The 56,798-nt window shown below is 48.6% G+C and carries 55 protein-coding genes and 1 riboswitch (2 of these 56 cut by a window edge); of the genes, 22 read left to right on the plus strand and 33 right to left on the minus strand.

The genetic code is table 11. The features are described from left to right. On the plus strand, positions 1-1,004 hold the 3' portion of the coding sequence (locus LG211_RS14935) for an NAD(P)H-dependent amine dehydrogenase family protein (protein WP_253020765.1). The gene continues 79 nt to the left of window position 1, outside the view; 1,004 of the gene's 1,083 nt are visible here — the last part of the coding sequence; the start codon falls outside the window, past its left edge; its stop codon occupies positions 1,002-1,004. 100 nt (positions 1,005-1,104) lie between these two features. Here LG211_RS14935 and LG211_RS14940 read toward each other — a convergent pair whose 3' ends face one another. The 11 genes from LG211_RS14940 to LG211_RS14990 form a co-directional block, all read right to left on the minus strand. Beyond that, on the minus strand, positions 1,105-2,460 hold the full coding sequence (locus LG211_RS14940) for a hypothetical protein (RefSeq protein ID WP_253020764.1): 1,356 nt from the start codon (positions 2,458-2,460) through the stop codon (positions 1,105-1,107). Positions 2,461-2,474: 14 nt separating this feature from the next. Continuing rightward, entirely contained in the window at positions 2,475-5,204 is a 2,730-nt protein-coding gene (locus LG211_RS14945) for a S8 family serine peptidase (RefSeq protein ID WP_269477897.1), read from the minus strand. Between the two features lie 118 nt (positions 5,205-5,322). Next, positions 5,323-5,958: a bifunctional phosphoribosyl-AMP cyclohydrolase/phosphoribosyl-ATP diphosphatase HisIE gene (hisIE, locus tag LG211_RS14950; protein WP_269477898.1), complete on the minus strand. Its 636-nt coding sequence runs from the start codon at positions 5,956-5,958 to the stop codon at positions 5,323-5,325. Positions 5,959-5,970: 12 nt separating this feature from the next. Further along, the gene (hisF, locus tag LG211_RS14955; RefSeq protein WP_148397079.1) at positions 5,971-6,726 is read right to left on the minus strand and encodes an imidazole glycerol phosphate synthase subunit HisF; all 756 of its coding nucleotides are present in this window, start codon (positions 6,724-6,726) and stop codon (positions 5,971-5,973) included. A gap of 10 nt (positions 6,727-6,736) precedes the next feature. Then, positions 6,737-7,447, minus strand: a complete 711-nt coding sequence (gene hisA / locus LG211_RS14960) for a 1-(5-phosphoribosyl)-5-[(5-phosphoribosylamino)methylideneamino]imidazole-4-carboxamide isomerase (protein ID WP_148397080.1) — start codon at positions 7,445-7,447, stop codon at positions 6,737-6,739. Next, a complete protein-coding gene (locus LG211_RS14965; RefSeq protein WP_269477899.1) occupies positions 7,448-8,098 on the minus strand; it encodes a DUF4825 domain-containing protein in 651 nt (216 codons plus the stop codon). 21 nt (positions 8,099-8,119) lie between these two features. Continuing rightward, on the minus strand, positions 8,120-8,740 hold the full coding sequence (hisH, locus tag LG211_RS14970) for an imidazole glycerol phosphate synthase subunit HisH (RefSeq protein ID WP_253020761.1): 621 nt from the start codon (positions 8,738-8,740) through the stop codon (positions 8,120-8,122). Positions 8,741-8,751: 11 nt separating this feature from the next. Beyond that, complete coding sequence (gene hisB, locus LG211_RS14975; protein ID WP_269477900.1) at positions 8,752-9,339, minus strand: imidazoleglycerol-phosphate dehydratase HisB; 588 nt, start codon at positions 9,337-9,339, stop codon at positions 8,752-8,754. A gap of 1 nt (position 9,340) precedes the next feature. Continuing rightward, the gene (hisC, locus tag LG211_RS14980; RefSeq protein ID WP_253020760.1) at positions 9,341-10,408 is read right to left on the minus strand and encodes a histidinol-phosphate transaminase; all 1,068 of its coding nucleotides are present in this window, start codon (positions 10,406-10,408) and stop codon (positions 9,341-9,343) included. Further along, positions 10,405-11,025: an ATP phosphoribosyltransferase gene (gene hisG / locus LG211_RS14985; RefSeq protein WP_148397085.1), complete on the minus strand. Its 621-nt coding sequence runs from the start codon at positions 11,023-11,025 to the stop codon at positions 10,405-10,407. Before hisG ends, hisC begins: the two co-directional genes overlap by 4 nt. Then, positions 11,019-12,146 carry an ATP phosphoribosyltransferase regulatory subunit gene (locus LG211_RS14990; RefSeq protein WP_148397086.1) on the minus strand — a complete coding sequence of 376 codons (1,128 nt, stop codon included), beginning with the start codon at positions 12,144-12,146 and terminating at the stop codon, positions 11,019-11,021. The genes hisG and LG211_RS14990 overlap by 7 nt, the downstream gene beginning before the upstream one ends. 756 nt (positions 12,147-12,902) lie before the next feature. Between LG211_RS14990 and LG211_RS14995 the strand changes: the two genes are divergently transcribed. The 3 genes from LG211_RS14995 to LG211_RS15005 are packed head-to-tail and all read left to right on the plus strand — an operon-like array spanning position 12,903 to position 17,068. Then, positions 12,903-13,427, plus strand: coding sequence for a MarR family winged helix-turn-helix transcriptional regulator (locus tag LG211_RS14995; RefSeq protein WP_253020759.1), 525 nt, complete (start codon positions 12,903-12,905; stop codon positions 13,425-13,427). Positions 13,428-13,460: 33 nt separating this feature from the next. Continuing rightward, positions 13,461-15,206 (plus strand): ABC transporter ATP-binding protein, encoded by a 1,746-nt coding sequence (locus LG211_RS15000; protein WP_269477901.1) that lies wholly within the window; start codon positions 13,461-13,463, stop codon positions 15,204-15,206. Continuing rightward, the gene (locus tag LG211_RS15005; RefSeq protein WP_417448609.1) at positions 15,203-17,068 is read left to right on the plus strand and encodes an ABC transporter ATP-binding protein; all 1,866 of its coding nucleotides are present in this window, start codon (positions 15,203-15,205) and stop codon (positions 17,066-17,068) included. Before LG211_RS15000 ends, LG211_RS15005 begins: the two co-directional genes overlap by 4 nt. A gap of 296 nt (positions 17,069-17,364) precedes the next feature. On the opposite strand, the gene LG211_RS15010 is transcribed toward LG211_RS15005, so the two are convergent. From LG211_RS15010 to LG211_RS15020, 3 genes are read right to left on the minus strand one after another with little or no spacing between them, the layout of a single operon-like run. After that, positions 17,365-17,502, minus strand: coding sequence for a hypothetical protein (locus LG211_RS15010; protein WP_253020757.1), 138 nt, complete (start codon positions 17,500-17,502; stop codon positions 17,365-17,367). A gap of 52 nt (positions 17,503-17,554) precedes the next feature. Then, positions 17,555-19,333, minus strand: a complete 1,779-nt coding sequence (locus LG211_RS15015; RefSeq protein WP_269477902.1) for a beta-propeller domain-containing protein — start codon at positions 19,331-19,333, stop codon at positions 17,555-17,557. Further along, on the minus strand, positions 19,330-19,848 hold the full coding sequence (locus LG211_RS15020) for an RNA polymerase sigma factor (RefSeq protein ID WP_148397091.1): 519 nt from the start codon (positions 19,846-19,848) through the stop codon (positions 19,330-19,332). The genes LG211_RS15015 and LG211_RS15020 overlap by 4 nt, the downstream gene beginning before the upstream one ends. 147 nt (positions 19,849-19,995) lie before the next feature. On the opposite strand from LG211_RS15020, the gene LG211_RS15025 reads away from it, so the two are divergent. Further along, positions 19,996-20,412: a GNAT family N-acetyltransferase gene (locus LG211_RS15025; protein ID WP_148397092.1), complete on the plus strand. Its 417-nt coding sequence runs from the start codon at positions 19,996-19,998 to the stop codon at positions 20,410-20,412. A 17-nt stretch (positions 20,413-20,429) separates the two neighbouring features. Here the strand turns inward: LG211_RS15025 and LG211_RS15030 are convergent, their stop codons facing one another. Further along, positions 20,430-21,062 (minus strand): DUF1847 domain-containing protein, encoded by a 633-nt coding sequence (locus LG211_RS15030; protein WP_148397093.1) that lies wholly within the window; start codon positions 21,060-21,062, stop codon positions 20,430-20,432. A gap of 173 nt (positions 21,063-21,235) precedes the next feature. Here LG211_RS15030 and LG211_RS15035 point away from each other — a divergent pair, with 173 nt between their 5' ends. After that, entirely contained in the window at positions 21,236-22,639 is a 1,404-nt protein-coding gene (locus tag LG211_RS15035) for a hypothetical protein (RefSeq protein ID WP_148397094.1), read from the plus strand. A 108-nt stretch (positions 22,640-22,747) separates the two neighbouring features. Here the strand turns inward: LG211_RS15035 and dapD are convergent, their stop codons facing one another. From dapD to lysA, 6 genes are read right to left on the minus strand one after another with little or no spacing between them, the layout of a single operon-like run. Next, entirely contained in the window at positions 22,748-23,440 is a 693-nt protein-coding gene (dapD, locus tag LG211_RS15040) for a 2,3,4,5-tetrahydropyridine-2,6-dicarboxylate N-acetyltransferase (protein WP_269477903.1), read from the minus strand. A gap of 19 nt (positions 23,441-23,459) precedes the next feature. Beyond that, the gene (gene dapB / locus LG211_RS15045) at positions 23,460-24,176 is read right to left on the minus strand and encodes a 4-hydroxy-tetrahydrodipicolinate reductase (RefSeq protein ID WP_148397096.1); all 717 of its coding nucleotides are present in this window, start codon (positions 24,174-24,176) and stop codon (positions 23,460-23,462) included. Between the two features lie 37 nt (positions 24,177-24,213). After that, positions 24,214-25,089 carry a 4-hydroxy-tetrahydrodipicolinate synthase gene (gene dapA, locus LG211_RS15050; RefSeq protein ID WP_148397097.1) on the minus strand — a complete coding sequence of 292 codons (876 nt, stop codon included), beginning with the start codon at positions 25,087-25,089 and terminating at the stop codon, positions 24,214-24,216. A 1-nt stretch (position 25,090) separates the two neighbouring features. Continuing rightward, positions 25,091-25,912, minus strand: a complete 822-nt coding sequence (gene dapF, locus LG211_RS15055) for a diaminopimelate epimerase (protein WP_148397098.1) — start codon at positions 25,910-25,912, stop codon at positions 25,091-25,093. Positions 25,913-25,923: 11 nt separating this feature from the next. After that, positions 25,924-27,132 (minus strand): aspartate kinase, encoded by a 1,209-nt coding sequence (locus LG211_RS15060; RefSeq protein ID WP_148397099.1) that lies wholly within the window; start codon positions 27,130-27,132, stop codon positions 25,924-25,926. Between the two features lie 58 nt (positions 27,133-27,190). Then, positions 27,191-28,474 carry a diaminopimelate decarboxylase gene (gene lysA / locus LG211_RS15065; protein WP_148397100.1) on the minus strand — a complete coding sequence of 428 codons (1,284 nt, stop codon included), beginning with the start codon at positions 28,472-28,474 and terminating at the stop codon, positions 27,191-27,193. Between the two features lie 163 nt (positions 28,475-28,637). Next, a riboswitch (Lysine riboswitch) is annotated at positions 28,638-28,816 on the minus strand. Positions 28,817-29,005: 189 nt separating this feature from the next. On the opposite strand from lysA, the gene LG211_RS15070 reads away from it, so the two are divergent. Then, a complete protein-coding gene (locus LG211_RS15070) occupies positions 29,006-30,160 on the plus strand; it encodes a M20 metallopeptidase family protein (RefSeq protein ID WP_269477904.1) in 1,155 nt (384 codons plus the stop codon). A 470-nt stretch (positions 30,161-30,630) separates the two neighbouring features. Here the strand turns inward: LG211_RS15070 and LG211_RS15075 are convergent, their stop codons facing one another. The 4 genes from LG211_RS15075 to LG211_RS15090 all read right to left on the minus strand — a co-directional run bounded on the left by LG211_RS15075 (position 30,631) and on the right by LG211_RS15090 (position 34,993). Next, a complete protein-coding gene (locus LG211_RS15075) occupies positions 30,631-33,258 on the minus strand; it encodes an FILTED domain-containing surface protein (RefSeq protein WP_269477905.1) in 2,628 nt (875 codons plus the stop codon). Between the two features lie 95 nt (positions 33,259-33,353). Beyond that, positions 33,354-33,836, minus strand: coding sequence for a Cys-tRNA(Pro) deacylase (gene ybaK, locus LG211_RS15080; RefSeq protein ID WP_253020749.1), 483 nt, complete (start codon positions 33,834-33,836; stop codon positions 33,354-33,356). A gap of 1 nt (position 33,837) precedes the next feature. After that, positions 33,838-34,470, minus strand: a complete 633-nt coding sequence (locus tag LG211_RS15085; RefSeq protein WP_148397104.1) for a GNAT family N-acetyltransferase — start codon at positions 34,468-34,470, stop codon at positions 33,838-33,840. Next, the gene (locus LG211_RS15090) at positions 34,460-34,993 is read right to left on the minus strand and encodes a GNAT family N-acetyltransferase (protein WP_148397105.1); all 534 of its coding nucleotides are present in this window, start codon (positions 34,991-34,993) and stop codon (positions 34,460-34,462) included. Before LG211_RS15090 ends, LG211_RS15085 begins: the two co-directional genes overlap by 11 nt. Before the next feature lie 85 nt (positions 34,994-35,078). Here LG211_RS15090 and LG211_RS15095 point away from each other — a divergent pair, with 85 nt between their 5' ends. Further along, on the plus strand, positions 35,079-35,897 hold the full coding sequence (locus LG211_RS15095; protein WP_148397106.1) for a GH25 family lysozyme: 819 nt from the start codon (positions 35,079-35,081) through the stop codon (positions 35,895-35,897). A 67-nt stretch (positions 35,898-35,964) separates the two neighbouring features. Further along, positions 35,965-36,204, plus strand: coding sequence for a hypothetical protein (locus LG211_RS15100; RefSeq protein ID WP_269477906.1), 240 nt, complete (start codon positions 35,965-35,967; stop codon positions 36,202-36,204). 222 nt (positions 36,205-36,426) lie between these two features. Here the strand turns inward: LG211_RS15100 and LG211_RS15105 are convergent, their stop codons facing one another. From LG211_RS15105 to LG211_RS15130, 6 genes are read right to left on the minus strand one after another with little or no spacing between them, the layout of a single operon-like run. Beyond that, positions 36,427-38,406 carry an LTA synthase family protein gene (locus LG211_RS15105; RefSeq protein WP_269477907.1) on the minus strand — a complete coding sequence of 660 codons (1,980 nt, stop codon included), beginning with the start codon at positions 38,404-38,406 and terminating at the stop codon, positions 36,427-36,429. A 6-nt stretch (positions 38,407-38,412) separates the two neighbouring features. Continuing rightward, positions 38,413-39,285: a 16S rRNA (adenine(1518)-N(6)/adenine(1519)-N(6))-dimethyltransferase RsmA gene (gene rsmA, locus LG211_RS15110; RefSeq protein WP_269477908.1), complete on the minus strand. Its 873-nt coding sequence runs from the start codon at positions 39,283-39,285 to the stop codon at positions 38,413-38,415. Continuing rightward, a complete protein-coding gene (gene rnmV / locus LG211_RS15115; protein WP_148397110.1) occupies positions 39,286-39,819 on the minus strand; it encodes a ribonuclease M5 in 534 nt (177 codons plus the stop codon). Further along, positions 39,809-40,273 carry an FtsB family cell division protein gene (locus tag LG211_RS15120; protein WP_148397111.1) on the minus strand — a complete coding sequence of 155 codons (465 nt, stop codon included), beginning with the start codon at positions 40,271-40,273 and terminating at the stop codon, positions 39,809-39,811. Before LG211_RS15120 ends, rnmV begins: the two co-directional genes overlap by 11 nt. Continuing rightward, entirely contained in the window at positions 40,242-40,613 is a 372-nt protein-coding gene (gene yabQ / locus LG211_RS15125; RefSeq protein ID WP_148397112.1) for a spore cortex biosynthesis protein YabQ, read from the minus strand. Before yabQ ends, LG211_RS15120 begins: the two co-directional genes overlap by 32 nt. Next, positions 40,610-40,870, minus strand: coding sequence for a YabP/YqfC family sporulation protein (locus tag LG211_RS15130; protein WP_148397113.1), 261 nt, complete (start codon positions 40,868-40,870; stop codon positions 40,610-40,612). The genes yabQ and LG211_RS15130 overlap by 4 nt, the downstream gene beginning before the upstream one ends. 386 nt (positions 40,871-41,256) lie before the next feature. Between LG211_RS15130 and LG211_RS15135 the strand changes: the two genes are divergently transcribed. The 5 genes from LG211_RS15135 (at position 41,257) to LG211_RS15155 (ending at position 45,193) form a co-directional block, all read left to right on the plus strand. Then, complete coding sequence (locus LG211_RS15135) at positions 41,257-41,601, plus strand: helix-turn-helix domain-containing protein (protein ID WP_148397114.1); 345 nt, start codon at positions 41,257-41,259, stop codon at positions 41,599-41,601. After that, positions 41,598-41,942, plus strand: coding sequence for a sporulation initiation factor Spo0A C-terminal domain-containing protein (locus LG211_RS15140; protein ID WP_148397115.1), 345 nt, complete (start codon positions 41,598-41,600; stop codon positions 41,940-41,942). The genes LG211_RS15135 and LG211_RS15140 overlap by 4 nt, the downstream gene beginning before the upstream one ends. A gap of 464 nt (positions 41,943-42,406) precedes the next feature. Next, entirely contained in the window at positions 42,407-43,084 is a 678-nt protein-coding gene (locus tag LG211_RS15145) for a response regulator transcription factor (protein ID WP_148397116.1), read from the plus strand. Further along, positions 43,081-44,499, plus strand: coding sequence for a sensor histidine kinase (locus LG211_RS15150; RefSeq protein WP_148397117.1), 1,419 nt, complete (start codon positions 43,081-43,083; stop codon positions 44,497-44,499). The genes LG211_RS15145 and LG211_RS15150 overlap by 4 nt, the downstream gene beginning before the upstream one ends. Further along, entirely contained in the window at positions 44,474-45,193 is a 720-nt protein-coding gene (locus LG211_RS15155) for a PepSY domain-containing protein (protein WP_269477909.1), read from the plus strand. Before LG211_RS15150 ends, LG211_RS15155 begins: the two co-directional genes overlap by 26 nt. Before the next feature lie 397 nt (positions 45,194-45,590). Here LG211_RS15155 and LG211_RS15160 read toward each other — a convergent pair whose 3' ends face one another. Continuing rightward, a complete protein-coding gene (locus LG211_RS15160; RefSeq protein ID WP_269477910.1) occupies positions 45,591-46,856 on the minus strand; it encodes an MFS transporter in 1,266 nt (421 codons plus the stop codon). Positions 46,857-46,879: 23 nt separating this feature from the next. Beyond that, complete coding sequence (locus LG211_RS15165) at positions 46,880-48,178, minus strand: saccharopine dehydrogenase family protein (protein ID WP_269477911.1); 1,299 nt, start codon at positions 48,176-48,178, stop codon at positions 46,880-46,882. A gap of 170 nt (positions 48,179-48,348) precedes the next feature. On the opposite strand from LG211_RS15165, the gene LG211_RS15170 reads away from it, so the two are divergent. The 8 genes from LG211_RS15170 to LG211_RS15205 form a co-directional block, all read left to right on the plus strand. Next, positions 48,349-50,427 (plus strand): AraC family transcriptional regulator, encoded by a 2,079-nt coding sequence (locus LG211_RS15170; protein WP_269477912.1) that lies wholly within the window; start codon positions 48,349-48,351, stop codon positions 50,425-50,427. 151 nt (positions 50,428-50,578) lie between these two features. After that, positions 50,579-53,116, plus strand: coding sequence for an FAD-dependent oxidoreductase (locus tag LG211_RS15175; RefSeq protein WP_148397122.1), 2,538 nt, complete (start codon positions 50,579-50,581; stop codon positions 53,114-53,116). A gap of 150 nt (positions 53,117-53,266) precedes the next feature. Further along, positions 53,267-54,187, plus strand: a complete 921-nt coding sequence (locus LG211_RS15180) for a transglutaminase domain-containing protein (protein WP_148397123.1) — start codon at positions 53,267-53,269, stop codon at positions 54,185-54,187. Between the two features lie 16 nt (positions 54,188-54,203). Then, the gene (locus LG211_RS15185) at positions 54,204-55,250 is read left to right on the plus strand and encodes a type II secretion system F family protein (protein ID WP_148397124.1); all 1,047 of its coding nucleotides are present in this window, start codon (positions 54,204-54,206) and stop codon (positions 55,248-55,250) included. Between the two features lie 10 nt (positions 55,251-55,260). Continuing rightward, positions 55,261-55,563 (plus strand): hypothetical protein, encoded by a 303-nt coding sequence (locus tag LG211_RS15190; protein WP_253020741.1) that lies wholly within the window; start codon positions 55,261-55,263, stop codon positions 55,561-55,563. A gap of 8 nt (positions 55,564-55,571) precedes the next feature. Then, positions 55,572-56,063, plus strand: coding sequence for a DUF4860 domain-containing protein (locus LG211_RS15195; RefSeq protein ID WP_148397126.1), 492 nt, complete (start codon positions 55,572-55,574; stop codon positions 56,061-56,063). Next, positions 56,050-56,466, plus strand: a complete 417-nt coding sequence (locus LG211_RS15200) for a hypothetical protein (protein ID WP_148397127.1) — start codon at positions 56,050-56,052, stop codon at positions 56,464-56,466. Before LG211_RS15195 ends, LG211_RS15200 begins: the two co-directional genes overlap by 14 nt. After that, a protein-coding gene (locus LG211_RS15205) for a hypothetical protein (RefSeq protein WP_148397128.1) crosses the window boundary here: on the plus strand, positions 56,463-56,798 show its 5' portion. Its footprint extends 78 nt past the window's final position; only the first 336 of its 414 coding nucleotides appear in the window; it begins with the start codon at positions 56,463-56,465; its stop codon lies beyond the right edge, outside the window. The genes LG211_RS15200 and LG211_RS15205 overlap by 4 nt, the downstream gene beginning before the upstream one ends.

The raw sequence follows: 56,798 nt of genomic DNA on the forward strand, positions 1-56,798 counted from the left end.
GTGCGGAGCTGGTCGCTGCTTTTGATATGAATTCAGCGATTATTGGAAAAGATGTGGGAGAGATTCTGGGCTGCGGCCCGATGGGTGTCATCGTTTCTCCCGCCGATCAGGCAGACCGTGTTTTCAAGTCGACGAATCCCGATATTTGCATGATCGCTACCAGAAGTACCATGGAAGAGCTGAAAGAAGCTTTCTCCGTTTGCGCAAAAAACAAGGTCAACGCCATTTCCACTTGCGAAGAATCCCTTTATCCATGGAACTCCTCGCCGGTCATTACCAAAGACCTGGACGCACTGGCTAAAGAGTATGGATGTACCCTGTGCGGCAGCGGCTACCCGGATCTCTTTTGGGGGACGATGATTACCAACCTGGCTGCGTCTTCTGCCCGGATCACAAAGATCAAAGGCAGCAGCAGCTACAATGTGGAGGATTACGGGATTGCACTGGCACAAGGACACGGCGCCGGGCTGACCATTGCTGAATTTGAAAGGCAGATTGGTAATTACAACGATCTTTCATCGGAAGAAATAGGCGCTCTGGTTGAAGAAGGGGTGTACATTCCATCCTATATGTGGAATCAGAACGGATGGCTTTGCAGCAGGATGGGCCTAACCGTGGTTTCCCAGACACAAAAATGCATTCCCCATACTTACGACAAGGACCTGCATTCAGAAACATTGGGAATGACCATTAAAGCGGGGGACGCAACGGGAATGTCGGCCATTGTGACCACCGAAACAGCAGAAGGGATCACCCTGGAAACGGAATGTATCGGCAAGGTCTATGCCCCAGAGGAATTCGATAAAAATCAATGGACCCTGTACGGCGAACCGGAGACAACGATCATTGTCAACCGGCCGGCCACCGTAGAACTGACCTGCGCCACTATTGTCAACCGGCTTCCTCAGCTCATCGACGCAGAGCCGGGATATATCAGTACCGACAAGCTGCCCTACAGCCAATACATGGTCAAACCGATTCACGAATATGTCAAAAGCCTTTAGCATATTTCATTACCATTGTCATCTTCTGACTTAAAATATTATGCTTATACAGCAGAAAAAAGGGCCCCAGCTTAGCCAGCCGGGGCCCTTTTCTGTTTTCTTATCTCATCACGGGAACACCCTTTTTCACTTTGGAATATTTGCTGTAATACTTCTTCTTGTCAATCTGTTTGTAGGCCCGCACTTTATAATAATATTTCTTACCCTTCTTCAGTTTGGAATTGGTCAGCTTGGTTCCCTTTTTAACGGTTTTTACCTTTTTGTATTTTCCCTTGGGAGAAGTCGCCCGGTAGACCACATATCCATTAGCGCCGGAAACCTTCTTCCAGGTGATCTTCAGCGTCCTGCTGTTGACCGCTTTTACCGATTTGATCTTGGGTACTTTTTTCTTAAAAGCGGCGATCTCTTTCTTTTTGGTAGGAACCGCTTTCATCTTTGCGATGGCTGTATTGTAAATCTTCTGGGCCTGCTCTCTGGATTCGGCATACATCAGCTCTTCCGATGCTTCCCAGTAAATATCTTCGATCTTCTCCAAACCGTCTTCTGTATACAAGTTCTCATCCAGGGTGTAGATAAAGCGTTCCAGTTTTTTATCCAGTTCCGTCAAAATGGGGTAATCCTCCATCGGAAACTCAATCCCTGTGATGTCCGTGTAGTCTTTCCCGGCCTGGGTATAGATTTGAACGATTTCTTCCATCATCTCAGCAGCGTTGATTTCCCGCACTGCCTGATCGCGGATCCCCTCCAGCCGTTTCCAGTCATAGGACGTATATCGGGCCGGATCCAGTCCCAGGTTGACATACTGTTTGATCTGGGCGCATGCCTGGGCGCGCAGCTCCTGGATATCCTCTTTGGCATAGGAGTTCTCCATGGCGTTCATTGCAGTCAGGTAGCCTTTGATAGCGGTCCGGAAGTTCTGTGCACCGTTGATCCACTTCAAACCCATGTATCGTCCATCCTGAATCCGATCCCAGTAATAATCGTTGTAATCAGAGGATCGATAACCCTTGTATTCCTGTTCGATTTCTTTTTTGTAGCTGGTTTTCAATCCCGGCAGATCCTTGGCCGTGCTTTTAACCCAGGTCATCTCACCCAGCAGTTCCAAAAGCTGAAAATCGCTGCCCAGCTCATTTTCCTCATCCACCAGCATGATGTACAGGTCGTCTTCATTCATGGAGTCGATTTGCGCCATCAGCTCACGATAGGCCGCCTGGATCTCCGCCCAGACCTCGCTGCAATACGCTCCCTTTGGCTCGATGCTCTCCACATAGAACATATCCAGCAGTTCCAAAGCGAGCTGCCTCAGCTGCTCCGCGTATTCCTCATCCACGCCCGATGCAACAGGGATGCTGCTTTTCAGTTCTTTTTTGGCGGAGGCTGCGAAGGCTGCGGACGGAAGCAATGTCAGCAGCATCATACACGCTGTTAAAGCAGCGATTATGGTTTTTTTTCTCATAGCTTATTCCCTCCTTACCGGCACGTGCGGACCGCGGTCTTGGAATAAGGTCCGTAGACCTTCTTGCCTTTTATGGTCCGATAGGCTCTGACTTTATACTTGTACTTCTTGCCCCATTTTACCTTTTTGTCCGTATAGGCGCGCTTTTTCATCTTGCTTGTTTTCAGAGTCTTTTTCTTGACGTATTTTCCTTTGGAGGCCGAATGTTTGTACACCACATAACCGGAAGCTCCCTGCACCTTGGACCAGGTAATGGTGATCCCGCTCTTTGTGTTTTTTGTCTTTACGGAAGCTTTCTTCAGCTTGGGTGTCGCGCTCTTTGCGGAGGAGTATCCGCAGTATTCGATGCTGGCCCCTGCCTTGTAATAGGCTCGAATCTTATACCGATATTTGGTTCCAGTCTTGAGGCCGGTGTTTTTCCAGGAGTTCTTTGTTCCTGACACCGTCTTTACTTTGGCATACTTGCCCTTGCCTGCGGCCCGGTAAATTTCATAGCCGTCGGCATAGGGGATGGACTTCCAGGTCAGTTTGTTGGCCGAATAGCTGGAGGAGGATGCCTTCAGTCCGTAGGCTTTCCCCGAATATCCGGTTTTAAAAATGGTGATCCGCAGGGAGGTGAATTTACCGTTTGGCGCTTTAGCCTTGATGGTGGTCTGGCCCAAACCGGCGGTTGTCAGCGCTCCCGTGTTTTTATCGATATCCGCTACCGACCGGTTGCTGCTGGACCAGGCAACCGGCAGGCTCTGGTCGGCATTGTCCGGCGTAAAGGCTGCTTTAAAGGTATAGGAACTTCCCAGTTTAATCTTTTGCTGAGGGCTGATCAGTTTCACACCGGTGACATCGGAGTAAGTAACCGTAACTTCAACGATCTGCGCCAGTTTGTTGCCGGCGGTCAAACTCCTGGCCGGGTCTTTGTCCGGGCTGCCTGACGTGTAGCCGATAATTTTGGCAGTTCCGATGCCTCTGGCTTCCACCATGCCTTCTTCATCCACCGTAACCACATTTTTATCGCTGCTATTCCAGCTGATCTCGGTGTTATCGGCATTCTTGGGCAAGACCTGCGCATCCAGATAAAAGGAGCTGCCCATGGCCATATTTTTCGCCTTGTCTGCGTTGACAATATTAAGGGATGTGGGCGCTACCACCGGCGCTACCAGGACCGTACATGATTTGCTTGTACTTCCGATGGTGCAGGTAATGACTGCAGTTCCTGCAGCTACTCCGCTTACTTTTCCGGTCTTTTCATCTACTTTAGCAATGGAAGGCTTGTCGCTTTCCCATTTAACAGTATCCGTCACGTTGGCCGGTTCTGCCCGAACCTCCAGCATCTGGCTCTGCCCCTGGTCAATGCGGATTGTATCTTCCTTAAAGGTAATGGAAGTGGCACTGGCCGCCGGACTTTCCATGGCCGCTTCCACAGCCTTTTGAGCATTTACCAGGCCGTAGCCGGTATAATAATCAAATTTGTTATCGCCTGTGTTTTCCGCACCCTGATCGTTTCCCAAATACTGGGCGGTACCGCAGAGGATGTTCTTTACCTGGAAAGGCTTGATATCCGGGGTCACCGCATAGAGCATGGCTGCCACGGCGCTGACCATGGGCGCTGACATGGAGGTTCCGCTCATCTGCCCGTAATCTCCCGGAATGGTACTCAATATGCTGGTTCCCGGCGCGGAAATGTCCTTGGCCAGGCCGTAATTGGAGCCGTACATGGCTGAATTATACCGCTTGTTCTGTCTGGTGAGGTTACAGACACTGATTACTTCCCCATAGTCGGATGGAAAGCATATCTCGTCTGTGTTCTCATTTCCGGCAGCAGCAACGATGGTAACGCCATTTTTATAGGCTGATTCGACGCTCTCTTCCAGAATGTAGTTGCGGCCAAAGCCGCCCAGACTCATGTTGATCACCTTAGCGTCGTTTTTCATGGCATAGTTGATGGCTTCAACCAGGTTGTAGGTATTAAAATACAGCTCACCATTATAGTTGGTAGAAGCATCGATGGCCATCAGCTTGACCTTATTATCGGTTCCGCCCGATGCGATGCCGGCGATGCCTTTGCCATTATTGGAGACTGCTCCCACGATTCCCGCCGTATGGGTTCCGTGGGAATCGGAGTCGCCCCTCAGGGATGTGATATTTCCCGAAGAGTCCAGCTTCATAGATTTGCTGCTCACATTGGCGCTGAGATCTTCATGGGATTTATCGATTCCCGTATCGATCACCGCTACAGTCACTTGCGACAGACTGTTCTTTTTTGCCTCCATGGTGTTCCAGGCTTCCCGGGCCTTCATGTTAGTCAGATACCACTGGTTGACGCCTTCATCATTGGCAAGGGGATCGTTGACGCCTGCCTGTTTATAGCGGTAGTTAGGCTGGGCGTATTCTACCTTTGGGTTCTGCTCCAGCTTGGTAATCGCTTCTTCTACAGAATCGTTTTTGTTGATATCGGCCACCGCCACCTTGGAGTCTTCCACAGGCTGGCTGATTTCCAGGCACCTCGCGTCTTCTGCCTTGATTTCCTTTTTAATCTTGGCATTCGACACCCGGTCTTTAAAGACGACGATTACTTGATCGTCCACATAGTCGGCGCCGTCCACCATTTCCCTGGCTTCTGCCGATACGGCCGCAGGCGTCTTTTGACTTTCCCCCTGACCTGCGGTCTCGGCCATTACAGAACTTGCTGTAGCAAGAAACAGAGCTGCGGCCGACAGCAGCGCAATGAATTTTCTTGTTCTTTTCATAATCTTCCTTTCTTTTATTGATTTTCCACAATAGCGATCATAAGAATATTATACTATAATCAAAAAAGAAAAACTGCCCCTTTTTTACAAAAAGGCAGAATTTTATAACAAATCAATTCTATTTCAGACGCTCCTGTTTTACTTTATGATCCACAACGTGACGCTTTGCCAGCTCCGCCGTGATATCCGGGAGCCCGATCCCCTGTTCAACCATCATCACCATCACATGATAGGCCAGATCGGCGATCTCAAAGACCGTCTCTTCCTTATCGTCCTTGGCGCCGGCAATGATGACCTCGGTGCATTCTTCTCCCACCTTTTTGAGGATCTTATCCATACCCTTATCAAAGAGGTAAGTGGTATAGCTTCCTTCTTTGGGCTGGGTTTTACGCCCCTTAATCATGTCATACAGAGCCTGATAGGAAAATGGAGTCTCATCCCCGGCCTGATAAATTTGGTTGAAAAAACAGCTCTCCGCTCCTGTATGACAGGCGGGACCGTCCTTGATCACCTCAACCACCAGAGCATCCTGGTCGCAGTCGGCGGTAATAGTGACCACCTTCTGCCGGTTGCCGCTGGTTTCACCTTTTCTCCAGAGCTCTGCCCGGCTGCGGCTGTAAAAGCAGGTATATCCTTCCTTCATGGTGATATCCAGAGATTCCTGGTTCATATAAGCCACTGTCAGCACCTGCTTGGTATAGTAATCCTGCACAATGGCAGGAATCAGGCCTTTATCGTCAAATTTCAATTCCATATTTCCACCTTGCTAGAGGCGAACCTCTACGCCTTCCTTTCTCAGATATTGCTTCAGGTCACGGATGTCGATCTCCTTAAAGTGGAAGATGCTGGCCGCCAGCCCCGCGTCGATCCCCGGATGCTGAAACAGCTGGGAAAAGTCCTCCATTTTACCCGCTCCCCCTGAGGCGATGATAGGCACGGAGACTCTGGCCGCGATTTCATCCAAAAGCTCCAGATCGAATCCGTTTTTTACGCCGTCGGTATCGATGCTGTTGACCACTAATTCACCGGCGCCGCGCTCCACGCCGTCGACGGCCCACTGAAGAGCGTCGATCCCGGTGTTTTCTCTGCCGCCTTTGGAGAACAGTTTAAAAACGCCATCCACCCGTTTGATGTCCATGCTCAGGACCACACACTGATCTCCATATTTTTTTGCTCCCTGCTCGATCAGATCGGGATTACGGATTGCGCCGCTGTTGACGCTCACCTTATCGGCGCCGCATTTGAGCACCCGGTCAAAATCATCCAGGGTATTGATGCCTCCGCCCACCGTGAGGGGGATGAAAATCTGGGAGGCCACGTTCACTAGAATATCGGAAAAGAGGGCCCGCTCTTCCACGCTGGCCGTTATATCGTAAAAGACCAGCTCATCGGCGCCGCTTTCATTATAGAAGCGGGCCATTTCCACCGGGTCCGCCACATCTTGTATTCCTTCAAAATTAATTCCCTTTACCACCCTTCCGTTGCGCACGTCCAGGCAGGGAATGATCCGTTTGGTGATCATGTTTCCTCCTCTATTTTGCCAGCTCGACAGCCGTTTCCAGATCCAGCAGCCCGTCATAAAGGGCTTTGCCCAGAATGGCTCCGTAGACGGTTTCTTTCAAAGCAGTTATTTCCTCGGCAAAGCTGATTCCGCCAGAAGCCACTACCTGGAGTCCTTTGATTTGGGAAAGCTGTTTATAAACTTCCAGGTTGGTTCCCTTCAAGCCGCCGTCCCTGGAAATATCCGTGTAGATCACGGTGGTGACACCGATGTCCCGCAGATACCTGCAGAATTCCATGCCCTCCCGGTCCGTCACTTCTTTCCAGCCGCTTACAGCTACGAAACCGTCTTTCACATCCACGCCCACCGCAATTTTTTCCTTATATTTGCGGACCATTTCTTCGAGAAACTCCGGTTCTTTTACGGCGATCGTTCCCAGGATAACCCGGCCCACGCCCAGATCCAGATATTGACGGATCCGATCTTCATCGCGGATTCCGCCGCCCACTTCCACAAAGAGGTCCATGTCTGTAACAATTTCCCGTATCGATTCAAAATTGACTAGCACGCCGTCCTTGGCTCCGTCCAGATCGACCAGATGGAGGTTTTTCGCACCTTTGGCCTTGAACTGCCTTGCCACGTCCACCGGACTTTTGCTGTACACGGTCATCTGATCGTAATCACCCTGAAACAGACGCACAGCCTGCCCGTCTCTCAAATCAATCGCCGGAAATAATTCCATTTATCTAACATCCTTTCTGTTCTGCTGGTCAAGCAGGTTCTGCACCGCTTTTGCCGATGCCCCATATTTTGTCACATCATTTTTCAGCAGCTCTTTGGCACGCTGCGCATCGAGATAAACGTTGCGCTCCTCTTTTTTCCCATCTTCCCCTTTTACAGTGTACACCCATTGAACCTGATCTGCCCCCTTTGTCAAGGCCAGAATCTGTTCTGCGTATTTCTGCATTTTTTCGTCAAAGGCCTGCTGTTCGGCCGCAGAAATGGTTTTGTCAAATGTGATTACCATGCTCTTGGGACTTTCCTTCACCATGAGCGTAACCTGATAATTAGCCATATTCTTCCTCAAATCCACGGTCTCCAAGAGCTTTGCCACCGATGCAGAGTCATTGATATCCTCCACTCTAGCGTCATAAAGAAGCTGTGCCTGCTGCGATACTCCCTGTTCCTGAGTCGGTACCGTCGTCTCGTTCACATCTGTCGGCGCTTCTGACTCTTTTGTCTCAGAGGTTTTGGTAGGGTCGGTGGGAATTTGATTCCGTTCCTCGTTCCCTGCAATCAGCATCAATAAAACGGCTAAGGCAACCACCGTAGTCGCTGCGATAATAAGAAGCATTCGAATGTTCTTATTGATGGCTTTGTGCACCTTTTTCATGGTCTTGTCTCCTATATTCTGTTATAGCTGGATAAAGGCCCTGAGAATATTGAGCCCCACATTGCCGCTCTTCTCCGGATGAAACTGAGTTCCATACACGGATCCGCTGCGAACGGCTCCTGTAATTTCGATATCGTAATTGGACGATGCGATAGTATTCTCAAGACAATTCTTACCATAAAAGCTGTGCACGTAATAGACATAATCGCCCTCTTTGATATATTTAAAGAGAGGGTCGCTGCATTTCAGATTGAGACTGTTCCATCCGATATGGGGAACTTTCAGTCTGCCGCCGGGTCTTTTGGGCAGATCCTCCTCAATGGAAGCGATCTCGCCTTTGATCAGTCCCAGTCCCCGGTGGCGCCCGTATTCGTAACTCATTTCAAAGAGAAGCTGCATGCCCAGGCAGATACCCAGAAGGGGTTTCCCCTTTTCGGTCTCCCGGATGATCGTTTCCACAAGGCCGGTGGCCTTTAATTTGGCGATGGCGTCTTCAAAGGCGCCCACGCCCGGAAGGATGATCCGATCAGCCGCCTCAATATCTTCTTTTTGATTGGTTACCACCGTCTCAGCACCTAAAAACTTCAGCGAAGCGGTGAGAGAAAATAAATTTCCAACTCCATAATCAATTACTGCAATCATGTCTTACCTTTCTAGAGAACGCCCTTTGTGGAAGGGATCTCGTCTGCATATTCAGGATCGATAGCTGCTGCCTGGGCCAGTGCCCTGGCCAGCGCCTTGAAAACGGCCTCGATGATGTGGTGGCTGTTTTCTCCGGCCAGCATTTTAAAATGAAGGGTCAGCCCCATTTCCCTGGAAAACGCAGTCATAAATTCCTTGACCAGCTCCGTGTCAAAACTCCCGACTTTCTGCGCGGGAATCGAAACGTCAAAATTCAGGTACGCTCTCCCACTGATGTCCAGCGCACACAGGATGAGCGTTTCATCCATGGGCAGCGTCATATTCCCATATCTTCTTATCCCTTTCTTGTCTGCCAGAGCCTCTTTAAAAGCCTGTCCAAGGGAAATTCCGATATCCTCTGCCGTGTGATGGTCATCTACGTGGCTATCGCCTTTGCACTTTATGGAAAGATCGAAACGGCCATGGCGGGCGAATAATTCCATCATATGATTGAGAAATCCGCAGCCGGTGTCGATGTCAAAGGTTCCTTTGCCGTCGATATCCAGGGAGATCCTTACATCCGTCTCTCCGGTAGTTCTGATGATCTGGCTGGTTCTCATATCAGTTTCCTTTCCCGAGCAGCTCTTTTGTCGCAAAGATCAGCTGCTCCATGTCCTCTTCTCTGCCTATGGTGATCCTTACATAATCTGAAATAGGCTCTTTCCCAAAGTACCGTACCAATATATTCCTTTCTCTCAGTCCGTGGAAATACTCCTCGCCTGAAAGCCGGCTGCTCTTTGCGAACACAAAGTTGGCTGAGGACGGGAGTACGGTAAATCCCAGTTCCTTTAACTGTTTGGTAAAGGTTTCCCTGGTTTTTATGATCGTCTGTCTGGTCTGCTGAAAATATGCTTCGTCGCGGATGGCCGCCGCCGCGGCTGAAATGGACAGCCGGTTCAGGTTGTATGGGTTGAAGCTGAACTTGATCCGGTTCAGGTCCGAAATCAGTTCCTTGCTGCCCATGGCGAACCCCACTCTTGCCCCTGCCAGACTTCTGGATTTTGAGAAAGTTTGTATCACTAATAGATTATCATATTTTTGCAAAAAAGGCACGCAACTTTTTGCTCCGAAATCAATGTAGGCTTCGTCAATTATAACTAAGTTGCTGCTGTTGCTGGCGATGATATCCTCGATATCGTTTAAATTTAAGGCGATCCCGGTGGGTGCGTTGGGGTTGGCGATGAGAATTGTTCCATTTAAATTTTTATATTTTTTTGGATCGATCCGCAAATCTTCCGTCAGGGGAATGGGACCCGCCTTTGAGCGGTATATGTCGGCGTAAACCTTATAAAATCCGTAGCTTGGGTCTGGAAACCAAATATTGGAGCCTTCGCTGGCGTAGGCCATGAAGGAGAAGGCCAGAATTTCATCCGATCCGTTTCCAACTGCTACCTGCTCTTTTTCCAAGTTGTAATATTGAGCAATAGCCGTCGTCAACTCCGATGCCTCTGGGTCGGGATAAAGCATTAGTTTGCTCACTTCGCCGCTGCTGATAACCGCCGCTGCCCGCGGACTGGGCCCGAAGGGGTTTTCGTTGGTGTTCAGCTTGATCAGTTTTTGGTTTTTGGGCTGCTCACCGGGGGTGTATGGCTCCAGGTTTTGATATTGTTTTTTTAGAAATCTGCTCATTTTACTGCTTCTCCCAGTTTTTCCATCATGTCGCTGATCATGTCGTTTTGAAATTTAAAGCTGGACTTATTGGCGATGAATCTGGCGCTGATGTTTTTAAACTCTTCGATAACCTCCAGGTTGTTGGCCTTCAACGTGCCGCCTGTTTCCACGATGTCCACGATTACGTCCGACAGTCCCAGAATGGGCGCCAGCTCAATGCTGCCGTTGAGTTTTATAATCTCAATATCCCGGTTTTTTTCCGAATAGAATTTTTTTGCAATATTCACATATTTGGTGGCGATGCGCAGGGTCCGGTCCGTGTCTTCCACATAGCCTTTGGGGGCTGCCACCGCCATTCTGCATTTTCCGATGTTCAGATCCAGGAGTTCATAGACATCCGGGCAGGATTCCAGGAGAATGTCCTTGCCAACGATGCCCACGTCGGCCGCATGGTGTTCCACATAAATGGCCACATCGCTGGGCTTTACCAGCAGATAGCGGACGCCTTTTTCCGGGCTTTCCAGCACAAGCAGCCTGTTTTTTTCTTCGTATGCCGGGCAGTCGTATCCCGCATCCCTGAGCATTCCGTACACTTGATCGCCCAGCCTTCCTTTGGGCAGCGCAATGTTTAGCATGATGGCTCCTCCTTTTTCAAAATTCCATTCTCCAGTCTGTACAGCTCTCTGTAACGCACATTGGGGGGAACTGCTTTTTCCGCCCGCACGCTAAGCCCTTCTTTTTGCAGCTGGCGAACGGCTTCCGCCACCGTCACCACGTCTTCGCCGCAGGGGTAAATGACCACCGCATCCACGTCATAGAGGGGCTTCTGCTCGGCGATGCGATTGATTTCATTGAGATAAAGGGCAAAGCCGATGGCCTCCACTTTTTTTCCCAGGAGAGCCATCGCCTGGTCGTACTGACCGCCGGCCAGCACGCATCTGCCCAGCTCTTTAATATATCCTTTAAAGATGATGCCATTATAATAATCAATGTCATTGACGATGGAAAGGTCCACCTGAATATTTTTTGCCAGGCCCAGAGCTTTGAGGGCTCCGTAAATTTCGGACAGTTCATCCAGGCTGCGGTCCATAGCTTTGTTCAGGGAAATTTTCTTTGCTTCTTTTATCGTCTTGTTAACGTCCCCGTAGAGGAAAGGCAGTCTGCACAAACTTTCGATCTGCAGTTCGGACAGGTCGGCCTTTTCTGCGGTCCTTCGCAGACCGTCGACGTTTTTGCTCCTGATCAGGCGTAGCAGTTTGAATTTAATATGTTCGTTTACTTGTAGGCTCTCCAGCAGCTCGACAACAAAGCTCATGTGGGCAACTTCCAGAATATAGTCCTTGCTGATGGTGCGCAGGCTTTTTGCGGCCAGGGCGATCACCTCGGTAATGCAGTAAGCATCCACTTTACCGATATATTCCAGTCCCATCTGGCTGATCTCTTTAAAGGTGTGGCTTTCCCTGCTCTCCCGATAAACATTTTCTATGTAGTACAGTTTTTCATTGCACTGGATCGTAGCCTGGGTATTTTTGATGATGCTCAGGGTTACATCCGGTTTGAGGGCCAGCAGCCTGCCGTCCAGATCGGTAAAGGTAATCACCTTGTCGCTGGCGAGAAAATCTTTGTTTTCCACGTAGAGGCTGTACTCCTCAAATTTGCTCATTTTATATTTCTTGTAGCCATATTGTTCGTAAAGACCTCTCAGTTCCAGACAAGCCTTTTCATCGGGTTTTAGTTCTGCCTTTTTATATTTCATGGTCGTCCCTTCTTTTCTTTGTTGATTTGCGTTTTGCTTTTGGTTGATGCCGGTCGATTGGAATAAAAAAATTTTTAGTTGCTAGTTGCTATTTGATTTATCTCTTTATCGCTCTAAAGCATTAACTTGCACAAGTGATATTATAGCACATGAGACGCAATTGTCCAGAGATTTTTTTGATTTTTTCTGACGAATATGGGAAGCTTTGAGTGGGGCTCTAGGTTGGTTTGGGTATGGGCGGGAGCTGGGGGGGCTGGCGCACGAAGTGTGGTTTCCTGTGCTTTATGGTTTACCGTAATGAAATTGGAGGATTTTGGCCAAAATTAGTATGAATTTTGTGGGCTTGAAGACTTGAAGTTTTGCGACATATAAATTTTCATGAATTTTGACACAATTCAATGCCTGGAAACGTTGGAATTCTACACTAGATATGAAAAAATGAAAAATTTCATGTAAGCACAGTACAGCTTGGTGGGGCCGCATGAATCAAGCCGATCCTAATAGTGCAGCCCCAAATTACCGCTATCTTCCTTTCTGGTTCTGATTTACGATGATTTGCGGGCCTCGCGGCCTGGAATCAGGTCGATTCCATGACCAAATCGATCATTTGCAGATGGAGCGGAGCCCGCGGGCAATCCAAAATGTGAATGTCTTGTGAAAACTGTAAAAAAGTACAATGGTTGCCTTGACAACTATTATTTGTTGTAGTAATATGGTTGCCAGTTCAACTATATTTGCTGCAGGGGAGGCTGTAACATGGAAGATCACAGTTATTTGACAAGTTTCTCGATTATACACAGATTCAGCATCTTGTATCACATCAAGGAACTGAAAAAATTTAAAATATCCGGCCATCAAATGGGGTACATTATGTGTGTCTGCAAACAGCCCGGGATTTCACAGGAGGCGTTATCCTCGTATCTGCGCCTTAATAAGGGCGCCGTTGCCAAGGGGGTTCGCCCGCTGATCGAAGAAGGCTATATTCGCCGGGTTCAAAGCAGCCGGGATCGGCGGGCTTATGAGCTGTATCCGACAGAAAAAGCCCAAGATCTGCATGTTGAAGCAGAAAGGACCATGCGATCCTTTGATCGCATCTTGACACAAAATATGACAGATGAAGAACAGCAGCTGTTTAAGAGCTTAGTGACGGTTGCCTGCAATAATGTTCTGGAAGCTGCTGGCGAGGACCGGCACGAATTGACCCAGCCGGGTCCGCCTCCGGGATGCGGAAGAGCCAGCCGCGGCCGTCCAGCTTCAGAGGCCGGAAAACGACACCGCTAACCGAACGCAATCAACGAAAGGGGATTTTACGATATGAAAGAAATGCTAAAATACTATAAGCCTTATATCCCAATCATTGTTCTGATCATTGCCGCTCTATTCGGCCAGGCCCTGTGTGAACTGGCACTGCCTGGGTATATGTCCGACATCATCAACAACGGGATTATCAAGGGCAATATGACCTACATCTATAAAATTGGAGCCATCATGCTTCTGGTTTCTCTGGCAGTTGTACTCTGCACCGGCCTCGCTGGTCTCTTTTCTGCCAGAGTAGCTGCAAAATCTTCCCGTGATATCCGCGGAGCCCTCTTTAAGCGAGTCACCGCTTTTTCTGCGGCAGAACTGGAACAATTTTCAACTGCCTCTTTGATTACTCGCTCTACCAATGATGTACAAATGGTGCAGCAGTCCACGGTCATGATCCTGCGGATAGCTTGTTTTGCACCGATCATGGGTATTGGCGCTGTCATTAAGGCCTTGAGAACCAGCGTTCCGCTTTCTTGGACCATCGCTTTAGCTGTGCTGGTGATCCTTTGTATCATGGTGCTGGCATTCCTGCTGGTCATGCCCAAGTTTAAAGTCCTCCAGTCCAAGCTGGACCGGATTAATCTGATCATGCAGGAACGGCTGTCCGGACTTTTGGTCGTACGTGCTTTCACCTCTGAGCCTTACGAAGAAAAACGTTTTGATGAGGCAAATCTGGAATTAAAGAGGATCAACATGTTCGTAAATCGTGCCATGTCCTTTATGATGCCGGCGCTGATGCTTGTGATGAACCTGTCCAGTATTCTCATCGTTTGGGTAGGTGCCAAGCTGATCGATGCACAGAATCTTTTGATCGGCGATATGCTGGCTTTTATGCAGTACGCCATGCAGATCATCATGTCTTTCCTCTTCATCACCATGATGTTCATTATGATTCCGAGAGCTGCGGTTTCCGGTCAAAGAATCGGAGTTGTACTCGCCGTTAAGCCGACCATTGAGGATGCTCCCGATTGTAAAGAAATAACCCATCCAGCCGGTGTCGTCGAGTTCAGAAACGTTTCTTTTTCGTATCCAGATGCCGAAGAAGCAACTCTTTCCAATATCAGTTTTATTGCCAACCCCGGGGAGACAACGGCCATTATCGGGGGAACCGGCAGCGGTAAGTCCAGCTTGATCGGGTTAATCCCTCGTTTTTACGATGTTACCGAAGGCAAAATACTGCTGGACGGCACGGATATTCGCCAAATCTCCCAGAAAAGCCTTCGGGATGCCATCGGCTACGTTCCGCAAAAAGGCGTCCTATTTTCCGGCACCATTGATTCCAACTTGAAATACGGAAAAGAGGATGCTTCTATGGAAGAACTTGAAGATGCGGTCCGCACCGCCCAGGCTATGGATTTTATTGAAGAAAAGACAGATGGGTTCAATGAACCAGTGGCCCAGGGAGGAACCACTGTATCCGGCGGACAAAAGCAGCGCCTTTCCATCGCACGGGCGCTGGTGAAAAAGCCGCAGATTTATATATTTGACGACAGCTTCTCTGCTCTGGATTTTAAGACGGACGCGGCCCTGCGGACAGCTCTGAAAGAAAAAGTGGGCGCAAGCACCATGCTGATCGTAGCACAGCGGATCAATACCATCATGGACGCTGACAAAATCGTCGTTCTCGATGAGGGAAGGGTCGCCGGCATCGGCACCCATCAGGAGCTGCTGAAAAACTGTCAGGTTTACCAGGAAATCGCCTCGTCGCAGTTAAGCGAAGAGGAATTGGGAAAGGGGGGCAAACAGCAATGACTAATTCAAATCCAAGACCGAAACGAAGAAGAGGCCCCGGCGGCGGCGGTCCCGGCGGTATGATGCCGGGCGAAAAAGCAAAAGATTTTAAGGGCACGATGAAAACACTGCTCTCTTATTTAAAGCCCTATCGGATCGCAGTGGCAGTGGTTTTTATCTTTGCCATTGCCAGCACTATTTTTAACATCATCTCCCCGACCATTTTGGGGGATGCTACCGACGAAGTCGTTAAAGGCCTGATGTCCAAAACCGGCATTGATTTCGGCGCCCTGCTGCAGATTTTGATTTTCCTGATCATTCTATACGGCCTCAGCTTTGCCTTCTCCACCATCCAGGGCTATATTATGGCCGGAGTATCGCAGAAAATCATCTACAGCCTTCGCAGGGCCATGTCGGAAAAAATGGACCGGCTGCCGCTCAAGTATTTTGACAGCAAAACCCACGGCGAAATTCAGAGCCGTGTAGTCAATGATATTGAAACGGTTAACCAGACGCTTTCTCAAAGTTTGACCCAAGTGATTACCAGCATTACCACCATCATCGGCATCCTAGTGATGATGATCCGCATCAATCTGCTGATGACCATCACCGCTCTAGTCGTGCTTCCGCTGTCGATGCTGATCATTCGTCTGATTATCAGCAAGACACAGGTCCACTTTAAAAATCAGCAGAGATATCTGGGCGAAGTCAACAGTCATGTTGAAGAAATGTATACTGGCCATACCATTGTAAAAGCCTTTAATCAAGAGGAAAACTCCGAAGAAGTCTTTGACCATTATAATGAAAAACTCTATGAGTCCGCATGGAAATCCCAGTTCTTGTCCGGTCTGATGATGCCTCTGACCAATTTTGTGGGCAATCTGGCCTATGTTGCCGTTTGCATTTTGGGCGGCCATCTGGCGCTGAAGGGAACCATCACCATTGGCAATATCCAGGCGTTTATTCAATATGTACGTTCCTTCAATCAACCGGTAGCTCAGGTTGCCAACGTCGCCAACCTGCTCCAATCAACCGCAGCGGCAGCGGAACGTGTCTTTGAGTTCATCGCCGAAGAGGAGGAGGACATTTCAGCCGATGTGGCTGCTGACGGCTCTTCCGCCCACACGCTTCCCCTCAATCGGGAAATCCTTCACGGAGAAGTCAGCTTTGAGCATGTGGGTTTTGGCTACAACGACAACGAGCTGATTATTAAGGACTTTAACTTCAATGTGAAGCCAGGCCAGCGGGTAGCCATCGTCGGGCCGACCGGAGCCGGTAAGACGACCATCGTCAAACTGCTGCTTCGTTTCTATGAGCTGAACCGTGGACGCATCACCGTTGACGGCCACGATATTAAGGATTATTCCCGCAAGGATCTGCGCAGCATCTTCGGAATGGTCCTTCAGGATACCTGGCTCTTCAGCGGCACGGTCCGCGAAAATATCCGTTACGGAAAGATGACCGCCAGTGACGATGAGGTGGCGGAGGCAGCCAAGGCAGCCCATATTCACCATTTCATCAAGACCCAGCCAAAGGGCTATGACATGGAGATCAATGAGGAAGCGTCCAATATTTCTCAAGGTCAAAAGCAGCTTTTGACCATCGCCCGGGCAATCCTGGCGGATACGCCAATTTTAATTCTGGACGAAGCCACCAGCTCGGTGGATACCAGAACCGAAACGCTGATACAAAAAGCCATGGCTAATTTGATGGAGGGCAGAACCAGCTTTATCATTGCCCACCGACTTTCAACCATTCGTGACGCTGATATGATCCTGGTCATGAACCACGGCGATATTATCGAGCAGGGCACCCATGAAGATCTGTTGGCGAAGGATGGATTTTACGCCAATCTGTATAACAGCCAGTTCAGCGGCGAGTAGGCAGATGCGGGTCCAGGTTGGAGAAGCAGGCAGGATCGGAGAAAAAATCAAATCAGGGAAAAAATCAAAAAAGTTTCTCGAAATTTGCGCTTTTTGCAACGGCTATGCCCTCTTAATTGGGCTCAAAAGCCAATATTGCTTCTTTTCCTATCAACCAGGTCCCTTAAATCCACAACTTTGCGTAAATAATGCGGATTTTTATCAAAGTTTTCCCAGATGACGCAGCAAGGGAAATGAAATTAAAAACAGGGCTGATACACGAAGCAACTTGTGTATCAGCCCTGTTTTCTTATCCGTTAAAACATATATAAATGGAAGCTTTCCAGCTGCCCGTCGTGGGGCAGCAAATCAGAATCTCCCTCTCCCCCCTGGCAGGCCATGATCGATGCCCGGTAGGGTATTCCTTTTTCATCCAGCTTGTATGTATAAACCATATTCCAACCTCCTTTAACTGGATTATGGTCCATCCGGATTCTTTTTATTCCTTTAAATATTCAGCAAATCAATTTTTCTAAAATCCGGCAGCTGATAGCTCCTAATCTGGTTCATCTGAACAAGATAAAACACATCCCCGATATACAGGCCCCGAATGTCATAGCAGTTGTTTCCTACCGGCTCTTTAAACACCTGCTTGAAGCCGTTTTCATACCGATAGATATAGTAGCCGGCCCCTTTTCTCCCGCTTGCAGCAAAGCCGAAAATATTCTTCTCAGGGTCGATCATGACTGCCCGATGATTGGACAGGACTTCTGCGTCAAACGTATCCTTTATGATAACCGTACTTTCTTCCTTCACCTGGGAAGGGTCGCTGATATCGAACATGGACAGCTTCACCCCGGAAGTAACTGCGTTTTCATCGGCAGCCTGCCCGATTCCCAGCAGCCGGTCCTTCCCGTAAAAATGCAGATATTCCGAAAAGCCCGGTATCTTCAGCGCGCCCAGGATTTTCGGATTTGCGGGGTCGGACAGATCGACGGAAAACAGCGGGTCCGTTTGCCTGTAGGTCACAAAATAGCCTCTGTCCTGGAGAAACCTGGCTGAATAGATCCGTTCATCCTTGGCCAGCTTGAGAATGCTGCCCGTTACCTTCATATTTTCGTCCAGCACATAGACGTTGTTATAGGTGCTTCCCGACGCTCCGTTCAGTGTGGTAACCAGCCGCAGATTACCCTTATATTCATCCATTGAAAAAGAATCATTGAAATAACCCTTTACCTTGCCGGTCGTCTGGTATTGGATTTTCCCGTCTTTATAAGAAAACTTGCGGATCTCCGTGTCCTTTCCGTCCTGGCTCCGATCTGAAGCTGCATAGATGTGTTTCTGGCTCACATAAAACGTATCGCCGGATGAAAGAACCGATTTGCGGTCAGATGCCCGGTCCGGCTTTGTAAGATCAATTGCTGTCATCACCAAGTATTGGGGAGTCTGCGGGTTTTCCGGCACAATGATTTCCGGCATTTTGATCGTCTCCCCATTCACCAGCGGCACATATTGGTCGGTCTTATTCCGGCTTTCCGGAAGATCGGGATAATAGTTGCTGAAGATATACAGATAACCGCCCTCCATCCTGCTTGTATGAAGCTCGCCGCTCTGGGCCACAGTGCCCATATGTTCAGGCTTCTGACGGTCCTTCATATCGTAGGTGCGGACGATCGTCTCAACGCCGCCTTTCTCAGCCTGACGAGTGCCGGTAACCGACAGGCGGTCTCCTTCCACATAAAGCTCCTGTGCCGTAAGCTGGCTGTCCAGCGGAATCACAGAGCATGTTTTCATCTTTCCGGCCTTTGCCTTGACGATGGATACGGAGACATAATCCCGGTCCAAAACGTAAAGATACTCTCCGTCCGTTTTAACAATGTCACCTTCATCCACGCCTTCCACCTGTATATTGGTGTCGGAAAAAGATTCCTTCGCCGATTCGTCTTCGGAAAAGGTACGCGCCGCGCTCTCCGGCACTCCGACTTCCGCTTTATCCATGATCCGGTTGTCGATCAGACTATTCTGCTGACTCGTAAGCTCCTGCAGCGTCTGATAAAGTTCCCCATAGCTGTCGCTGTCCTTGCCTTTTGTCTGGCTCAGCAAAAACCCGCTGCCCACCACCAGCATCAACGCCGCAGCCCCGGCAATGACTTTGACCCAGGTGCGCTGCTTTTTTCGGGCTGACTGCTCCAGGCGATTTTGTATCCGATCCGGCTTCAAGCTCTCCGGAATCTCAATGGTTTCCCCATCCTTTTGCAGCTTTTTTCTCAGATCCTCTTCTTTCATATGCTCTCCTCCTCCCCTAGAAACCGCCGCATTTTTTGAAAGGCTCTGCTCATCTTGGAGCGTACTGTTGGCGCGGGAAGTCCCATTTGCTCCCCGATTTCGCCGCTGCGATATCCTCCGAATACGGAGAGGGCCACAATCATCCGCTCCTGGTCGCTGAGCTGTTCAAAGGCTTCCCTCAGACTGAGGGTCGTGCCGGGGTCAGCTGCCAGATAAGGCTCCTCTTCCTGCCCCAGCTGCTGCTGACGCTCCTTTTGCTTCAACTTTTTGCGGCATTGATTGACCAGAATCTGAAACATCCAGCTTTTGAAAGCATCCGCCTTTTTCAGCATCCCGATTTTTTCGAAGGCTGTCATAACAGCCTCGCTGACCGCATCTTCCGCATCCTGAGGCTGTTTCATCGTGTAAAAGGCGAAGCGATACAGATCCATGTATATTTCTTCATAAAGGGCGGCGAAGGCTTGGGTGCTGCCCTTCTTTGCCTGCCGCACCAGTTCCTGACGGTCAATATTCATGGCCAATCTCCTTTCTTTCACTTATTTGATCTTCAAGCGGCCCTGATTGTTGCATAGGAAGAAAACTTTTTTATGGAAATGCCGGATCTTGCCGGCTCATCATTTTCATCGTATACTTAACCATAGCACAAGGAAAGGAAAAACGAAATGATTACTTACAGAAATGAAATCTCTACAGAAGCTTATCATACACTTAGACACGGAGTTGGATGGAAGGCGCTGGACTCGGCGCAGGCCGCCAGAGGCTTGAAAAATTCCGCTTATCTCATATCCGCCTGGGACGGCGGTCTGCCGGCGGGCATGGCTAGGGTGATCAGCGATGGGGGTTATATGTTCCTGATCGTCGATGTTATGGTCCTGCCGGAGTATCAGGGCCGGGGGATTGGCAGAGAGATGATGAACCGGATCAACAGCTGGATCGATGAGCTGGCCAGAGACGGCAGCTGTATCATGGTCAATCTGATGGCCACCCCCGGCAATGAGAGTTTCTATGAAAAGCTGGGCTTTGTAACAAGGCCCAACGACCACATGGGCGCCGGCATGGTCCGCTGGATCAACGGGTGATTGGCAGCGATAATTCTCTATTTGCCCTTCATTAATTTCTTGTAATAGCTCTCAGCCGTATACAAAGCTGCAGCCGGATTGTGGCCCAGCACCCGGTCTTTAGTGACAACGGTTGTGGCCAGTGCCTGTGAGTATTTATAAAACAGGCTGTCATGGCCTACGCACAGACCCATGACCAGGTTGAGATCGGTCCCCGCCTCATTGAGCAGCTTGGCCTGCATGATCGGGTTGCACATGGAAACGCCCAGTTCCTCGCATTTGGCATCAATGCCTACGGAAGTCTTGGGGATAGCCCCTACTTTGCATGCAACGCCGTAAACCTCAAAACCGCGGTTCCTCAAAATTTTAGTCAGGGTTCTCGACTCCTTGAGCAGACCTACGCAGGTGGCGATGCCCAGCTTCTTGGCGCCGATTTTTTCGGCAAAATTCATCACCTCTTCCACCCTGCAATCCATGCAGTATCCTTCTGTTTCCACCTCAGCGGCCGCAATGGCAGCCCGCTTATTCTCTTCCTGACCGTAGCACTGCAAAACTTCCTCAACCTGCTCGTCCGTCAGCGCAGCAGTCGGACAAAAGTCCGGGTACATCCGGTCCAAAAACTCGCAGTTGCGCACAGCGCAGTCCACACAGGACATGGTTTTATCACTCATAAGCATCCTCTTTTCTCATTAAACTTTATTCCTATTATACCTTTCTTTTGCTGCCCGCTGCAATCCATTTCAGCCACTTAATACCAGGAATAAATGGATTGGCAATCAGGGCCGATTGTGATACTCTATAGATAACCGTATATTGCTCCTTTCTAATACGAGGAGGACTCATTATGAAAAGAAGAAAGATCCTATCTATCACAATCTGCGTCTGTCTGCTCATCTGCATGTTCCCGCAGCTGGCTTTCGCCGCAGAAGCTGATCCGCAGGCCAATCAGCAAACAGAGCCTGTAATCAGTACCGATGCCGCAGAGCCGCAGAAAGCGCCTGCCGAAGTCACAGACCCTCCCGAAAGCCCAATGCCGCAGGCAGAGCCGACTACTGCTGACGACAAGGGCGGGGAACCGCAAGGCACGGTCCAAAATCAGAGCACCTCTGAGCAGGAAAGTTCTGCCGCCGCTCCTTCAGATTCTCCGACAGAGTCACCGCAGCCTGAGCCGGCATCTGTTGAAAGCTCTAATGCTTTTAGTCAAAGCCAAGCCAGTACGCCTGCCGCTGAGCAGGAGACTTCTGCAGCTTCCCTGACGACGAAAAAAGCCGCGGCTCCAATGGAGGGCGCCCCCAAAGAACAAGCTGGCGCTGCCAAGTCTAAGACCATTGCTACCGTAAAGAAAACGGCTGCCGGAGTCACCATATCCGGCGGAATCGAAGGCAAGGACTGGGTTTACGATTCCAGTCAGCAGACCCTGGTCATCCAAAAGGACGGGATTACCGTCAGCGGAACAGCCACCGACGATCTGGCAATTCTCTGCACGATGGCAGTGACCGCCATTACCATCGATAATCTGGATCATGGCAGCAATGTAATTGCCTTGATGTCGGCGGACGAAAACGGCAATTCTCTGACAGACCTTACCATTAAGATTCAGGGGGAAAACCGCATTGACGCAATCGTAGGAATGGGTGATATCACCCTGGTTGGTACGAAAAACAGCCGCTTGGATTTGACCCTGGGCGCGATGGCATTCCAGGATTTGAATTTTAAAAACGCAGTGGTCAATGGAGGTTCCTTTATGGCGATTCGTGATCTCAATATCAAGGGGAAATCGGTGGTCACGGCTAAATTTAACAAATACCTGTCTCCTGGCGATACCGCTGCCATGATTTTTGCCGGGAGGGATCTGAATATTGATCTGGCAAAAGGCGGAAAGGTCACGGCTGATGGATATGCGGGGAGCAGCAAGTACCATTATCAGGACCGTACTTTCCCTCTTCTGGCCGGACGCAGCATTAACATCAGCAAAGGCAGTCACGTATCTACTCCCAGCGGCGGAAAGGTGGGGACCTATTACGACGAGGGACTTTCCCTGCAAGCAATCCTCAACGCCGACGGAAGCCCTGCTGTAGATGCCTCGGTCCAGTACGGCACCGATAAATCCCTAACCGCCAGCGCCTCTGTATCCGACATTTCCTCTTCACCCCAGACCGGAGACTATGGTGCAGGACTGGTATTCCTTTACATCGTACTGCTGGCTGCGGGAGCAGCCGCCCTCATCAGCAGGAGAAAAACAGAATAAACATACTGCCATAACGATAAAAGCGGTCAGCTGCGTGAAGGAAAGAAATTTTCTTCATGCGGCTGACCGCTTTCTATTTGCTTAGTTTTCCCGGCCCAGGGTCTTTGTCTACAGCTGCCTCAGGGCATCCACGATCTCGATCTTTTCCGCACTGGTATCTTGGGCGGATTTGATCACTCTGGCCGGAACGCCTGCAACCACAGCGCCAGCCGGAACGTCTTCAATGACAACAGCCCCTGCGGCAACCACCGCGCCTTTTCCAACCCGGCAGCCTTCCAGGACTACTGCATTAGCGCCGATTACTACATTATCTTCAATGGTAACAGGCGTTGCGTTGGGCGGCTCGATCACGCCGGCCAGGACCGTTCCTGCACCAATATGACAGTTTTTTCCAACTGTCGCTCTGCCGCCGAGTACCGCTCCCATGTCAATCATGGTTCCTGAACCTATGACGGAGCCGATATTGATGACCGCTCCCATCATGATTACTGCGTTATCACCAATCTCAACCATATCCCGGATAATGGCGCCCGGTTCAATGCGGGCATTGATGTTGCGCGTATTCAAAAGCGGGATTGCCGAATTGCGGCAGTCGCTTTCTACTACAAAATCTTCAAGTTTATCTTTGTTGGCTTCAAGCACAGGGCCCAGCACCTTCCAATCGCCAAACACGATCTTATCGCCGGTTCCGAATACCTGGCACTCTCCAAAATCCACCGGCGCTTTTTCTTTAACATAGACTTTTACGGGGGTCTTTTTTTCTGCGTTTCCTATAAATTCTATTAATTCTCTTGCTTCCATCTGTAACTCGCTTCCTTTTTTAATCGCCAAACAGCACATTTTCCATATTATACAAGCCTGGTCCTGCTGTCTGGGCAAAAGCCGCCGCCTTCACAGCACCTGCGGCAAAGATTTTCTTGGAACCGGCCGTATGTTTGATTTCTAAAATTTCATCATCTCCGGCAAAGATCACATCGTGTTCTCCGGCGATGGTGCCGCCGCGAATAGCATGGATGCCGATCTCCCGTCCTCTTTTGCGGTTTCCTTCTCTGCCGTGTACTTCCTCATATTTCCCTTGGCCGTTGATGGCATTTACCAGCATCTTGGCCGTACCGCTGGGTGAATCCAGCTTTTTGTTATGGTGCTTTTCAATAACCTCGATATCAAAGCTATCCTCCAGAATCGGCGTGATCTCTTGCAAAACCCGCTTCATCACCGTGATTCCCAGAGAAAAGTTGGCTGCAAATACCACCGGTACCTGCTGGGCCATATCCGTGATCATTTGCTGCTGCTCCAGGCTGAACCCTGTGGTCGCGATCACTGCCGGGCAAGACCTGGCAATGCAGTAGTCCATCAGCATTTCCAGATTGTCCGGGTTGCTGAAGTCGATGACCACGTCCACTTGACCTTCAATATCGTGAATCCGCTCCCCGTTCCTCGGTTCCACGATTCCCGACAGGGACATGCCCTGGTGTTCTTCAATCGTTTGGGCCAGTACATGGCCCATTGCTCCTGCGCCTAAAATGGCTGCGTTCATATTCTCCTCCTCCCATTTTCCTTTCTGCACAAATACCTTATAGTAAATCGATCGCTTTCATGGTCTCGATCAGCTTTGCTTTTGTATCTTCTTCCATGGTGCACAGCGGCATTCGATAGCCGCCTACGTTCATTCCCACCAGATTCATGGCCTCCTTAATTGGAATCGGATTGGTTTCGATAAAGAGCGCATTGATAAAGTCCAGATAATACTTCTGCATATCAGCGGCCTTTTTCACATCGCCCTCCAGATAGGCCATGGCCATCTCATGTGTCTGACGCGGCAAAATGTTGGCCAGCACGGAAATGATTCCCGCTCCACCCATTGACATCAGAGGGATGGAGATATCGTCGTTTCCGCAGTATACGTTAAAATCATCGGTGATCAGCCTGGAGATTTTGGTGATAAAGGACATGTCTCCGCTGGCTTCCTTAATGCCTACAATATTCTTATGCTTGCTGATCTCGGCTAATGCTTCATAAGTCAGAGAAACGCCCGTCCGTCCGGGAACGTTGTAGACATAGATGGGAATATTGACCGCATCGGCTACGGTATAGAAATGGTTGACCATTCCTGCTTTGTTGGTTTTGTTGTAATAAGGGGTGATGACCAGCAGGGCGTCAGCTCCCATTTTTTCGTATTTGATGCTCTGTTCCATGGCGATCATCGTATTGTTGGATCCGCTGCCTACGATGATAGGAACTCTGCCTGCCGCAGTTTCAATGGAGATCCTGGCGATCTCATCTTCTTCGGTTATGGTCAGAGCCGGTGTTTCCGCCGTAGTTCCCAGCACCAGAATGGCGTCGGTCTGCTCGGCTATATGCCATTCGACCAGCTCTCTGAGCTTGTCGTAATTGACGCTTCCGTCTTCGTTGAATGGTGTAATCAATGCCACCATTGAGCCTCTTATCATTTTAAATTTCCTCCTGAATATATGTACCTTCCGCAACCCTTACCGCAGGACCGGCCATCGTTACTTCGCCGTCCGGCAGCTGCTCGATGATCAAGCGGCCGTATGGCAGGCGGACCGTTACTTTGCTGCCGCATCTGCCCTGCCTGATACCCATGACCAGAGACGCGCAGGCTCCTGTGCCGCAGGCAAAGGTAAACCCTACACCCCGTTCAAAGGTCTTGATGGCAAGTGTTTTGGAATCCATTCTCTTTACAAAATTTACGTTGGTTTTCTCGGTGAAAACGGGATGGTTTGAAAGCTGGCTTGCCGCTGATTCGGAAGGAAATTCCTCCACCCAGACCACCGTATGGACCGTGCCCATAAAACAGCTGCTGACCGTAAAGGTTCCTTCTGTGGTCTCCAGTTCCTGCGCAAGAAAGGTCTCCGAACCGTCAAGAACGCCGAAATCGGCCGACCGAAAGCTGGGCTTTCCCATGCTGATCTTGACCAGGAAGGGGGAAGTTTCGATCCTGTTTACGATCATTTCCCCCGCCAGTGTCTTGACCGGATAAACCGCTTCTGTCCGAATCCCGTTATCAAAGCAATATGCCGCAAAGCAGCGGATGCCGTTTCCGCACATGGGAGCGCGGCTTCCATCCATATTGTAAAAAACCATCTCCAGCTCCGGCTCTTCCCTGACGACAATCAGTCCGTCGGCTCCGATTCCGGTAGCGGCGCAGCACACGGCTTGCGCCAGCAGGCTGTAGTCCTTTCCCAGAACATCCTGTTCTTTTACAATGATAAAGTTGTTCCCGCATCCGTGATACTTGGCAAATGGAATCATTGCTTTTCTCCTTACAGATCAAATGCCTGCGCTAAGGCAAGGGCCGCTTTGATCTTCCACTCCATATCCACGGTTACGGAAATGGAGATTTCAGAAGTCGTTATATGATAGTATTTGATGTCATTGGCCGCCAGTACATTGAACACTTCGCTGGCCACGCCGGAATGAGTTGCCATTCCTACACCCACAAGAGAGATCATCGCCAGATCTTCTTCGCATTCAACGGTCACGCCGGCAAAGGCTTTGTCTGCATCGATATGCTTTTTCAGTTCTTTGCCCTGCGCTCTGGTGCAGCTGAAGGATACGGAGCAAGTATCCTTGCCCGTGCTCTGCTGGGAGATCATATCAACATTGATGTTCAGCTCTCCCAGAATCTTGAAGCATTCGGCAACGGTTCTGCCGTCGTTCTTTACATTCTTCAGTGTGAAAATAGCGATATCTTCCTGGATGCTCATGCCTGTAACCGGCATATCTTCTACTAATAAATTATCGTTGTTCATGATGTATGTTCCTTTACTTTTATCCCTTTCCAATGACTTTCCTAAAAATAACTTAACGCCGTATTTTTTGGCCAGCTCCACGCTGCGAGTTTCCAGTTTATCCGCTCCCAGATTGGCCAGTTCCATCATTTCCTCGTAGGTGATGGCGGGCAGACGCTTTGCCTGTGGATAGACCTGTGGATCAACCGTATAGAGGCAGTCTGTTGTGCTGTATACTTCGCACGGCCATTCCAGATGAGCCGCTATGGCTACGGCTGTGATGTCGGAGCCGCCTCTTCCAAGAGTGGTCACGTCTCCGTCCTCACTGACGCCCTGGAAACCGGCTACTACCGCAACCTTTCCCTGGGCAATAATTTCTTCCACCTTTTCCGTATTGATCTCTTTGATCTTGGCGTTGGTGTGGTAATCGTTGGTAATGAATCCTGATTGGAACCCGGTCATGGACACCGCCGGTACTCCCAGATTGTTGAGAGCGATGGCTAAAAGCGCAACGGACTGCTGCTCCCCGGTGGCAAGAAGGGCATCCAGCTCTCGCTTTGGAATCTCCTCGCCAACTTCCTGCGCCATCTTCATCAGACGGTCTGTGGTCCTTCCCATTGCGCTGGCAACGATAACCAGTCCGTCGCCTTCTTGTCTGGTCTCGGCCACATGTTTGGCTATGGCCTTTATTTTGTCAATGGTATCGACGCACCTGCCATTGTATTTTTGTACTACATTCATCTTTATTATCCTTTCTTATGTGATAAAAATCTCCACTGTTTTATGCTCTGGCAGAAGACTAAAGGCTGAGCGGTTCATCCGCCTCCAGCCTGAGCTGGTCTTCATAGGACTCCCGCTTGAGCACTCTGCGGGCTTTGCCGTCTTTTACAAAGATTACTTCCGGCCGTCCTGCCCGGTTGTAATTGCTCGCCATCGAGTAGCCGTAGGCTCCGGTCGCGTACATCACCAGCAAATCTCCCTCACAGGCCGTATCAGGAAGTTTTGCTTCCTTGATGAGAATATCTCCTGACTCGCAGTTTTTCCCGGCGATACAGTAAGTTTTATTCTTAGCCTCTCCGAGACGATTTGCGATGTCACAGCTGTAATCCGCCTGGTAGAGCGCCGGTCTGATGTTGTCGCTCATGCCTCCGTCCACAAAGAGAAAGTGCTTGGTGTCGGTATCTTTACTGAATCCCACTTTATAAAGTGAGTATCCCGCCTCCCCTACGATGGACCTTCCCGGTTCGATCAGGAGCTTTTCCAGCCTGACGCCTTTTTCATCCAAAAGCCTCTCGCAGGTACGGGCCAGAATTTCCGCCATTTCCCCCAAGGGGATCGGTTTATCATCGGCAGTATATCTTATGCCGAATCCACCCCCTATACTAAGATGCTTTGTCGATATGTTGTAGCCGTCCCGCATTTCACGGATAAATCCCAGCATGATGGCCAGTGCCTCTTCAAACGCTGCCGCTTCTGTGATCTGGGAACCGATATGGCTGTGAAAACCTTTGAACTGAACGTAGTCGCTGAGCATGGCGATGTTTACCAGTGCTTTGATCTCATTCTTCTTGGCGATGGATATTCCGAATTTGGAGTCGGACCCGGATGTTCGGATGTATTCGTGGGTATGTGCTTCGATGCCCGGATTGACTCTCAATAGAACCTGTATGGGTTTTTTCAACTCTTCCGCCAGCCGGGTCAGTTTTCGGCATTCCATGTCGTTGTCCAGTACAATGGTGCCGCAGCCCAGCTCCAGGGCCATTCTCAGCTCTTCTTCCGACTTGTTGTTGCCGTGGAAATAGACCTTTTCCATGGGCATGCCCGCCTGGTGAGCGCAGTACAGCTCGCCGCCGCTGACTACATCCAGCCCCGCGCCCGCCTGCCGCACCTTTTCAAAGATGGCTTTGCAGGAAAAGGCTTTGGCCGCGTAGACCACTTCCGTCTCAAACCTCTGGGATTGGAAATTCTCTGTCGCTGCTGCCAGCTGCTCTTCAATTTTTGCTTCATCGTAGATCAGGAGCGGTGTTCCTGAAATTTCTGCCAGTCTTTTGCAGTCAATTCCTCCGATTTCTAATGTTGCCATGTTGTTTCTTCTCTTTTCCTTTAGTTTATTTCTGTTGATATGATCCCGCAGTCCTTTGATCTATACGAAAAAAGGCCAGCGAGCAATCCCCGCTGACCATAATTAACAGTATCTGATGGCGGTAAACGCCGCCTCCAAATGAAACTGAATCAATCAAATGTCACGAACGGATAGCTCAACTGTTTTGAATCGTGGTTCAAAACAGACAGTCACACAGCTGTTCGCTGTATGCCCACCGAAGCGCCATGCCTGGAAACTTCGATTCGGCGAAGGTACCTCCAGATCAGGTCTGTGCCTGCCGGCTCTCTGATCCTTCTTTTGCTTCGCGCCTCTATCAACTTGTGCTTAGTGTACTAGAAATTCACTGATATTGCAACCCTTTTTTGTGAATTTGTACAATTTTTTTTGAATTTCTGTGTCTGATCAATAAATTGTTCTGCTCCACGGCAGATTTTTGAGCTGACAGTTCTTGCTGGTCATCAGCATCTTTCCGCCGGTTTTTCTTTGACAAGAGCCAGCGCGGATAGTATCATGGTTAAAAAAGAGAAAGGGACCAGATTTATGGATTTTCAAAAGCTGCTTACTCTCCATAGAAGAGAGTTACATAAAATTCCCGAGCTGGGCCGCGACTTGCCGAAAACAAAGGCTTATATCAAGTCTGTCCTGGATCAGCTGGATTGTCAGGTTGTTGAGGTGATGGAGTCGGGGCTTTATGCGTATTTTGATCGCGGGAAGGACACGACCACCGCCTTTCGGGCGGATATGGACGCGCTGCCGGTGACGGAAGTAAACCAGGCGGACTACACCTCTCTTCATGAGGGCAGGATGCATGCCTGCGGCCATGACGGCCATATGGCGATGGTGCTGACGATGGTTCAATATGTTGATACACAAAAGGAGCTTCCTGCCAACGTTCTTTGTATTTTTCAGCCGGCTGAGGAAACGACGGGAGGCGCAAAGGAAATCTGCGAGACCGGAGTGTTGGAAACCTATCATGTGGACCGAATCTTTGGCGTTCATATGTGGCCGTTTCTTGAGGCAGGAAGAATCTGCAGCAAAGGGGGCCCAATGATGCCCCGTTCTTCGGAGATTACTATTGAGGTGTTCGGCCGTACCTCCCATGCCACGGCTCCGGAAAATGGAATCGACGCGCTCTTGATCGGCTGCCGCTACATCGAGGAGATTTACGCTCTCCATCAAAAAAGGTGCAAGGCCGACCCCACGCCGGAGGAGCGGACAATCGTTCAAATCTGCAAGATGGAAAGCGGAACTGCGCGCAATGTTATCTCCGGTTACAGCGCATTGCTGGGAACCATGCGGGCCTTCTCCGATGAGGATTTTGCCGGACTGGTGTCCATTTTGGAGGAAACGGCGCATGCGCTGTCGGAGAAGTATGATTGCCGCATCGAAGCGTTCCACAGTGAAGGCTATCCGCCGGTATTCAACAACCGGGAGCTGTACCACCAGATCCTTCCTGCTGTAAAAGAGCATCTGTCCTATGAAGAAATGGAGCTTCCGGCTATGATCTCGGAAGATTACTCTTTTTACGGTCTGCGGGTTCCTTCGGTATTCTTTTTTCTGGGAACGGGAACCGGGATCGCTCTTCACAGCAATAATTTTGATTTCGATGAGCAGGTATTGGTCCAGGGCTTGGAGCTGTATAAGACGCTGCTATTACATCAGTAAGCTGGATTGGGTGTCGAGAGGCAGCGGTAAAGGTTTGAGGCGGGCCGGGAGTTCGTGATGGACCGAGGATTCGTAGTAGGGCCGGCAGGATTATCAGAATCTGCCGCAAAATCCGGTAAACTTCTGCGAAAATCTGCATTTTTTAGCAAACTTGTGGGTTTGCGCAGCCTCATGTTGGGGGCCACACCAAAAAATCGAACTTGGCACCTAAAAGGCCCGATTGAAGCGGCGCAATCGTTGAAAATGACGTAAATTCTAAAAATATTTTTCGTTTTTTTCCGTGCAATGACACTTGCGCTCGGATCCCGGCAGCGCCGGAATCCAGGCGCATAACGAAAGACCGGGCGGCCGCATAAAGCGACCGCCCGACCTTTTTTTATGACGCAGGAAATATCGTTAGTGATATTTCCTGCCTTTCAGCAATGTCTACTTTTTTAGAATCGGCAATGCCGACTTTGCTCTTCATATATCTAAGCGTATGTCTCGTCTTCTTCTACTTCCTTTTCTTTCTTCTTAGCGAAGATCACCGTCAGTACCTGGATAACGGCCAGTACAGCCATTACGACGGTCCATTTGTCCGTCCACTGCATGGGCAGCGACATATCTTCTGTCAGAACAAATACGATAATCGATCCAATGGCTACGACTGCGCTGAACAGACGAAGGATTCCTTTTCTCTTGATCTCTGTTTCCGGCTGGTCGTTTTCTTCATCAGCTTCCTGCTTCCTCCTTGTAACGTAGAGGATCAACAGAAGAATGCTCAGCAGCGCTGTTGCGATGGTTAAAATCAAGTTGAGGAGCGCCCAGTGGGCGCCTGCGCCTGCTGCCAGAGGTGTAGGCTGGTCTTTGATGGTAACCGGTGCTGCATCATCTCCATTATCATTGGCCGGAGCCGTCTGAGGGAGCGCTGCCGGCGGTATTGCGGCTGCAGGGCCTGCTGCCGCTGCTGCTGGGGCTGCCGCTGCTCCATTTCCCCCTGTCTGTCTCGTTGATGTTGTGGTGGTTGTCGTTGTAGTAGTGGTTGTCGTCGTTGCCGGCTGCTCCGGATCGCTATTATCAGGAACGATCAGCTCCGCGTAAACATCATCCCGTACATAGAGCCAGCAGTTATCGCTGAGATGGGCATCGCCTGTGGCATAATGGGCTGTGTGGACCGCGCCTTCAACCGCTTCATCTTCTTTTGCCTGATCCACATCCATGCTGAACCATTGGTCGCCGCCCTGAAGCAGATAAGGCTGATTTTTATCCACAGTCACTGCGAAGGAACGATATCCCTCCGGCAGAGATACTTCTGCAGCTTTCTCGCTATAGAACAGATCCAGTCCGCTGTCGGGAATAGCGTCTTTATAAACGGTTACATCCAAGCCTTCATATTCCGCTTTGTTCATAAAGGTTCCCTGGAGCAGCTTCGCGCCGTTTGTGGCTTTACGACTTCCCTCAGTCCTATTAAAGGTATCTACTGCAAATTTTGTGCCGTCAGCCAGGGCAGTAACAGATGCTTTCTCGCTGACAGCGATATGGGCGGTATGTGTGTTTTCAGCACCGGAGCCAATACCGGAGGCGCCCCATCCGCCGACAGCCTTGATGGCACCGCCGTCAACGTTGATATTGAGCTTGGTATTGGACGCATATTTCCCTGTATTGGGATCTCCGGATCCAATTCCCGCTCCGCCGAGTTTTTCGCTTCTTGTGCTAGCTCCCCCTTCTGCAGTGATCGTTCCGCCGCTGATGTCAACCATAACCTCATCGGCTCCGGATCCGCCGCCGATTCCCGCTCCGCCGCCTGCGGCTCCATTGGCGGAAATTTGGCCGCCGGAAAGGATAACTGCTGTTCGATCCAGCAAAGCAGCATCGCCTCTGCCGGTAATCCCTCTATCTTGATTACTGTTGGGGGTTCCGCCGCTGCCGATTCCGGCTGCACTGCTTGTAGCGGCGCTTCCATCTGCGGCCGCGACAACCTGCCCTCCGGTAATGGTAACGTTTCCGTGTCCTTCATAGCCGCCGCCAATTCCTGCTCCGCCGTGGTTCCTGGTGGCGCCCTGGCCGCCGGCAGCTTCAATATAACCGCCGCTGATGATGATTTTGCCGCTGTCGCCGTACATGCCGCCGCCGATTCCGGCCGCGTTTCCGCCGCCCGTTGCTTTCACCTTAGCGCTGCCGCTTATGGTAATGGTTCCGCCCTGGTAATATCCGGGGCCTTTGTCTCCATCATTGCCCTTATTTTTTGAACTTCCAAGCCCGGATCCAATTCCTGCTCCGCCGCCTGCTCCTATGGCCGTCACGTCCGCATCACCGGTGATGGTGATCACTCCCCCGTCGCAGTGGTTAGCGCCGCCGACTCCGGCTCCGTTTCCGCTGCCCTTGGCTATAAGGATGCCCGACTTCATGAGAATGGTTCCGCAGGCCCGATCCGCTTTTTTATAGGAACCGTTTGATCCGCTGTTGGCAATGCCGCCGATTCCGGCCCCATTGTCACTTCCCTCTGCAGTCAGCTGTCCGTCTCCTTCAATGGTCACTTTATTTCCGGCAGTAACCTGCAGAGCAGTATCCTTGTCGCCTTCGATCTGATTCTTTCCTTCTAAAATCAGAGTCACATCGGAGCCTTCGGTTAATTTCAAAGATTTTTTAATGTTGGCATCTTTCAGTACGATCGTGCCGCTGTATTTTTTTGCTGTGATCGTGCTGCCTGTTCCTGTTACAGTAACGGTATTTTTATGATCAAATGAAGAAGTTCCCTGGGTAATCGTCTTTTCTGCAAGGTAAAGATCGCCGTCAGCCAAGTCCAGCGTGGAAGAAGCCTTTGCCTTTGCTTTTGCATCCTTTGTCACGGCTGTTTTGGTCTTTGCCGCCTTTACGGCCGGCTGCACCGGTTTTTCCTGTGTTTCTTTCTTTTGTTCTTCCTTTATTTCACCAGACTTCTCTTCCTGAGCCTGGTCTGTTTCCTTTGCATCGCTGTTTGCGGCAGCGGCCTCTGTCTGGAGGTCTGCCGGCTGGGTGCTTTCTTCAGCAGCAAAACTGGAGCCTGCGGCTTGCAGGCCAAAGAGCATGAATACTGCTGTTAAGCTTATGATTCTTAAGAATCGACGTTCTTTTCTCATGGGATTCTCCTATTCTTTCCTCATCTTGTGAGAACAGTATACACCCCAAAAGTTACATAAGGGTTACATCACAATGTAACCCTTGTCTTTTTTTCTCAATCTGTTAAATTTTTTAGCTGGGCGCCGGTAATTTCCAGCAGAGGCTTCAACGGCACTTCCATTTGCAGCCCCACCTTCCCTGCGCTGACAATGATGGTATCCTGGGCAGCCGCGCTCTCATCGACAGCAGTTTTAAACTGCTTTTTCATCCCCACGGGGGAGCAGCCGCCTTTTATATAGCCGGTTACTTTTGTAATGTCCCTGGCGGGAATCATTTCGATCTTTTTTTCGCCAAAATGTTTTGCCGCCTTCTTCAAATTCAGTTCTTCGGCTACCGGGATGACGCACACATAGTATTCTTTGCTGTGCCCCTGCAGCACCAGCGTCTTAAATACGTGTTCAACGGGCATACCGGTCGCTCTGGCCACCGACACTCCATCCAAAAACCCGTCCGGGGCCTCATATTCGTAAACCTGATAGGGAATTTTTTTCGCTTCAATAATCCGCACAGCATTGGTCTTTGTCTTGCTGCGGGCCATCCTACTTAGCCTCCTTGATCAAATAAGTATTGGTAAATCCGAATTTCTCCGAATGTACCACATCGATTACCCGAAATCCCAGGCTTTGATAGAAGGCCACATCATCATCCGTATTGGTAAAGAGCATGATCGGCAGACCCTCTTCCTTGGCAAAAGCACAAACGGCTTCCATCAGTTTGTGTCCCCGGCCCTGTTTCTGGCAGGCCGGCCGCACGCCTAAAAAGTCCGCATATAGATGGGGCTCCGGTATGTCAACCTGCTCTTCCAGCCGGTCCAGCTCATCGAACAAAGCGACCCTGCACTGCTGTTCTTCTTCTGTGAGCTGAGCCATCGCCGCCTTATATTCAGGAGAATAGCTTCCAGCTTGAATATGCTTTTCTTCCGTGTAAGTCATATCCTTGGAATAGACCAGGCAGACCCCTTCATTGATGGACGGATCCAAGGCGAAAGCTTCGCCGTATTCCATATCATAGGCCACATAGTAGCGCAGCGATGCTTCCAGTGCCGCTTCTTTGGCCCGTTTATCGGGGAAAGCGACCATCAGCTTGGGATAATCGGCAAACGCTTCTTTATAGGTTTGAATTAATTTTTCTTCATCTTCTCTTTTTAATTTATATAATCCTTTAATTTCCATAATATTCTTCCTTCATCAGTGAATGGCATAAAACATCCCGCAAGGTACCGTCGTAAATCCGATAGGCCTTACGGAGCATCCCTTCATAGGTAAATCCGCATTTTCGAATCACGCTCTGGGACCGCTTATTTTCCGGTCCGGTACAAATGCAGATCATATCCAGTTTCATCGTCTCAAAGCCGTAGCGTATTACTTCCAGGGCCGCTTCGGTCATGATTCCTTTGCCCCAGTAGGCCTCCGAAAGGGAGTACCCCAGCTCTCTGCTGTTGATATTGGGCCTGTATTTGTCCGTATCAAAGCCGATGCTGCCAATGGCTCTGCCGTTCTCCCGGTCTCGAATCGCCCAGACATTGTGAGGCCGAAAGATGGTTTTGATGATTCTCCTGGACTCCCGGACGTCCGAATGGGGTTTCCAGCCGGCGTGAGGGCCCACATTGGGATTCCTCGCGTATTCATAAAGATCTGCCGCGTCCTTTCTGGTCCAGGTGGAAAGGATCAGCCTCTTTGTCTCCAAAATTTTCATATTCACCTCCTGTTTTATAACTATACCACATAAGGTACCCATTTATCAAAGCTTTGCATATCGTATTATTGGGAGGAATATCACCATGAAAAGAATATTGACTGTAGTCCTCGTTTTGATACTCTGCTTTTCCGTCGCCCAGCCGGTCTTTGCCGCCAGTGAGCAAAGGGGCATTGACGTAAGTCAGTGGCAGGGCAGAATCGATTATGCAAGAGTACGGGATGCGGGGATTCGGGTCGTATATATGAAAGCGGGAGAAGGTTCCCGGTTTGTAGATCCGTATTTTGAGCGAAATTACCGTGAGGCCAGAAGGCACCATTTGGATATCGGGTTTTATCATTTTGTGACGGCCAGAACGGTAGATGAAGGCCGCAGGCAAGCGCATTTTTTCGCGACGTTGATTAATGAGCGAAAGATGGAATGCCGACCGGCTATGGATTTTGAAGAGTTCGGAGACCTAAGCAGACGTGAAATCAATGCCATTGCCCGAGCTTATATGGCGGAGCTGGAAAAGTTGACCGGATTGAAACCCATGCTTTATTCGGACGCCAGCAACGTTGAAAGCCTTTGGACACGGCACTTTGCCCGTTATCCGCTGTGGGTGGCTGATTACGGCCGGGATGAACCTTACACCACTGGGCATTGGAGCACCTGGGAAGGTTTTCAGTACAGCGATCGAGGCCGAATTTCCGGTATCGACGGTCTTGTTGATCTGGACCGCTTTAAGGACGGCGTTTATTTAAAGCGCCATGAAAGAGTTAAGGAACGGCCTGTTGTGTATCGGGTAAAGCGGGGCGATACCCTTGAAAAGATTGCCCGCCGCTATGATACGACCGTAGATAGAATTGTGGAGCTCAATCCAAACCTGATCCGCCCGGGAGAAAAACTGATTATTAAACGATAGCTTGCCCCCTCCGCTTGGATCTAAATCCAGGCAAACGAGGGCGGAGAGGCTTTACCTTATATGCCAAATGGATCGAGGAAGACCAGGCGTTATCATCTACTGCCGGCAGCCCATCACAGGACAGCACAGAACAGCGGAGGGCTGTATCGGCCACCGGCGATGCCCGTACAGATCTGTGGATACCAATATGTCTGCTGACGCTTTCCGGACTTGTACTGATTTGTCTGTACCGATTTACGAAGAGACGCAGAAAGAATCATTAATCATCTATGCAGACATGTCGCTGACAAGCAGCGACGCTTTGTAAGGTATGTTCTTTTATATTCCATCAAAGAGATACGTTCACATTGCGCACAACAAAAAAACGATCAGGATTGGCTGATTTCATGGCATATCCTGATCGTTTTTTATCGCCGGGTGATCGGTCATAAACTGCCCCGAAATAAGCAGTTCCTTCAAGGATTTTGATAGCAGCCGCTCAAAACACAGAATTCATAAAAGAGATTCATCAAGCCACAGCTAGCTCTCTTTATTCCGTCGTACTCAAGATTTCCTTGTTTTTCTCTACCTGGCTGATCTTCATCCTGCTGATGTCGGACGGATCCACTTCTTCTTTCAGTCCCAGAATGGTCGGTCCCAGATAAATGGTATCCAGCACCTCTCCGTCCAGGGATATTTTACTGTATTCCGTAAAGTTTTCACCTTTAATATAATAATCTTCGCCGATTTTAACGATATCGTTGATCTTGATCGGATTGATGCCCATTTTCATGTCTGTCGGCTTGAAGGGACTCTTCCCTCCATAGATATAGTCTTGACCGTAAAGCATATCATAGGCCAGCATTTCTAAATTCTTCATATAGCCTGCGCTGTTCTCGTATTTCTGATGGTATTTGGTCAGCAGTCCTTCATGGATACCCAGCCGGTTGAGTACATCAGCACCAATCTCGTAAGCCGCCTGATTTTTATCCTCTTTTTTTAGGCCAAAATTATCCCATATAATATATTCGGTCGAAAACAGGTCCTTGTTTTTCATCTGCTCCTCGGTCATATCCAGGGCCGGGAGATGGTCGCCGTACATGACGAGAACAACATCCTCATCGAATTGAGAGAGCCGGTCGGTCAAATCTTTGATGAAAAGGTCCATTTCATAGACCTGATTCACATAATATTCATATTGCCATTTCTGTTCCTCGGACGGAGCCTTCGTTACGCTGACTGCCGGATTTTCAAGAACTTGCTCGGTGGGGTACTTGCCATGCCCCTGTACGGAAATGGTATAGATATAATCTCTGCCTTCTGTTGATTTCATGGCATCGATCATTTGATCCGTCAGCAGACCGTCTTTGGCCCAGTTTTTTGCTGTCTTAACGACATTATTCATGTATTCCAGAGACGTAAAGGTATCGAATCCCAGGTTGGGAAACACCTTATTTCTACCGTAAAACGCCCCTCTATGATTGTGAATGGCATGGGTGGAATAGCCGATATTCTTCAAATCATAAGGAATGCTTTCGCAGGTTTTCTCCAGCAGCACCGATTTATACGGATATTCTCCCGGGCCAAAGAATTTTACACTAATTCCGGTCATGGACTCGAATTCCGTATTGGCGGTCCCTGCTCCTACGGACGGCACGGTCAAATAACCGGAGGAATATTCTTTCATCAGTTTTCGGTAGTTGGGCATGGGATCTTTCGAATAGCTGAAGCCTTCCACAAGGGTCGGGTCGATAAAAGATTCCAGCTGCAGGAAGATAATATTTGGATGTTTTTCATCCTCATCTTTTTTTTCAACCTTATAGGTGCCGTCTTTACTGAGCTCACCGCTCTTAAAAATGGACTTCACAGCCTGCTCCGAATAGCCGTCAGGCTTTCGGATGCCGGTATTGAGCCAAGTACTGATAAAGCAATAGGGCACTCCATAGTCGCGGTAGGCATACGCCAGATTGCCAAAGAACGTTTCCACGGTCTTAGTCTTAACAGCCCCCTGCCAGGCTCCGAATGTGGCAATTGCAACGATTAAGATGGCAGCAATACTTCTTTTATAATTGACTTTTCTCTTTGCTTTGGGAGCGAAAAGAAACAAAAGAATCAGTCCGGCTACAAGGACAAGGATGCCGACGATTGCCAGGATCAAGGTGGCCGTGGACAAATAGTTGGTGGCGATGGAAAGCCCGTCGCCCAGATTGGCCATATCTTTTACAGTAAACGGGGTCATACGGTTGAGCAGAATAATCCCGTTGGTAACCCCTAAAGCAACCCATAGCGCGGAAATCACCACATACCAAAAAATCTTTCGTCTGAAAAGAAGGACGATTGAATAAGTGGCAAAAATAATAAATGAATTAAACAAGAATACTGCGGGGCTTTCTGCAAAAAAACGGAGGCTCCCGATCAGCGAATGCCTTGCCATCGTTTCAATGAAGAGATTCATTGCCAGCGCCAGCACCGCAGAAAACACAATACTGTTTCGCAAATACTTTCTGTAAAAAGATTTCAACTTCTCCATATTCCTCTACTCCTGATGATTTTTTATGTGCTCTGTCATTTGATTGGCAATTGCGGCGAATTCATCCAGATCCAGCGTTTCCGCTCGTCTAACCGGGTCAATGTGAACCGCGTTTAGAATTTCCCTGACCGCGTCTTTTGAAAGTCCCGCGGCCCCTGTCAGAGAGTTGAGCAGTGTTTTGCGCCGCTGCCCGAAACCGGATTTAATACACACAAAGAACATCTTTTCATCAATCAGCTCCACTGGGTGCTGTTTGCGAATATCCAGTTTCAAGACTGATGAATCTACTTTTGGCTGTGGAACAAAGACTTCCTTTGGAACAGCTGCCACCTGACGGATCGTACAATAGTATTGTACGGCTGCTGATAGTGCGCCGTAAGTCTTAGAACCAGGACCCGCCTTAATCCGATCAGCCACTTCCTTCTGCATCATGATAGTGATGCTGTCCGCCGGCACATGGTCCTCCAGAATCTTCATGATAATGGGGGTCGTAATATAATAGGGCAGATTGCCGATAATCTTCACCCCGCCCTTTCCTCTGTAGCGCTCCACCAGCTCGGTGAGGTTTGTTTTGAGTACATCCTGATTAATGACGGTTACATTGGAATAAGGCGCCAAGGTTTCTTCCAGTATGGGAATCAAATTGCGGTCGATCTCAACCGCAGCGACTTTTCCCGCATATTGCGCCGCTTCCGCGGTCAGAACCCCGATCCCCGGCCCAATTTCAATGACCAGATCCTCCGGTCCGATATCCGAGCTTTCAATAATCCGGTCAATGATATTTTTATCAGTAAGAAAATTCTGGCCCAGACTTTTGGAAAGCCTGAAGCCGTGTTTTTCCCTGATCTCTTTAATGGTCGATGGTGCGTAAAGTTTCATTTATATCTCCCCAAGCTCTTTGAGGAATTGCTCTCTGGAAACGCCGTACTGATTCAGCCGGTTTAAAAAACACTTGCTGTTTCCATATCCGATCCCCAGGGCTTTCCCCAGCCTGTCTCTTCTGTCTGCGGCCTGAGGGTCGGCTGTCAGCCCGTACTTCCTCAGATCCTCCATGGTAAATTCGTTTCGATCCTCTTCAACGGTATAGTGGGCATGTTCAAGGGCCTGCTGTATACTCTGCGGCGACGCGTTCTCAATGCCGATGTCTCCGGCCTTCAAGGCGTCTGTTTTGGACAGATAGGCCTGGCCGGCATTGGGGAATTTTTCTGTGAGCCGTTTGCGTATCTCTACCCCTGCATAGTCCGGGTCGGTAAAAATAATGATGCCTTTTTCATTATACGCTTTTTCGATCAGCTGCCAAGTCTCTTTTTTGATTCCATATCCGTGGGTCTCTATGGTCTGGGCATCGACCGCTCGTTTGACTGCCGCTGTGTCATCCCGGCCTTCAACCACAATGATCTCTTTAATTTTCATCTTTCGTCTCTTTCTCTTGTTCAGTCTCGTCCGCGGATGGAACGTAAATCTTTTCCCCCGGAAGCACCAGACGCAGCTGCGTCCTGGCCTGTTCTTTGATGTAGTCCGGGTTGCTCAGCTGGTTCAGTTCCTCCTCCAGTTCCGCTTTCTGCTCCTTCAGCTCCTGCTGCTGTTTGAGGATTTCTTTCTGTTCTTGTTTCAGCGTGACGATATTATAAACGGACACACCAATGACCGCTACAATGGCAAAGATTATAGCGGCAGAGATGATGCTCCTTCTTTTTTTCGCCTGTTTGATGCTCGCTCTGACAGGCCGATCGGAAACAGGCGATGGATTCGTTCTTCCCTTTTTATGCTGTCTGCTCCTCTTTTCCTGTCGTTTGCGGCGAGCCTCCTCAATGTCGATTACCTGGCTGCTGTCTTTAAATTGTTTGCTCCTTTTTCTTTTTGCCATGTCTCTTTCTCAAACCTCTTGTCCTTTTTCCCTCACAGTGAGTTGGAAGTATTATACCACAAAAGCATTTCTTCCACAACAAAACCCCGATTGCGAACGCGCAGACAGCATGGACGCTGAGACGGCCGTATGCACAATAATAAAGAAACTGTGACGTGATTACGGCAGCCGCCAGCCAGAAGAAAATCTCCAGGCAGACTCGGATCCACTTGTGGATCTTAATCCGCCCGCAAAGAAAAGAACATAACTGATAGAAAAGCATGAAGGCAATCCCAGCTCCCAGCATGACCAAGCACTGGCCTGCCTGCTCTTTTATCAGGTCGGTCAATTCTATACTCATTTAAGAATCTTTCGGATGAGCCCTTTTTCTGATTTGTCTTTTTTCTGCGTATAAGCCAGCGAATTGATCTCGCCTGTGATCACGGCCTTTCCTTCGCCCAGATCGAGCATCTGGATATGCAGCCCTTTGCCTTTGATCAAAAGGCCTCCTGTCTTTAAATTAGCGCAGATTTCTTCTTCGTCGAAGTTGTCGATATCCGCCACTTCGGTGACGGTTATCTTCTCCCTGTTATCAATGGTAATCACATGGTTTTCCATAGGCAAATTCCTCCTTATTAGCAGTATATTGCCCGGGAAAGGTTCCTAGAACGATTACCTGTCTGTGCTTTATCTACTTTCCTATTATAATGCAAAAGTTCTTTCCGTTTATTACGATCTTCTTACAGTTCTAATAGATTTTCCTTAAGTTTTATGATCCGGTGATGCATGGTATTTTATTTCTCTGGAATAAAAAAAGAAGTAAGAATGCATCTTTTTGATAGCATTTTTGTCTCTTAAAAGAAGGCTGACGCTATAATGTAGTGGCTTTGTCTAAATCTGTCGAAAAGCTTCGAAGTGTGCCGAAATAACGGTACAATATTCTGATCTAATAAGCTGTATTTTTTGATTCTTCTCCCGTATCATTGTAGAAGGGAGTGATAGTTGTGACATTACAGAAAAATATGTCTAATATGATGAATGCCATCCGAACGAGTCGCAAGCAATCCATTGCTGAATTTTCAGAAGAACTGGGTATCTCGCGTTCTTCTACGCAGGAGCTGTTAAAAGGCACCGGAAATCCCAGAATGGACACGGTTGAACATATCGCCCATCGACTGAAGGTCGATCCGCTGACGCTGCTTTCTTGTTCCTATTCGGAAAAGCAATTGGAAAGTACACTTTTGTTATTAAAAACCATCGATGCCTTTTCTAAGCTTTCTGATGAAAAGAAGCTGAAATTTGCATCTTTATTTCAAGAATTAATTTTACTTATGGAGTCTGAAACATGATTACGAAAATACGAGAATTACTGTGCTGCCTTGGGATTACTGCCAATTACACAGGGTTTTATTACACGTCCTACGCCGTTTACCTTGCAATGGAAGACATGGAATGTTTGTCCCTTGTGACCAAATACCTTTATCCGGAGGTAGCCAAACATTATCACACCACTCCGGCCTGCGTGGAGCGTAATATCCGTACTGTCATTCAAATTGCCTGGGCACAGAATTCCAGCCTTCTAATCCGCTTGTCAAAAGACACGAACCTGCGCAAGCCCACTACAGCACAGTTTATCGCTATTCTTACAACCCATTTTCTAGAATCGGATCGCAGTGCTGTCCCAAATTAGGATAAATTTGTATACCTTTTTCGCCACGACCTCAGAGGCCAAAAGCTGCGGAGCGAAAACAAAATGCCTCACTATTAAAATCTTTTAAAAACGTGTTTATTTCAGACATTTTTTAGCCTGTGATGCGTGCTACCAGATTAAAAGTATCAGGGTTTATCCCGATATCCTTCAATCCTGATCGTTTTCTCAATGGCTTGCTTCAAAAGTGTCAGTCATGAAGGCGTTTTTTTCTAAACCTTGATACTTTTCTCTGCATTGATAAAAACTCTCGAGATAGAAGACCCCACCAGTGACATAAGCCATCCTGCCCCGAAATACCAAACTCCCGCAAAGGACGATGGCCGATTTCGCTGCAATTCCGCACTAATTTGTTCAATATGTTATAATAAAAATTATCAAGTCTTTTAATGAACTTTTAATTTTCTCATGTTATCCTTATGCCATAATCAAAAGAGAGGTGCAATATGCGTTTACTAATTGCAGAAGACGAAAAAAATCTCAATCGAATCCTTACCCAGCAGTTTAAAGATAACGGCTACAGCGTTGATTCCTGCCAGGACGGCGAAGAGGCCCTGGACTATATTGCCGCTGCCGACTACGATGTCATAGTGCTTGATATTATGATGCCGGGCGCGGATGGATTGACTGTACTGCAGCAGCTGCGCAGCCAGGGAATCGATACTCCGGTCCTGTTCCTTACCGCTAAAGACAGCATCTCTGACCGAGTTGAAGGGTTGGATCTGGGCGCGGATGATTACTTGACCAAGCCATTTGCCTTCGAAGAGCTGCTGGCCAGAGTCCGCGTTCTCACGCGAAAGAAGACCGGCAGCAAAACCAATATTTACAAACTGGCAGACCTGACGGTCAACAGCCAGAGCCGGGAAGTAAAGCGGGGCGATACCTCGATCTCTCTTTCTTCCAGAGAATTTTCCATTCTGGAATATATGATTATGAACAAAAATATGGTGCTTTCCCGCGATACCTTAGAGCGCCATGTTGTCAACTATGATTACGAAGGTTCTTCCAATATGATCGACGTTTACATCCGTTATCTGCGGAAAAAAATCGATGAAGGATTTGAGCCCAAGCTGATTCACACTGTTCGGGGCGCAGGTTATGTATTGAAGGTGGGCGGAAAATGAAAAAGTTTTCCATTAAAACCCGGGTTACAATCTGGTATGTGTTCTTCCTGGTTGTCCTGGTTTGCCTGGTCTTTGTTTCGCTCATCTATACCAGCAACCGCCTGATCCAGAAAAATATTATGGGAGATCTGACCGCAGTAGTAGAGGACAGTTGCCGGGACGTGAAGATTAAAGACGGTATCCTGGAAATCGACGACGACATGATCACCTATCGGGACAGCGTCTACGTGCTGGTCTACAAGGAAAACAACTTTATCGTCACCGGATCGCTGCCTGCAGGGGTAAAGAAAGAAATTCCCTTTAAGGCAGGACAGGCGAGAAAAGAAACGGACAGCGGGCGGGAGTTCTATGTGTATGATTATCTGATCAGCGACGAGACTTTTGACGATGTCTGGGTCCGGGGCATCACATCGGCTGACTTGGGGAAATCCGATCCGGCAATCGCTTTTATGCTGAAAATGTTTCTGATCGCGCTGCCCCTTTTGATCCTTCTTGCGGCCTTGGGAGGCTACTATATCACCAAGAGCGCTTTCCGGCCCGTATTCCGGATCAGTGAAACAGCTCGGCGCATTGAAGCCAGCAAGGACTTGTCTCAGCGTATCGGACTGGACGCCCAGACTAACACCAAGGATGAACTCTATGACCTTGCCGCCACCTTTGACCGGATGCTGACGCGTCTGGAAGCTTCTTTCCAAGCGGAAAAACAGTTTTCCAACGATGCCTCCCATGAACTGCGGACACCCATTTCGGTTATCATGGCACAGTGCGAGTACGCTCTGAGAAAAGCATCCACGCTGGAAGAAGCCCAAACGGCCCTGGAGGTGATCCTGGCTCAATCGAAAAATATGTCCGCTCTGGTCAGTCAGCTTCTGACCCTGGCCCGCGCTGATCAAGGGACAGCCCAATTGGAATTCGAAACCATCAATATCAGCGAGATCACGGATATGGTGGCGCTGGAGCAGGCGGAACTTGCCGCCCGCAAAAACATTTCGATCCAGCGCGATATCCAGCCTGACATTTTCGCCTGTGTAGATGAAACCCTCTTTATGCGAATCTTTATCAATTTGATCTCCAATGGAATCAAGTACGGTAAAGAGGGCGGATTTATCCGGGTGATTCTGAAACGAGACAAAGATCGGGCGGTCAGCCAAATCATTGACGATGGAATCGGCATTCCGCCGCAGGATCTGCCCAAGATTTGGGATCGTTTTTACCAGGTCAATCCATCCCGCAGCAGTGGAAGCGGCGCCGGCCTGGGACTGTCTATGGTCAAATGGATCGTATCCGCTCACGGAGGGACGATCAAAGTTGATAGTATATTGGGAAAAGGGACGCGGTTTACCATCTCCCTGCCCCTCAATCGAACAATTCAAAAGGAGGAAGTATATCATGAAAGAGAAAATTTTGAAGAATAAAACATTGGTTATTGTTGTTGCCGCCATTGTAGTTTGTGCAGTGGGATTTGCGGCAGGTATGATGGTGAAAACGGCTCTTGCCCATGACAGCGGCAATTATATCGGCGCCGAAAAAGCAAAGGTCATCGCCTTGGAAAGTGTAGGGGTTTCCCCGGCTAAAGCGACTTTTACCAAGGTGGAAATCGACCGCTCCGAGCGGCCTGTTGTTTATGACATCGAATTCTACACGGCTTCCAATGAGTACGATTTTGAGATCAATGCCAAAACCGGGGACATCATGGAAAAAAGCAGTGAAGCCATTGCCGCAGGCAATCAGCAAACACAGACCTCCGGTCAGACCGATGCAGGAACTGTTCCGCCCGCCGTCACCCAGCAGCCAGGTCAGGCCCAGAGCAGCCAGCCAGCCGTTTCTGCCGGCCAGCCTTCTTCATCCGAGTACATTGGTGTGAACAAAGCCAAAAGTATTGCCTTTAAGCACGCCGGCGTCTCCGCATCAGCAGCCACAGTGACCAAGGCCAAGCTGGATTCGGATGATGGCGTGAAAACCTATGAAATTGAGTTTATCGTGGCTAATAAGGAATATGAATATGAAATCAACGCCTACACCGGTAAGGTGATGGATTATGACACGGAGGTTCTGGACAGCTATGAACATCATGACGACGACCATGATAATCACGATTATCACGATTAAAGCTGCGCCGCTCCATATGTGGGTGTGACCCTGGACCGCAAAGCGCTCACTATCAAGTTCTTTTGAAAAAGCGCCAGAGTCGGAGCTGGTTTTTAAGATGAAGGAATGGGATGTTACGGGAATAAACGGGGAAAATTCCATAAAATTTACCCCGTTTTCAACGATTGCGCCCTCTCAGTTTGTGCAAACAGCAGCCAGGCTTGAATTTCTTCAATTTTTTCCGGCACGAGCCCCTGCAAATCCACAACTTTACGTAAATATTGCCGATTTATATAAAAATTTTCCCCGGGGCCATACACACCGCCCAGGGCACATCCCTGGAGGCCCACATCACTTCATCCTTTCGGCTGGCAGCATCAACACCGGCTTCATGCCTCTGCGCATCACCTATCCCTTCTTATTCTGCCGCTTTTTTCTTAATATGCCGATAGAGCATTGCCGCAAATACGAACCCTGCCAGGGACACGCCGGCCATAAATACAAAGGCATGATGAAAACCTGAAATTCCAGGGTATCGGTCGAGCCAGTTTCCTACCACAGCGTAGGCAAACATATCCGGCGAGTAACCGATAAAGGATGCCACACCCACAGCTGCTCCCGTATATTTAATCGGGATACCAATTTCATCGATTACGGCAAAATAGATGCCTCTGGGGATAAAAACTACGAAGGCCACAAGGAGCATAAGAACAATTACCAGCCAGAGAAATCCTTTATCCACCGGCGCCAGGAAAAAGGACATCAGCAGCCCTGCAATCAGCACAAAAGAAATTGCGATTACCTTTGTCGTCGAACCCGCTTTATCAGCAATGAAACCAGCGATCATTGCACCGAAAATACCGATGCCATATGTGCGTATTGTCGCCAGGACAGCTGCTGTACTCGTGCTGGCACCATAAATTTCTGTCGTATACGGCGTAATAAAGCTGAGACAGATATACACAAGATAGGAGCTGAAAATGATCAGCGCCAGCAGCCACACTCCCGGAAGCCTGAGCACAAATTTAATCTCCGACCATTTTACGACGGTTGCCTGCTCTTTTAAGGAAGCGGCTTCCCGTTTCTCCGGCTTAAAGGCTACCCAGATTAAGAGGGCGCTGAAGAACATCAGACAGCATAATGCAACAATCCCAAAGTTAAGTGCCTTTTCTTCGGTTCCCACTTTTGTCAGTGCGAAGTTGAATAAAGCGATTACTCCAAAACAATAGAGCATTGGAACCAAACTGCGGCCGCTTTCCAAGATACCGAACAATCGCCCCTGCACATTGCTGTCCCCCAGCTGTCTGGTCGCCTTGATAATCGCTGCCCACATGGGAAGCACTGCTGAAATGCCCATCAAAGCCCAAATGATCAAAAGCATCGTATAAGGAGGATGGAATAAGAGAAACAGCCCCAGGATACCTGTTATCGTCAGCGAAATAGTCAAAAGGATACGTTCCGGGAGCATATCAGCCAGCCAGCCGCCGGGAAAGCGGGAGGCCAGCGCCGCGACCCCATACACGGTCATCAGTGATCCCATCTGAAGATTGGTCAGCTCGAACGCCGCTTTCATCGGATCATAGAAAGTCCAGCTTAAGTATGGAATTTCAAATACAGTAGACGACGCGAACCATAAGGCTACCATTTTTAATGCGGTCTCTTTCATAGTTCTTTTATTTTCCATGATCGTTCACCCACTCCTTTATCTCATACATTTGAAAAAGGCTGTTTAAACTGCTCCCTTTCAATTTTTTCTCTATATTCAGACTCCATTTCCAGCACACCAGCAGGAAATTCGTACTCTTCCAGCAGTTCCAGTACCGGCATTGGGTTGAATTCTTCGGACAGGCGAACGCCGAACGGCCCTTCCATCTCGCCTTTTGCGGTCAGCTCTACAATAATGGCCGGGACCACTGCTGTCTGCGCTACGACTGCGGGAGTCCCATATTTTTCTATGCACTCCTGATTATCCGCCACCTGATATATATAAACTTGTCTTTCCATTCCGTCTTTTCTGCCTACAACCCACAGCCCTGCACAAGTTTTTCCCACCAACTCCTGGCCAATTTTTTTTGGCTCAGGAGACACGGCGCCCAGCAGATCCACAAGCAGGTCGACCGGCTTCACTTCTTTTCCCCTCAAAATAACTTTACGGTCTGAAAGGAGGCCCAGTTGTTTCAGATACTTCATCGCATCCTCAAAATCCTGGCCGTAACCGATCTTGAAATCCGCTTTTTTCAGCCCTTTAATGTGCTGTGACATATTGAAAGGCTCCGAATGTTCCACTGCGGACATCCTCGTCATGCCAATGCCTCCGGGAAGCCAAAACTCTTCCGTCAAGGTCAAAGGCTCCGCTGAATAAATCCCCTTTTCATAATCGTAAAGGTGCGGGCCATACAAGCATTCCATTAAAGTAGTGGCAACGGAAAACCCAAATACCAGCTCATTGGTCGGATGGCGCAGATTGCTTCCGTCCCGTACATGCAGTTCCTCGATTTCATCAAAAAAATGTTTTTCCGCAAACCTTGCAAAATAGTCTACCATACCCGGCTCCACTCCGCAGCCAACCATGGCGTAAAGTCCTTTTTCCTCAAATGCTTTTGATTTTAGAAATTCCTCGTGTCCCAATTCTTGTATGATCACTGTTGGATCATCCGGGTCGCGAAGCGTTTCTGTCAGGGCCATATCCACAAAATGACAGTTACATTCCAGACAGGCATCCATAATCACCGAGGTGAATCCCTCTGTTACCAAACAATGAACCATATAGCCGATTTCGTATTTTCGTGCAAGTCTGACAAGGTCCTCCTTTTTTAGCGCATCGACCTGCTCGGCAATAAAGCGGTCTTTGTTCCGCTGTTTTGCCGCTGCTTCCTTGGCCTTTTCAAAATCATAGTCTGCCAAAACCACTTTGCCCAGCCATTCATCCGCATTTTTCCTTCTGTCGAAAAGCGCGCATATGGATTCTCCAACGCCGCCGGCTCCAATTACAAGAACATTCATCATATCCGATCTCCTTTCTACTTTCAGCCTATATCGTGATTCCATTATATAATTTGCAATTTTTCTTTACAGATACGATGTTGACAAAAACTTTGCTTTTTTAATTGGTTAAACTATAATGGAAGTACCTGTTGCGCAAGTTTTAAGTCAATAAAAAGAAGGAGGTTATCGCCATGCTGGTTAAAGAGGTCGTGATGGAAAAAGACCTGCATTGCAAATGCGAGATCTGCGCCGTATCGTTTATTCCCATGCATATGCATCATGCATTTGAAATCATTTATATATTGAAGGGCAGTATCAACCTAACGTGTCAGGCTTTTGAATACCATCTGAATGAGGGAGATGTCTTTATCTGCAATGTCAACGAGCCGCATTTCGTGACGTCGGATGATCAAGAAAACATCGTTCTGTTTTTCCATTTAGACCCGTACCATTACGAAAACGTTTATCCCCACCTGAGCTATCATTGGTTCCTCTGCGATTCCTACAAAACGCCAGAAAAAGACGATATTCCTTTAAGGCAGCTGCAGCAGATGCTCTGGCATGCCGCCAGCGCCCTGTCTCCCCGTACCTCGATCCTGCCGGGCGAAGTTGATGCTTTGATCTTTAATATTGTCAACCATCTGATTAACAACTATCAGAACTTCTCTTTCGCCGGCAATCAGCATGCGCTCCAGAGTTTAAAAAGCTGCGATACTCTAACGGTCAAAAGGATTTTTGAAATACAAGAATACATTTATAGAAACTACCAAAATAAGATTTCGCTGGAGGACCTCTCAAATCATCTCTATTTAAATAAATACTATGTTTCGCGATTAATTAAAAATTTTACTGGATTAAATTTGATCGATCTTTTGGGCCTTGTTCGTACAGAGAAAGCACAGATTCTTTTATTGACCTCCGACCGTTCTTTGGAAGAAATTTCCTTTGAATGCGGCTTTTCCTCAGTAAAGTATTTTGAAAAGTATTTTGTCCAATGGTATAAAGTTTCTCCCCGCCGCTATCGGGAGGACATGCGAGATAAGATTCTGTCCGGTGCTCAGCGCACTGTTTCCATTTCCCATACGTCTCCAAAACTGGCCGCTATCCGAAAACAGCTGTCTCAATCAGCAGTGTTGGCTAAAACGGCTTTTTCCCAGTATGAATACATTCTGAATTTGGAGGGTCTTTGCCAGCCCTTTCCCCATCTATGGCAAAGCAGCATCTACATTTCGGATATCGCCACTTCCATACAGTTAATTGATTCCATCGACCTTGCCCAATGCCGGGAAGACATTGGGTTTGAAAAAGTGGAGCTCCATAACCTCTTTGAACGGTATCCATACTATCGCAAAAAAAATCCGTTTTTTGATGCAGGCCTCCTTCATCTGATTAAGAATCTCTGTTCTGTGCAGTTGCTCGTTGAGCTTAATCTTTCATTGAATAAAGACAATCTTGATGAGGAATTGGAATCACTCTTAAATATTGCCGCTCTACTGGCTGAAAGCTTGACTGAATCAGAGTCCAATGGGCTGGCATTTTGTCTTCGCAATCAGTCCTTTGATTCCAAGGAACTCTCACAGCTAACCGACAAAATCGCCAAAACTTTGGAACACAGCCGGCTCCCATCTGCCATACGCATTACGGAGCAGCATTTTTTAAGAGAAACCTATTCCAACGATTCGATGTGCCTGGTACCACATCTGATCAATCATGCCTTGTCTATGCCGCATCAAACCGATACTTCCATACCTTATCGGGAAATGTTTGATATTCCAGGAGAAGATACCAAGACTAATATTCCTGCTTTTTCCTATAATGGTCTCTTTGGGCCTTTCGGCGAGAAGAAACCGCTCTATTATGCCTGGCATCTGCTTTCTCTTCTGGGCGATCAAGTGATCTTTCAGGCAGATGGAATTCTTGTTACAAAACTTAGATCTGATTTCTCCATTCTTCTATATGACCCGTTCGAAGAGCGGAGCTTACACCACGCCGGCTCCCCATCCGGTGCCGCCTTTACGCTGAAATTTGCATCAGCGCCCCACAATCAATACCAGGTTACTCAAATCAGCCTCAACAGTGAAAAGAGCCTGTTTCAGCATCTTAAAAATCTACGTTTTCCGAAAAATCTTGATCGCAGCGATATACGCCGGCTGGATCAGGCCGCCGCACCGGAAATAGCCTTCTCTTTTCTTGATTTGTATGATGAGAGCATTCTCAACATCAGCCTCAACCCCTATTCAGCCAAATTGCTGATCTTAAAGCATTTATGATTAACCAGCGTCCGGGCCGCACCCCAAAGCTCCCTTCCCCCATGTGATAAAAATTTATCGAAAATCTTAAAACTTAGTGTTTTCTTTTTTTACCAAAGGGTATAGGATAGTTACATGGGAAAATTGAAACTAGTATTCGGGGAGGTTATTTATGAAAACATTAAAATTGAAAGAAGGACTTTACTGGACAGGAATTTTAGATCCGCAGCTGCGGGTATTTGATATCATCATGAATACGGAGTATGGGACGACCTACAATTCTTACCTGCTCCAAGGCTCAGAAAAAACGGCACTTTTCGAAACGGCCAAAGCCAAATGTATGGACGAATATCTGGATAAGCTTACATCCCTGATCGATATCAAAGATATCGACTACATCATCGTCGATCATACAGAGCCGGATCACGCCGGTTCCGCGGAAAAGCTGATCGAAATCAACCCGGCCATTAAGCTGGTGGGTACTGCTACCGCTATCAGCTTCATGAAAGAAATCTGCAATACAGAATTTGCTTCTGTCATTGTCAAAGAAGGCGATACGCTCTCCCTGGGAGACAAGACCCTCAAGTTTATCGCTGCGCCCAATCTTCACTGGCCGGATGCCATGTATACATATGTGGAAGAGGACAAAGTTCTGCTGACTTGCGACTCTTTCGGCGCTCACTACAGCTTTGATCAAATTCTAAGCTCCAAAATTACCGATCAGGACGGCTATATGAGCGCGCTCCGCTACTATTTTGATAACATTATGGGGCCTTTCAAGCCTTATGTACTTAAGGCTATCGACAAAATCCGTGACCTTGAAATCGATATGGTATGTCCGGGGCACGGCCCTGTGCTGGACGAAGATCCTTGGAAAATTATTAACATTTACAAGGGATGGTCCACCGAAGTTAACCCCAATACAAAGAAAACGGTTGTAATTCCTTACGTAGCTGCTTACGGTTATACACAGGTGCTGGCAGCAAAGATCACAGAAGGAATCAAAGCTTCCGGCGATGTGGAGGTAAAACTCTACGACATGGTTACTTCCGATCAGGCTCAGGTTCTGGGAGAGCTTTACTGGGCGGATGGAATCCTCTTTGGAACACCGACCATCCTGGGAGAAGCTTTGAAGCCGATCTGGGATCTGACCACATCCATCTTCCCGGTTACCCACGGCGGCAAGATCGCTTCCGCCTTCGGCTCTTACGGCTGGAGCGGCGAAGCTGTACCTCATATGATCGAACGCCTCAAGCAGCTGCGCATGAAAGTCTACGGAAAGGGCCTGCGGGTACGGTTTAAGCCGTCTGATGCCCAGCTGGCGGAAGCTTATGAATTCGGATATAATTTTGGACGCTCCGTTATCGAAGGCGCGATCGTCGAGCCGGAACCGGCTCCAGCAGGCAACAGAAGATGGAAGTGCCTGGTCTGCGGTGAGATTATCGAAGGTCCCAAACCTCCCGAAAGCTGTCCCATCTGCGGCGTAGGTCCGGAGCAGTTTGTGGAAGTTCCTTCTGAAGAAGTTTCCTTCAGCTCCACCGAGCAAGCTAAGATTGTCGTTGTTGGAAGCGGAGTCGCAGCACTGTCCGCTTGTGAAGAGATCAGAAAGAGAAATCAGGTATGCGACCTTGAGATCATCTCCAATGAAAGCGTGTTCTGCTACAACCGGCCCATGCTGACAAAGGGCATTCTGTCCGAGTTTGATGCTCTGAACTTCTTCACCAAACAGCTAGACTGGTACGAAGAGAATAAAATCAAGCTAACTTTAGATACCACTGTGGAAGCAATTGATACTACAGCTAAAAAGCTTCAGCTCTCCGGAGGAGAGCAGCGTCAGTACGACAAGCTGATCCTGGCAACAGGAGCAGAATGCAATATCCCCCCTATTAAGGGATCCGAATGCAGCAATGTTTACTCCATTCGCAAACTGGCCGATGCCAACGCCATCCGCGAGCGTATCGATCAGGTAACGGATATCGCTGTAATTGGCGGCGGTGTACTGGGTCTTGAGGCTGCCTGGGAATTCCGCAGAGCCGGCAAGAACGTTACCATTCTGGAAGTGTCCGATGGGTTGATGAAAAACCAGCTGGATGAGCAGGCATCTCTCCTTCTGAAGGAAGCAGCGGAGAAATCTGGTCTTACGGTTATTACGGGAGCGAAGATCGACCAAATTACAGAGTCCGGCGTCGATCTGGCAGACGGAAGTGAAATTTCCGGCCAGCTGGTCATTATCTCGGCCGGGATCAAACCCAATGCCGCCGTTGCTACCAGCGCCGGTATTGAAGGCGACCGCTGGATCAAGGTCAATGAAAAAATGGAAACCAGCGCCAAGGACGTATACGCCTGCGGCGATGTGGCCGCAATGAACGGCGTCAGTGTGGGCATCTGGAGCCAGGGACTGGAAATGGGCAAAGTGGCCGGCGCCAACGCGGCGGGAGACAGCCTTTCCTATAAGCCGGTAACTCCATCCAACTCCTACAGCGGGATGGGAATTAACCTCTTTGCCATTGGTGATAACGGCAAGAAGGAAGGTCTCAATTATAAAGCAATCCAGCTGGCCGACCCAGCCAAGGGCATCTACAAGAAACTGTACTTCGTGAACAATCGTTTCACAGGCGGTATTCTGATAGGAGATGTGAGTCAATCGGCAAAGCTTCTGACAGGTTATGAAAAGAAACAGACCCTGGAAGATATGATGGGAATTCTATAAACAACAAATCATTTTCCATGTGGAGGCTTGCGGGATGAAAAATACCCGCAAGTCTCTTTTTCATCCTTATACGGAGAAATTGCCAAAGCCTCCGGGTTTTGATATAATTGGATGGCAATCAAATACATATCAAAAGGCGGTAGATAGATCATGAAAAGAAAGCAAGCTTATCGAATATGCTCGATTGTTTTGGTTCTGCTTTTCACAGCAGCCTTCTTCGGCTGCAGCAGCAGCGGCGAAAAAGACAGTGCCTCCTCTTCAGACTCCCCCAAGGAGCGAGGACCGGTTCTCATCTCCAAAGCAGAAGAGAAAAAGACGATAAACAACGATGCGGCTATTATCGATATTACCAATGTTTCTCAGGGCTACATCTGTATTAAATACTTGGGGAACAACAAAAAGGTCAAACTGCAGCTGACCAAGGGAGAGGAAACGTATACCTACAACCTGCTTAAACGGGGAAATTTTGAAATATTTCCCTTCTCTGACGGCAGCGGCAGCTATAAGGTCGCAATCTTTGAAAATATTAGCGGCGATCAATATTCCCAGGTCTGCTCTGAAGAAGTGAAGGTGAAATTAAAGAATGAAAATCTTCCTTTTCTTTACCCCAACGAGTATGTGAATTACACTGCTGATGATCCCATCGTGGGCCTGAGCGACCAGGTGACGGCAAAGAGCAGCGATGATCTGGAAAAGGTGGAGGACGTCTTTAATTATGTAACCACAAACATTGATTATGACTACGATCTGGCGGTTAATGTGGCCACCGACTATCTGCCCAATATCGATCAAGTCCTGAAAAAAAAGAAGGGCATCTGTTTTGACTATGCGTCTGTCATGAGCGCCATGCTGCGGATTCAAGGAATCCCTACCAAACTGGTGATTGGTTATGCAGGCGATGTATATCATGCTTGGATCAGCGTTTATACAGAGGACGAAGGCTGGGTGGACGGTGTTATTCAATTCGATGGGAAAGACTGGACGATGATGGATCCTACCACTGCAGCGGCAAGCGGCGAAATGGATGATATTACAAATGACAGCCGTTACAATGCTCTCTATTTCTATTAATTAAAGGAGGTCCCCGATGAGGAAAAAGACGCGACAGAAAAAAGCAGAAGAGCTCGCGCTGCTGTTAAATGAACTTGGCATGTTTTTCAACGGGGGTATTCCTCTATATGACGCCTTCCTTATTATGGAGGAAAATTCTTCCAATGACGACGATCGGAGCCTTTATCATATGATTGGCGAAGAGATCGAGCAGGGAATGGATTTATCTGACGCGCTGGAGCACACAGGTCGTTTTCCAGATTACATGATTCAAATGATTCGGATTGGTGAAAACTCTGGAAAGCTGGAAGAAGTCTTTTCCTCTTTGGCGCTTTACTATCAGCGGCAGGACCATTTGACGAGCAGCCTTCGCAGTGCAGTGGTATACCCGCTGGCGATGGTCCTAGTGATGCTTCTTATTTTGGCAGTGCTGATGATTAAAGTTCTGCCGGTGTTCTCGCAAGTTTTTACTCAGGTGGGCGCACAGCTTCCCGCTCCCCTTGAAGCGGCAGCAGGTTCGGGAAGCGCTGCGGCTGTTGCAGCGGTCTGCGTTTTAGGCGTTATCGTCCTTTGCTTGATTCTCTACGGGCTGATTCGCAGAAAGGAAGAAGGCCGGCGATTTCTCGCTCATCTCTATGAGGGGTTTCCCCTTACAAGAAAAATTGCAGAGAAATCCGCAGCCAATCGATTTGCTTATTCCATGGCTTTGCTGCTTGCCAGCGGCATCAATGTGGACGAGGCTGTGGATTTGGTTCGAGAACTAAATCGCTCTCCCAGGGCCGGGCAAAAGCTTACAAAGCTGAAAGGCCTAATGGACGAGGGAGAAACGTTTCCTCATGCGCTGACGTCCAGCGGCATCCTATCCTCAGAATATTCCTCAATGATTGCCGTAGGACTGAAAACGGGCAGCGGCGAGGAGATGATGGACTTGGTAGCGCAGCGTCTGAGCAGTGATACGGATCGATATATCGACCGTACTCTCTCTGGTATTGAACCAGCCATTGTGATTATCATGTGTCTGATGATCGGCTCGGTCCTTTTGTCAGTCATGCTTCCTTTAATGAAAATCATGACAGCCATGTAGGGAGGCGCTTATGAGAAGCATTTATCGTACGATCTTTCTAGTTGTGTCCATTGCCGTTATGATCAGCGGAACGATCTTTATCTCCGAGTATCTGGAAAAAAGAGTAAGCCAAGACAGGCAGCAGCTGCTGGAAGATACCATCCGTAATTATGCGGTTCAGTGTTATGCTCTGGAAGGACAATATCCAAAAGATTTGGGTTATCTGGAGTCGCATTATACCTTAAACCTGGATCGGGATAAGTATGTCTATCATTACAAATTTATCGGCACCAATATGGTTCCCGAAATCTCTGTTTTTGAAAAGGATCGCTAGGTGGAAGCATGGAAAAAAGACGCCATATAATTGATGTCCTATTTATCGTTATTCTCATAGGAGCTTTTGCCCTCTTTTCCGTGGCTCTGGTTGTTTTAGGCGCCAATGTTTATAAAAAAACAGTGTCATCCAACCAGCAAGCCTATCAAATACGGACTGCCTCCTTATATTTTGATCAGAAGATCCATCAGTCGGACAGCCGCGGATCCCTTTCGCTGAACACTCTGAAAAGCGGCCAGTCGGCTCTGGTCTTGGGCGAGGACGATTATGAAACCTGGATTTTTCTTTCGAACGGTCAGCTTCGGGAGACAACCGTAAAAAAAGGGACCGCTGTGACCGAAGACTTCGGACAGCCGGTTCTTTCTTTACGAACTCTTGAATTTACACTTGTCAAGGATCATCTTTTGAGAATCACAGCTGTCTCCCAGGATGGAGTTTACTCCCGGACGGACATTCTTGTGCGGGCTTCGCAGCCGGAGGTAAACGATGAAAAAAAATAGTTCCGGCCGGAGCCTGTTCCTGTTGGAAATAGGAGTTTTAATGCTATTCTTTATTATATCCGCAGTAGTTTGTGTCACCCTCTTTGTTTATTCTCATGAAAAAAATAACGATGCCAATGATCTCAACAGTGCGGCCGTGAAGGCCGTTACCATAGCCGATACCATAAAGGCCTGCAAAAACGATTTGGATGAAGCAAAGTCCCTTTTAGGTGCTGACGCAGGTTTTCGCATTTATTACGACGAGGATTGGCAGACGGGCGGGAAAAAAAATTATCAGGCGATTATTTCTTGCAAACGAAACGATCTTCTCCTGACCGCAGATATCACCTTTATTCGTCTGGAAGACGGAAAAACCATTTACTTTCTGCAAACGAAAGAATTCTTAGGGGAGGCCGAGAAATGAGAGAAAAAAAACTGCGATCGTTTGTCGGTATGGGTGCCGTGGCATTGGCCGTAATTCTAATCATTCTTACAATCACTTGTTTTGCGGTCCTAACTTATGTCTCTGCCGACAGTGAGTATAAGCTGAGCGAAAAAAGCAGGAATGCAGTAAGCCAATACTATGAAGCAGACGCAAAAGCCAATGAAAGGCTGGCAGAAATTTCCGCCTTAATAAAAAATAAAAAATCGCAAGACTTTATCGAAAAAAAAGGTTATAATGTAACTACTGCCCAAGGAAAGGATATTGTTACCTTTCAGGTATCTATTGAAAAGGGAAAAGTGTTACAGGTAGAA

Origin of the sequence: Hominibacterium faecale, from assembly GCF_020734085.1 — a bacterium.
Classification (GTDB): domain Bacteria; phylum Bacillota; class Clostridia; order Peptostreptococcales; family Anaerovoracaceae; genus Hominibacterium; species Hominibacterium faecale.

What these genes read in the sequence shown, in the direction of transcription:
- dapA (WP_148397097.1), bottom strand. Translation starts at nt 25,089, where the DNA reads ATGATAAGAGGCTCAATGGTGGCATTGATTACACCATTCAACGAAGAC.
- LG211_RS15120 (WP_148397111.1), bottom strand. Translation starts at nt 40,273, where the DNA reads ATGGCAAAAAGAAAAAGGAGCAAACAATTTAAAGACAGCAGCCAGGTA.
- LG211_RS15020 (WP_148397091.1), bottom strand. Translation starts at nt 19,848, where the DNA reads ATGAATATTGACCGTCAGGAACTGGTGCGGCAGGCAAAGAAGGGCAGC.
- dapF (WP_148397098.1), bottom strand. Translation starts at nt 25,912, where the DNA reads ATGATTCCATTTGCCAAGTATCACGGATGCGGGAACAACTTTATCATT.
- LG211_RS15150 (WP_148397117.1), top strand. Translation starts at nt 43,081, where the DNA reads ATGAAAAAGTTTTCCATTAAAACCCGGGTTACAATCTGGTATGTGTTC.
- LG211_RS15175 (WP_148397122.1), top strand. Translation starts at nt 50,579, where the DNA reads ATGAAAACATTAAAATTGAAAGAAGGACTTTACTGGACAGGAATTTTA.
- LG211_RS15170 (WP_269477912.1), top strand. Translation starts at nt 48,349, where the DNA reads ATGCTGGTTAAAGAGGTCGTGATGGAAAAAGACCTGCATTGCAAATGC.
- lysA (WP_148397100.1), bottom strand. Translation starts at nt 28,474, where the DNA reads ATGGCAACATTAGAAATCGGAGGAATTGACTGCAAAAGACTGGCAGAA.
- yabQ (WP_148397112.1), bottom strand. Translation starts at nt 40,613, where the DNA reads ATGAGTATAGAATTGACCGACCTGATAAAAGAGCAGGCAGGCCAGTGC.
- LG211_RS15095 (WP_148397106.1), top strand. Translation starts at nt 35,079, where the DNA reads ATGAAAAGAATATTGACTGTAGTCCTCGTTTTGATACTCTGCTTTTCC.
- LG211_RS15200 (WP_148397127.1), top strand. Translation starts at nt 56,050, where the DNA reads ATGAAAAAAAATAGTTCCGGCCGGAGCCTGTTCCTGTTGGAAATAGGA.
- LG211_RS15165 (WP_269477911.1), bottom strand. Translation starts at nt 48,178, where the DNA reads ATGATGAATGTTCTTGTAATTGGAGCCGGCGGCGTTGGAGAATCCATA.
- hisC (WP_253020760.1), bottom strand. Translation starts at nt 10,408, where the DNA reads ATGAGCAGATTTCTAAAAAAACAATATCAAAACCTGGAGCCATACACC.
- rnmV (WP_148397110.1), bottom strand. Translation starts at nt 39,819, where the DNA reads ATGAAAATTAAAGAGATCATTGTGGTTGAAGGCCGGGATGACACAGCG.
- LG211_RS15130 (WP_148397113.1), bottom strand. Translation starts at nt 40,870, where the DNA reads ATGGAAAACCATGTGATTACCATTGATAACAGGGAGAAGATAACCGTC.
- LG211_RS14995 (WP_253020759.1), top strand. Translation starts at nt 12,903, where the DNA reads ATGGAAGATCACAGTTATTTGACAAGTTTCTCGATTATACACAGATTC.
- LG211_RS15070 (WP_269477904.1), top strand. Translation starts at nt 29,006, where the DNA reads ATGGTTAAAAAAGAGAAAGGGACCAGATTTATGGATTTTCAAAAGCTG.
- LG211_RS14945 (WP_269477897.1), bottom strand. Translation starts at nt 5,204, where the DNA reads ATGAAAAGAACAAGAAAATTCATTGCGCTGCTGTCGGCCGCAGCTCTG.
- LG211_RS15010 (WP_253020757.1), bottom strand. Translation starts at nt 17,502, where the DNA reads ATGGTTTATACATACAAGCTGGATGAAAAAGGAATACCCTACCGGGCA.
- hisB (WP_269477900.1), bottom strand. Translation starts at nt 9,339, where the DNA reads ATGAGAACCAGCCAGATCATCAGAACTACCGGAGAGACGGATGTAAGG.
- LG211_RS15185 (WP_148397124.1), top strand. Translation starts at nt 54,204, where the DNA reads ATGAGGAAAAAGACGCGACAGAAAAAAGCAGAAGAGCTCGCGCTGCTG.
- LG211_RS15025 (WP_148397092.1), top strand. Translation starts at nt 19,996, where the DNA reads ATGATTACTTACAGAAATGAAATCTCTACAGAAGCTTATCATACACTT.
- LG211_RS15100 (WP_269477906.1), top strand. Translation starts at nt 35,965, where the DNA reads ATGGATCGAGGAAGACCAGGCGTTATCATCTACTGCCGGCAGCCCATC.
- ybaK (WP_253020749.1), bottom strand. Translation starts at nt 33,836, where the DNA reads ATGGCCCGCAGCAAGACAAAGACCAATGCTGTGCGGATTATTGAAGCG.
- LG211_RS15145 (WP_148397116.1), top strand. Translation starts at nt 42,407, where the DNA reads ATGCGTTTACTAATTGCAGAAGACGAAAAAAATCTCAATCGAATCCTT.
- LG211_RS15160 (WP_269477910.1), bottom strand. Translation starts at nt 46,856, where the DNA reads ATGGAAAATAAAAGAACTATGAAAGAGACCGCATTAAAAATGGTAGCC.
- LG211_RS15000 (WP_269477901.1), top strand. Translation starts at nt 13,461, where the DNA reads ATGAAAGAAATGCTAAAATACTATAAGCCTTATATCCCAATCATTGTT.
- LG211_RS15180 (WP_148397123.1), top strand. Translation starts at nt 53,267, where the DNA reads ATGAAAAGAAAGCAAGCTTATCGAATATGCTCGATTGTTTTGGTTCTG.
- rsmA (WP_269477908.1), bottom strand. Translation starts at nt 39,285, where the DNA reads ATGAAACTTTACGCACCATCGACCATTAAAGAGATCAGGGAAAAACAC.
- LG211_RS15060 (WP_148397099.1), bottom strand. Translation starts at nt 27,132, where the DNA reads ATGAATGTAGTACAAAAATACAATGGCAGGTGCGTCGATACCATTGAC.
- LG211_RS15005 (WP_417448609.1), top strand. Translation starts at nt 15,203, where the DNA reads ATGACTAATTCAAATCCAAGACCGAAACGAAGAAGAGGCCCCGGCGGC.
- LG211_RS15075 (WP_269477905.1), bottom strand. Translation starts at nt 33,258, where the DNA reads ATGAGAAAAGAACGTCGATTCTTAAGAATCATAAGCTTAACAGCAGTA.
- dapB (WP_148397096.1), bottom strand. Translation starts at nt 24,176, where the DNA reads ATGAACGCAGCCATTTTAGGCGCAGGAGCAATGGGCCATGTACTGGCC.
- hisH (WP_253020761.1), bottom strand. Translation starts at nt 8,740, where the DNA reads ATGATTGCAGTAATTGATTATGGAGTTGGAAATTTATTTTCTCTCACC.
- LG211_RS15140 (WP_148397115.1), top strand. Translation starts at nt 41,598, where the DNA reads ATGATTACGAAAATACGAGAATTACTGTGCTGCCTTGGGATTACTGCC.
- hisA (WP_148397080.1), bottom strand. Translation starts at nt 7,447, where the DNA reads ATGGAATTATTTCCGGCGATTGATTTGAGAGACGGGCAGGCTGTGCGT.
- LG211_RS15085 (WP_148397104.1), bottom strand. Translation starts at nt 34,470, where the DNA reads ATGGAAATTAAAGGATTATATAAATTAAAAAGAGAAGATGAAGAAAAA.
- LG211_RS15105 (WP_269477907.1), bottom strand. Translation starts at nt 38,406, where the DNA reads ATGGAGAAGTTGAAATCTTTTTACAGAAAGTATTTGCGAAACAGTATT.
- hisIE (WP_269477898.1), bottom strand. Translation starts at nt 5,958, where the DNA reads ATGGAATTGAAATTTGACGATAAAGGCCTGATTCCTGCCATTGTGCAG.
- LG211_RS15190 (WP_253020741.1), top strand. Translation starts at nt 55,261, where the DNA reads ATGAGAAGCATTTATCGTACGATCTTTCTAGTTGTGTCCATTGCCGTT.
- LG211_RS15015 (WP_269477902.1), bottom strand. Translation starts at nt 19,333, where the DNA reads ATGAAAGAAGAGGATCTGAGAAAAAAGCTGCAAAAGGATGGGGAAACC.
- dapD (WP_269477903.1), bottom strand. Translation starts at nt 23,440, where the DNA reads ATGGAAGCAAGAGAATTAATAGAATTTATAGGAAACGCAGAAAAAAAG.
- LG211_RS15030 (WP_148397093.1), bottom strand. Translation starts at nt 21,062, where the DNA reads ATGAGTGATAAAACCATGTCCTGTGTGGACTGCGCTGTGCGCAACTGC.
- LG211_RS15195 (WP_148397126.1), top strand. Translation starts at nt 55,572, where the DNA reads ATGGAAAAAAGACGCCATATAATTGATGTCCTATTTATCGTTATTCTC.
- LG211_RS15035 (WP_148397094.1), top strand. Translation starts at nt 21,236, where the DNA reads ATGAAAAGAAGAAAGATCCTATCTATCACAATCTGCGTCTGTCTGCTC.
- LG211_RS14965 (WP_269477899.1), bottom strand. Translation starts at nt 8,098, where the DNA reads ATGAAAAAGGTGCACAAAGCCATCAATAAGAACATTCGAATGCTTCTT.
- LG211_RS14990 (WP_148397086.1), bottom strand. Translation starts at nt 12,146, where the DNA reads ATGAAATATAAAAAGGCAGAACTAAAACCCGATGAAAAGGCTTGTCTG.
- hisF (WP_148397079.1), bottom strand. Translation starts at nt 6,726, where the DNA reads ATGATCACCAAACGGATCATTCCCTGCCTGGACGTGCGCAACGGAAGG.
- LG211_RS15090 (WP_148397105.1), bottom strand. Translation starts at nt 34,993, where the DNA reads ATGAAAATTTTGGAGACAAAGAGGCTGATCCTTTCCACCTGGACCAGA.
- hisG (WP_148397085.1), bottom strand. Translation starts at nt 11,025, where the DNA reads ATGCTAAACATTGCGCTGCCCAAAGGAAGGCTGGGCGATCAAGTGTAC.
- LG211_RS14940 (WP_253020764.1), bottom strand. Translation starts at nt 2,460, where the DNA reads ATGAGAAAAAAAACCATAATCGCTGCTTTAACAGCGTGTATGATGCTG.
- LG211_RS15155 (WP_269477909.1), top strand. Translation starts at nt 44,474, where the DNA reads ATGAAAGAGAAAATTTTGAAGAATAAAACATTGGTTATTGTTGTTGCC.